Below are 57,671 nucleotides of genomic sequence, written 5' to 3'. Positions count from 1 at the left end.
ACAGACGGGGAGTGCTGATCCAGACGTGACGAAGGATGTGTGTGTAGTACGGCTCCAGACGCCAAACAGCATTGCAAAAAACTGAGTGACGCTTATCATGTTGTACTAAGTTACACAAGTGCTACTATAGATGTGATGAAAATACTGAACATCAAGGAGGTATATTGATTACCGGATTGGGAGCTCGCAGCGATCGCATCTTGGGACTTAAGCTAGTATGCAGCTAGGCGCATGGCAATCGCATAACTACTGTACTACTTACTGTAAAAGTTGCAAGGTTTGTTGAAGGTGGTAAAGATATGAGTCAGCGAGATGGTTTTGGCAGTGGTTTTATAGCAGGGGCATTTGTTGGTGGCGTATTTGGCGGTGTCATAGGGGCACTGATTGTTTCTCGACGCGATCCCCAATTGCTAGCAGAAGACGAGATAGAACTGACAGATAGCCAAGCTGAAGCTAAAAAAATAGCAGCAAAGCGCCGTCAGATGAAAGCCTCAGAAAGTGAGAGCAACGGCATAGAAACGGCCCGGCGATCGCTAGAAGATAAAATTGCCCAGCTAAATGCCACAATTGATGAAGTGCGAAATCAACTAGAAATGTTAATAGCGTTCACAAGCAAGCAATGACCGCTCCCTCACAAGACTCCTGAAGTTTGTTCAGGCGTGGTGAAAGTGTCAAGTGTGGTAAATCGGAATCCGCAAACACTTTTGACTTTGGACTAATTAAAATAAAGATAAGACGCGTTTGACACTTAGTAGGAAACAAAGCTATCCATGAGTTTACTGATTACGACACTAATCACCTTTGTCAGCTTTTATAGCTATTTGCTAATTATCCGGGTTTTATTAACCTGGTTCCCGACAATCAACTGGTATAACCAGCCATTTGCCGCTTTAGCCCAGATAACCGATCCTTATCTGAATCTATTTCGTTCAATTATTCCCCCATTGGGCGGTATGGATTTTTCGCCGATCTTAGCTTTCTTGGCACTTAATCTAGTTAGTGGGCTTCTGAGTGCCATTCCAGCTAGTCTGCCCTTATAGAAAGAAAGATTTTGATTACTACCTTGGTAAAGAATTGTATAGAGACGTTAAGTATACAAGCGTTTCTACGATTTTTTACGAATTACTAATTAACCCAAGTTGCTAGTTATCAAAAAATACCATTATGCGACACTAACTAGCAACTTACGTTAATTACCTAGCCTGTTTCTCACCTTTGGCGAGTACTACGAATTAAGAATTACTTACGCACTTGACCGCTAAAACCGGCAGCCTTGAATTGCTTTAGCTTCAACGGAGTAGGCTGATTAGAAGGTACAGAAATCCTCAATTCAAAATCGCTAATGCCTGGTGGCAACCTCGCTAATAGAGCCTAAGCGAGTGCGGTTTTGCATTACCGAGTCATTATGGCATCATAGATGCGGCCAAAATATCTGCGTCATAGACTGTTTTATAGTGCCATTTTCTGCTTTGCCATGACAAGAAAGCAACTGGCTGCCGCACTTCCACTACTGATAACAGCCCCTTGTGCTAGTTCTGGTGGACATTTTATAAATACATCAAATGTTTAATCTGGTGTCAGGGCTTATACTGGGGAGCGACGCGCCACGATAAAAAGGTGATAAATAGCAAGGAAATAAGTGGCCGTGAGTGAGCGCAACTGCATAAAAGACCCCGTGACATCTAATAATTATTTAACTTATAACCTCAGCTACAACATAGGACTAATCCGTATTCTCTACTTCCTTCATGTTTATATTTACCTACAGGGGGATTGGAGACTTTAATTTAACATTTGCAATAATTAGGGAAATAAACCCTTAATTGCGATTATCTTATGACTCCAGATGAGATTGAAGTAGCTATGTTCGCAGCCTTAATGATTGTGATGGCAGCAAGCTGTCCTCTCACTGACACGCAGAAACAGATATTACTGCAAGTGATGGAACAAATTCAGGGAAATTCTACCTTTGGGATGTCAAATATTGCTAACCCTTTAGATGAACTTACCTCAGAGGAGTTAGAAGCATTTTTACAATTTGTTAAGGATGAAGAACAACGTAACCGCACTTGGAAAGTGCAATTACTCAACGACTGGTTACTAGGAAACGACTCTGGAACAGTACAATTTATTCGGCAACGCTATGGTTTACAGTGGCTGAATCGTGTTGAGTCATATCATTTGATAAATATTCTTATTTTGAGGATGCACTAAAGCTGAGAGTAGGCGATCGCATTGAAGTTTCTAATGCATTATGGGAATGGGTACAAGAGGATGGGCCTTGTAAGCGTGAATGGTTTCCCTGTATGGTGATTAAGGTCGAGGAAATTAGCGATGTCTACGATGGGCTACGCCTACGCAACGATTCTTCTACGAATTGCGTCGTCCGCTTCTTCAACGGTGCTGAGTACGAAATTCAAGGCATCTACGAATGGAATCGCTACAATTGGCGCTGGCCTCAAAAGTAGTGAGGAATCAAGACTAAATTTCATTAGGGACTTCCATTGAAGAAGAATTCAGAAGTCAGAATTCAGGAGTCAGAATCAAGACGCGACTCGAAAATAACTCGCTAACGCTCCGCTATCCGCCACTCGCACAGAATTCATTCTGAATTCTGACTCCTGACTCCTGAATTCTGTTTGATAAAAAACATCCCAAAACTGATGCAAAAACCCTTTCTATTTTTCCTCTCTCTGTGTCCTCTGTGCCTCTGTGGTTAGTTCATTTGGATAATTTATTTTTTAGAAATCCTGTAGACATATTAAAAAATTAAATATGCGTTATCCAGAACCCTTGTAGAGACGTAGTAGTGCTACGTCTCTACATTCTTTTCACTCACTTCGTTCAAATAAAAATCATCACATGCAGCAATGCAACACCAATATCCAACATCCAAAATCCGAAGCTAAACTATGGTGTTGGGGAGTTTTTTTTTGCGAGTTTGCCTCCTTTAATATCCAGCAATTGTGCCAATTCAGTTGTATTTAATGATTTGACGAGACTCAATCCAAGAGACTTACTAGAAATACTTTGAGTGTAGGTGGCGTTCAGATAGGGGGTGTATTGCGGCTTTCCTACAATGTATGTTTGGAAGAAAGGTAAACTCAAAACATTCATATAAACGACGCGCTTGAGAAGCATCGCCAATCATATCAGCAGGTAATGCTACTTGTTGATTTGCAGGGTTGCCGTTGCCAATGGTGGAAAAGTGTGTGCCACCTACAAGCATGACGAGATATTTTTGCGAATTCGCCAACCAGGAAAAAGGTAAAATTTGCTCGGATAAAGCTGGTGCAACGTATCATCACTACTACTGACAATCATCACTGGAGTTTTGATTTGACTTAAGCCAGCTTTGCCGAAAATCGAACTAGTAATGGGATTAACTGCGATCGCAGCTTTCACTCTCTCATCCCGCAGGTTACTAATCTTTTCCAGACTTGCTGATGCTCAATTCTAAAGCGCGACACTGGAGCAGTAAAGACATATTCCAGCTTTTTTGCAGTGCTGCTGGTTGACAGTCTTGTTTTAGCTGTTGAAAGTTGATTTTAGCGCCTGCTAAGGCCAAGGCTGTGTAGCCTCCCAAAGATTGACCAAATACTCCGACTTTTTGCAGATTTAACCGACCTTTAAAACGTGAATCAGATTGATTACCTTTTTCCAATTGATTCAATATATATGTTACATCTAAAGGCCGGTCTTGAAATTCACTTGGTTCTGCTACTTCAATCGCCTGTCTATTTAGTAGAGAACGCAATTGTTTCGCATCGCTACCAGGATGATTGGGAACGACAACGGCAAATCCGTAAGAAGATAGGTGCGTGGCTAAATATTGAAAGTTGCTGCTATCTAAACCCAAACCGTGAGAAATCACAATTACGGGTGCAGCATTCTGGACATTGGGAATGTAAACATCAGTCAATAAAAGCCGATTGCGCTTTGAGTCGAAAAGTTTTAGGGTGTATTTTTGCGACTTAAATTTTCCCGGAACCTGCAAATTGGGCAATTGTGAGAAATTTGTTTGGGAAATGGTAGCAGCTTCTATTTTAGACTGTTGGGAAACTGCTGCGATCGCCCGATGGGTTTGGTTAACAAGTTTCTCCAATTCCGTAGCTATTTCTAAAGTCTCTGCGACATCAAGGCGAATGCTGCTGGTGGGGTACTTACGCAACACATTCAAAAGTGTACAAGACCTCCCGATTCAGCAGAGGCTGAAATTAGTGCACGAACGCAAAGCACCAAAATCCTGGTTCTGGCTGATTGGTTTGAATCACTTGCGCCAACCGATGCTAGCAAAAATTCTCCTTGCGGTGTGTAGAGAAGTTGCGAAACTACTACCGGACTAACTTTCACACGGTTTAAGTAAAATCTGCCGCAATTCTTGAAGCTGTTGTAGAGGCAGATATTGCTGATAAGCTGCCAAGTCTTCGTTAATTACACCTGTTTTGGCGTAGTTTTCTAAAGTGGCTACTGAAATGGAAAACTCCAAAGCTGAATAAGATGCATAAATCCGCTCTGCTGCCAAGACAGAATTACTAATTCCAAATGTTGGCAGCACCATTGAAAGAACCAGCAATAAGGAATTTTTTCTGAGGGTGCTGGCCCAATTACCAAACAAACTATTCATCGCTCAACGGTTTCGGTGGTCTGGTTTTCTCAGGTGTTGGCTTTGGTAGTTATTCGGACACCCTGCTTGGTTTACTTAAAGTTATTAGCCTCAATTTTATCAAAACAGAATTTAGGAGTGAGGAGTTACAATTCAGGACGAATTATGTATGACTTGCGAATGTAGGTTGCTTAAAATAATGGGTATAAATGGGTTTAAAATGTCTACCAAATCTGAGATTTAGTAGTCAAAAAAAGTAGTGATTCCCAATGCCCTAATAATTTATTCTGACTCCTGAATTCTGATTTTTGAATTCTTTTTCAAGAATTTTTCGGCTATAAAGTCAATAATCAAAGACTACAGAGTTACACAGATGCGTAAAGTATCCGGTTAACTTCAGTAGTTTGCCTTCACTATTAAATCATAACAAATAAAAAATACTCTGCCTCAGTGTTTATGTTGTAGCTTTGAAGAGAGGACAAATTTAGTAGATAGAAAATTCCGTAAAAGTCCGGAAATTTATTTTTGTTAATTAGCTTTTCCCAAGGCGATCGCTACTGAACCTGTGACTACTAAACCGGCTCCTAATATTGCTATAGAAGTGAAGTGTTCTGGTGGTGTCCAAGAAGGTGCAATTACTGATAAAACTGCAACTAATATTAATGTCACAATAGGAGCTAAAGCTATTACCGCACTCACTCGTGATGCTTCCCAATGTTCTAACGATTCAGCAAAAGCGCCCGTAAGCGATTAAAGTATTCAAAGCACAAAAAACCAACACTCCTAAATGAAAACTAGTAAGTATAAAAAGTGATTGTATTTTGGCTAAAGGAGTGAATAATAAAGCACATCCCCCGTAAATAACCAGCATAATGCTAGGGGAAGATAAAGATTGTAATAACTGTTTTGTGCCAAAGCATAAATAGCCCATGCAGTTTGCTCCTAACGCAATCAAGACACTACCTAGTATATATGTGCCATGGCGCTGTAATTAAATTTGTTACTTGTTCCCGAAAAAATAAAACATAACCGCAAATCATTACACTTACACCAATCCATTGAGACAGCCGATAAACGTTCTTTAAAAATCACTAACCCTCCGAAACCTAATAAAAGGGTAGATAATTGAATGAGAACTTCAGCGTTAGCAGGTGATGTTAGTGCTAAACCTTGCATGAACAAAAAGTAATTAATCCCTAAAAAAAGTGTAGCGATCGCTAATAACTTCCAAGATGCAGAACGCAATTGTTCTAACTTTGGTAATTTACCGCGTATTCCTACATACACAGCAAGCAGCAGAAATGATACCAACAAGCGAAACCAAATAACTGTATAGACATCAAGTACTTGTAGAGTTATCGCCAGAGCAATAGGTAAAATTCCCCATAATAAGACCGTCAATAGCGATAACGCTAGTCCTAAGCGCCACCGACCGGAACTTTGATGTAGTGACATTGAAATATCCTACTCAAAGTAGGGCTGATAATAATTTAAAACACATCTAATTTGTATATCTAATATTTTATCAAACTCTTGTTGAGAAGATATATTAATAGCCTATTTAATGCAAATTCAATATAAGATAATCCATTTACTCGGCTAAATTGATTATTTGTAGCCAATAGAGGATACTTTTTCTTTGTTCACGTAAAATTCGTAAATAGCGTGTTTATTTTACATGAATATTAAATTTAAGACTTCTTTATAAATGTATACTCAATCACAATGTTATTCTATAAAACAACTATGGGGATTATACCCATAATCAGCTTAGTAGTCTTGACTAGTGCTTTATCAAGTTACTTGCTGCTGACCTCAAGAGGTCGATTTTTGCTCAAATCTTTGGTGTCAAAAATAAAGCGGCAAGAGTGGAGATTCAGATATGGCAAGCTTAACTATTTGAGATCAAGATTTTCCAGAACTATAACAATTGCTGCCATTATTTTGGTAGCAGTAATAGCTGGAAATAGTGTGTCAGCAAAGGTTACGGGGTTGCCTCCAGCTTCGCTTAAGAGTATATCGGTTCCAGAGCCTGATAATCTTGGAGACTTTGTAAAAGACAAAGTAGCCGCAATCAAGTTAGGAAAAGCTCTTTTCTGGGATATGCAGGTTGGGAGCGACGGACAGTCCTCTTGTGCTAGTTGTCACTTCCATGCTGGAGCCGATAATCGATCCAAAAATCAAATCGCTCCTGGTCTTTTGCGAATTAACGCTGATGGTACAGAGAATCCAGATAAAATTTTTAATGTAGGCGGATTACCAAACTACCAGCTAAGAAAAGAAGATTTTCCCTTCCACAAGCTGTCAGATCCAGACAATCCTGCGACTGTTGTATCTGACAATAACGATGTCAGTTCTTCTCAAGGTGCCTTCAATACTAAGTTTGTTGATGTCAAACCCGGTAGTGCAGAAGACCAAGTAAAAAACGAGCCAGATGAAGTTTTTAACGTGGGAGGCATCAATGTGCGGCGCGTCCAACCGCGTAATACGCCAACCGTAATTAATGCAGTATTCAACTTCCGCAACTTCTGGGATGGAAAAGCACAAAACATTTTTAACGGGGTGAATCCCTTCGGTTTAAGAGATCCTAACGCTGCTGTCGTTAAGGCAGAAACCCCAAATAATCCCAAATTTGTGAAAATCAGCCTAAATAATTCGTCTTTGGCATCCCAAGCACTAGCACCGCCACTCAGTTCCTTTGAGTTGTCGGCTAATGGCCGCACATTTCAAGAAATTGGTGATAAGTTCGGGCGAATTGACAGAAAATCTCTTGGCGTTGGTAGGGGTAAAAAACTCCCCCGAAAACTTGCGAAAAAGTTATTTTCCCTCAGACCGCTAGGTAAACAGGTTGTACATCCACAAGACAGCGTTTTAGGTAGAGATAGTAGGTCGCCCAAACCTGGACTCAAAGATAGAACCTACGAGCAAATGATTAAAGATGCCTTCAAGTCTGAGTGGTGGAAGTCTAATCAACTCATCCAAATTGATGCTGAAGGTGTACGGACTTTTGTCAAGAAGCCTGATAACTCTTCCCAAACTGATGAGTACTCAGTGTTAGAGTATAACTTCTCACTATTCTTTGGGCTTGCAGTTCAGTTGTACGAGTCTACACTCATTTCCGACGATACGCCTTACGATCGCTTCTTGGAAGGAAACCGCCGTGCCCTAACCGCGCAGCAGCAACGAGGTAAAGGACTGTTTGAGGGCAAAGCTTTGTGTATTGGTTGCCACAGTGGATTAGAATTAACATCTGCTTCAGTGAGCAGCGTGACTCAAAACGGACGAATCAAGCGTGTGCCATTCGGACTAAAATCTCCTGAAGATACTGGCTTCTTTAATATCGGTGTCAGACCGGCCACAGACGACCCAGGTTTGGGTGCTAATGACGGTTTGCAGATTAACGGTCAAGGTAATCCGCTTTCAGAAGCACGATTGGCTCAACTGGGTAAATTTAAGGATCTCCTTGGTGAAAACCCCCCTATCCTTACTCCACCTTTGAATTCCACTGAAGCTGTGGTTGCAAACGGAGCCTTCAAAGCACCTGGACTTCGTGATGTGGAACTTACTGCTCCCTACTTCCACAATGGAGGTCAAGCGACTCTAGAGCAAGTAATTGATTTTTACAATCGAGGTGGTGATTTTGGCGCTCTCCCCCCGTTAGGTCTGTCATCAGCAGAAAAACAAGAATTGGTCGCCTTTTTAAAAGGGCTAACGGATGAACGAGTCCGGTATCAGAAAGCGCCCTTTGACCATCCACAACTGTTTGTCCCCAATGGACATCCGGGTAATTCTAACTACGTTGTTAATGACGGCACTGGTAAAGCTACAGATAGCCTACTAGAAATTCCTGCTGTTGGTAGGAATGGTGATAAGGGCACTCCAAATTTCTTGAGTTAATCTCATTTGACGAAATATCTGATAAAGATACTAGGGGCGTACAGATGTACGCCCTTACATTTACGATCGCTTGACTAACGAGTGGGTAGGTGTAGCCCACCGGAGGCATCGCTATTCGGTTCTATATTGCTAACTGTGGTTTGGTTTAGGTAATTGTAGACTCTGCGAGAAACTTCACGGACAAAATCTCCAGCTTTGCGATCGTGGTTTGGTCTTTGCACCAAAACACCTGCTAAATAGCTTTTCCCGTTAGGCATTTCAATAATACCCGCATCACCAATAATAAATCTCAATGTACCAGTTTTGTGGGCGATCGTAGCTCCTTTACCAATACCAGCTGGTAGCAAACTGTTGGTTTTGACACGGCGCATGATGCCTAAAACTTGATTTCGGCTGTTTGGAGATAGCAAACGATTATTAGAAACTAATGCCGCTAATCTGACCAAATCTTTAGAACTAGTTGTATTTTTGCCAGCGAGGTCTGGAAGTAGACGGCGAACTGCTGTATTTGGCAATCCCCAGTTACGAAAACGTTGGTTAACTTTCGCTGCACCACCCAAACGATCAAGAACCATATTGGTTGCGGTATTATCGCTAATCGTCATCATTAAGGTAGCAGTTTGGAGGACGCTAAATTTAGTTCCAACGGGTTTGTATTGCATAATTCCAGCTTCACCAACCCTTAAATCGCGCCGCATCACTAATTTATCTGTTAGTTTAATTCTGCCAGCATCTATTTCTTGGAAAAGAGCTACTAACAAGGGAAATTTGATTGTACTGGCAGCAGCAAATCTTTTTTCACCATTAATATCTATATAGTTACCTGTATCTAAATCTAAGAAAAATATTCCCGGATTCAATGATTTATAAGTTGCCAACAATGCGCGGATTTGAGAACTGATACCAACCATTTCTTGGCCAAGATTCACAACACCAGCAAATGTAGATGCATCTGTGGATTTAATAGTAATATTTTCTCTATTCTCCCCAGCAATGGGATTATTTTGGCGGTCAAATGAGTTGAACTTGACAATCCAGTGAGAACGAGAATCTCCTTTAATTGATATATTTTGGGGAGTAATATGATAACCACGAGCTAATTCTACGACAAACCGAATGGTTTTACTGTCTGATTTTCCAATGCGAATTTCTTTAACTGCATTACCAAAACTTTTTTTGACGCTATCAGAATTAAAACTAGTTCCAGGTAAGTCAATGACCAATCGGTTAGGATTATCTAATAAAAATGCTTTTGGTTGGACTCCAGAAGTTGTAGTTAAGTGTAATTGGTTTTGCTTAGAGTCAAAGTACCAAGACTGTAATCGTGAAGCTTTAGCTTGTCCTGCAACTAGAAGCAAACTGCTTAAAGCGATCGCAAGTAAATGTGATTTCATGTTGTGATAGTGGGAGTGCAAGTCAAATAAGGAGCAGCTAATCAACTTTACCTTAGATTCTTTTCTGATGATTATACTGAACTTCCGGAGAAAAAAATCATAAATACTGTTGAGTTATTTTTGGAAATGATATTTGGCATTAGATAAGCACAAAAAATCATCATTACTTATTAAAAGTAAATCACTGATAGTTTTATTCGTGATGTCAGGTGGCAACAACAGAAATTGTTAATCTAGCGAAAGGACGAGCGAAGGATTAATTATGTTTCCAACCACCAATAAATAAATTACTATTGAACCTAATACCAATTCACGAAAAGCTTGATACATATAGATTCCTGGTAGGGGCACGGCAATGCCGTGCCCTTACCAACGTATTTGTATCATTAACTAAAATTCAACGCAGGGGGAGTTTCGTCGAACCCCATTAAAAGAAATCAGCCATCCAAGGAGAACTACCCGCAAATATTTGCGTAGCTGCTGAAATAGCTGTTTCTGTCCCATGCAGTTTTCCGGCTATTTGCAAATGGTAGGGTGTGAACAAGCTTGTATATAGTGGTGCTAGTTCTCGGACATTTAGTTGCAGCTCACCTTTTCCACCTTTTGTAACTTCACCGCGTCCATTGGCAACAGAAAGGATAAATTTGCCATTATTTGCATCTAGTAAATTATCTTGAATATCTAGGTGCAGTTCAGCTTGAATTCTTGATGGATAACCCCGCATTTCCAATGCCTTGACTACATCAACTATCCGCAGCAGCCAACGCATTGTATGTCTGAGTTTGGCAGTTTGCTCTGGTAGCAGCAATGTCAAGGAATCGCTTACAGAACTTCTCCACCGTACTTGGTCAATTTGGGAGCGATGACTGGCAAGAAAAGACCAAAATGATTGTGCCGCCGCAGCAGTGAGAATTACCCAATCCTTGATTCGGAGGATTGCCCCATCTTCGCTTGAATGTTGACTGAAGAGGATGTAGCCTTGGGGTTTCTCTTTTGTACCGATAAAATATGCGTAGAATGTCTCTTTCTCGTCTGCTTGGATTAAGCGCTCCCAGATTGCTGGATGTCGGTCTAAATATCCATGCGTTAGTCTTGCTTGCTGCTGATATAGTTCGTGAAAGACTTGATGATTAACCGGAACTATTGGTTGCAAAGGTAGAGGTTGCTCCCGTAGTTGAATACTTTTAGCAGGAACTTCCCAATTACACCAGCTACCCCCCTGCTCATACCCGACTTTTCGGTACAAACTTTGCACAGCTGGATAAAGAGCAGAGAGCGGTATACCTTTAGCATAAAGTTCTTTGAGCGTCTGCTGCATGAGAGCGATCGCAGCTCCCGAACCGCGATACTCTGGAGCAATACCCACTGCGGCAATTCCTGTCATTGGTACACGCTCACCACCCCACCACTGGCCCATATCCAGAGTTGCCAATCCACCAATTAATTGCTCTGACTGACGAATAATGCGAAAATTTTTTACCCCAACCTGGTTGATGTAAACTTCCTCACCACCAAGAGCGCTGATAAAACACTGCTCAAAGATAGTCCCAAGCTGCTGAATATCCTGTGGATGGGCAAGAGTGCTGTATTCAAATTGAGCCGTCATCTCTCATACCATTAGTAGGACGAAACCACAATCAATAGTACAGCAGGCGTTGCCCCAATGCTTCACCAATTTCATCGTTATAAGCCCCTATAATCAGGCTAAACTGTAACACTACACGTTCAGTTTTAACTATTGGGACACTTACACTTTTGAAGAAGAATTCAGAAGTCAGAATTCAGGAGTCAGAATCAAGACGCTCGCGGACTCGCTAACGCTTCTCTACGAGACGCTACGCGAACGCTATCAGTCGGAGATTCAGACCCGCGACTGATTGAAGACCACCAGATTTTCAATTTGGTGGGGGTCTTAAACCCGATTATTCAGACGCTCGCGGACTCGCTAACGCTACGCTATCCACCAGTCGTACAGAATTCATTCTGAATTCTGACTCCTGACTCCTGAATTCTGTTCGATAAATTTATCTGTTAATGAGTGGCTTCAGGACTGTTTCTTCTATTAATATGGCGTGGTGTGCCGCTCGTTGGTTGCTCTCAACAAACCACTTACAAAAAATATGTCAATAAGTTGGATTTACCTTATATTAGCAATCCTCTTTGAGGTTTCAGGCACAACTTGCATGAAATTATCGCAGGGATTTACTAAAATAGTTCCTTCAGTATTAATATTTGTCTTTTATGGACTTTGTTTTACTTTTTTGACCTTTGCGCTAAAAAGACTTGAAGTCAGTGTAGCTTATTCTGTCTGGGCTGGATTGGGAACTATCTTAGTAGCTATTATTGGGATTATTTGGTTTCGTGAATCTGCCACATTCATCAAACTTGTGTCGATCGCTTTAATAATGATAGGGGTAATTGGCATTAACGCAAGTCAATGAAGGGGGCAGGGAGCAGCAGTGAATTATGGCTCAAGTAGATTGAAAATTGCTTTTTTTAGCCTCATATTAGCTCAAAATTTATTAAACCCAGCAGAGCGACGATAAAGTAACCAGATAAACAGTGGTGAACCCAACAAGGCAGTAACGGAACCGACTGGTAATTCTACTGCTCCTAGTCTAGAGAGTAAATCTGCAAAAGTAAGTAACCATGCACCTGCAAGGGCGGAAAGTGGTAAAACAAAGCGATGATCCGTACCAACAATCAGGCGGACACCGTGAGGGACAACAAGACCGACAAATCCAATCAAGCCACTGATGCTGACTGCGCCTGCGGCTAAGAGAGTGGCGATACCACCAATTAACAGGCGCGATCGCGTCAACGAAACCCCTAAACCGACGGCTAAATCATCTCCCAAAGCCAGGACATTTACCGATCGCGCCAGCAAGCATCCCCCGATCAATGCAACGATGATGTAAGGGCCAGTCGTAGCAATTTCTTGCCAGCCCCGTCCATTGAGACTACCAACCAGCCAACTGAGCGCAATTTGAATTTGGCCGTCTTCAGCTAAAAGCAGCAATGTACTTTGTACAGCACCAAATAAAGAACTCACTGCCACTCCGCCTAAAATCAACCGTTCAACTGAAATTTCCGACCCCGCACGACCGAGCAAAATAACGATCGCTGAAGTCAAAATAGCTCCCATCCACGCTGCTAAAGGAATTGCGATCGGGAATATTTGCCAGACGATCATCAGAATCACAATTAATCCCGCACCCGCAGAAATACCTAAAATAAACGGATCTGCAAGACTATTACGTAACATCCCTTGCAACAGTGCCCCTGACATTCCCAGGGCTGCACCGACAAGCAGAGCAGCTGTAATGCGCGGGAAACGCAAATCCCAGAGAATTGTCTGTTTAACCGGATCGCCTTGGCGGAGTATAGCTTGCCAAAATTCCGACATACTTAAGGGTACTGCTCCTTGAGAAAGCGACAGCACTAGCGTTACTATCAGTGCTGTACTAAAGAGTAAAACAGCCCAAAATACGCGGTGTTCAGTAAAAATTTTCTGAAATGGTCTAGTCAAATTCCGGTCTAGTATTTTCATTCACTATAATCTCTCCCATTTGCTACTTAATATTTTTTTGCTACTTAAATTAACTGAAATTTTGGTTATGTGACATTTAAAGTACTTATTCTAACGTTGCGAAAAAGCAATAAACTGTTACAACCTCGAAGATGTAAAATTTTTGTTAAATTCAACGAGCATCTACAGTTTCACCTAATCGTCAAAAGGTACTCAGCATGACTGCAATCTCCCCAAAGGCATCTTCAGCGCTTCCCAATTTTTCTGAAGGGATTCAATATTTTGGTGAAGCGTTACCAGATTTTGAAACTTATGGTGCTACACCTGCTATTGAGTCGGGAAAAATAGCGATCACATCTCCCACAGATAAAGCAGCTGTATATCAAACTTTACTTGCTGCCGATGCTCTGCGCTATCTGACTTTGCAAGTTACCGCTAGTAAAGCTTCTGGGCATCCCGGCGGATTCGCCAGCCAAGCAGAAGCTTACGCATCTCTTGTCATGCTGGGATACAAAAACATTATTACCGAAGTCGGACACCACGCCCCTGGATTTTATAGTGCCATGTTCTTGGATCGTTCGCTAGAGGACATGGAAATTTTTACAGTCCAACAATTGCGCGATCGCTTCCGAGAAAAGCACGGACTTTTAGGACACCTTTCTGGGTTTATTCCCGGTATTCTTGCACCGGCTGGGCCATTAGGACAAGGGCAACACTTTGCAATGGCGGCAGCACTGTTACACAAAGATAAGTTGTTCCCCTTTACAGTTGGTGATGGTGGATTGGGTGAGCCTTATATTGTCAGTGCGATCGCGCATTTCCATACTGCTTATCCTGCTGTCACCAACTTCTTACCAGTGTTGGTGTGGAACGGTTACAGCCAAGAACATCACAGCATGGTTTCTCTTAAAACCAACGAACAGATGCAAGCATATTGGCAAGGTAACGGTTTTGATGAAGTCGTGTTAGTGGATGCCAAAGATTTCGACGATCAAAACCAGCCAGGGGATTACGTTGATAGTACTGCCTTTTCTTTTGAGAAACGCCTAGCATTTACTCAAGCAGTACTTTCTGGTGTAGATAAAGCAGCGCGTTTTGCACTGGGTGGTAAACTTACCGTCTTCATTATTAAACAACTCAAAGGTGCAGGAGTTCACGCGCGGGGTGCAAAATCTCACAACCTTTATCCTAAAGATACGCTGGATGCGCCGCATATTGTAAGTGCATTGCAAACCCGTGCTTTGTCTGCGGAAGCTTGGCAATTAGTCAGAACAAATGCCGAACGCGCCGGTGGAGGGCCAGCAGGAAAAACTGTGGTGACAGAATTTGAATTTCCATTACCAGAATTAGGCGAATTACCTTTAGAAGAATATGCAGTTGGAGGCGAACCAAAAGTTTCCACAACCGCAATGGGACGATTGGTAGGAATAGTTGGAAAGAAAGATCAAAATTTCCTCGTCACCAACGCCGACGGTAATGAAGCATCAGGAATTGCTAATATCAACCAAGCATTAAAAATTATCCACCCCACAACCGATGATTTATATAACCAAGCACCAAACGGACAAGTTTATGAACCATTGAGTGAAGATGCTTGCGCCGGTTTAGCCGCCGGTTTAGCGTTAATGGGTGCGAGAACTTTGTGGTGTTCTTACGAATCTTTTGCCATCAACGGATTACCAATTTGGCAAACTGTAACCCAATCAATGGCAGAATTGCGCCGTAAAACTCCCTCGACTATTACTTTATTCACAGCAGGCGCATTAGAGCAAGGGCGCAACGGTTGGACTCACCAACGTCCAGAAATTGAAGCTTACTTTGCTTCGTTGATGCGAAATGGAAATGTTTTCCCATTATTTCCGCCTGATGCTAATAGTATTCAAGCTTGTTATGACTGGGCATTGAAAACTAAAAATAAGGGAGTTGTGATTACAGCTAGTAAATCGCCGTTGCCAATTCGCACAACTTTAGAACAAACTCGTCAGGCATTACGTGATGGTGCAATACTATTACATGAAGTTGCTGGTGATAGACAAGTTGTATTTGCTGTAATTGGCGATTTAACATTAATACCAGTATTTGAAGCTGCTGCTTTCTTAGAAACTGAAGGTATTGGTGTCAAGATAGTTTCTATCATCAATCCTCGGCAATTGTATCGTCCTCATGATACTGCGTGGGATACCTGTTCTGAACCCTATAGCGATTTCTTGGATGATGCCAAATTTGCTGAATTATTTGATGGCGATGCGCTAATTGCGGTGACAGGTGGTGCTGCGGCGATGTTAGAACCAATTTTGTTACGGAGTACAGCCAAGCGCGACACCTTCGCTTGGAAGCGTGGGGAGACTACAGCCAGTGCTGGCGAGTTAATGGCATTTAATGGATTGACTGCTGAGGCGTTAACGAAACGTGCGATCGCATTAGTGCATTAAATGATATTGCATAAATGCGGGATGATTTTATTGAATTTTCTTTTGCGTTTCATCCCTAGATTCAGCAACGCCTATTAAATAAAGCTGAAATTGTTTCTACTTTTATCGCATTTATACGTATAGAAACGCTGAAATTGCGTCGGAATGCGTATATTTGCGTTTTTTTATTGAAGAGAACTTAGCAGACAGGAAAAATGGGAGTAGATTTGCTGAAATTTTTTGACAAAAGCTGGTTTTGGAGTCGCAAAAGCTAGTTTTGGAGTCACAAAAGCTGGTTTTGGAGTCACAAAAGCTAGTTTTGGAGTCACAAAAGCTAGTTTTGGAGTTGCAAAAGCTAGTTTTGGAGTCGCAAAAGCTAGTTTTGGAGTCAGAAACTTAGTTTACAAGTCGCAAAACTTGATTTTTGTAGCTAAGACGAAGGGTGATATTTTTATCTGGAAGCATGGGGAATGTGGAGACTTGAGGAAAAGTGCGATCGCTTTAGTGCATTAAGGTTGGGTTTTGTAACTAGAAAAGCCTGATTTTCTAACCGCATATGCACGCAGATAAACGCAAATAGATTAGCGGTTCAATACGTGTATATCCTGTTTTGATTGTAATTATTTTTTTGTATATTTTTAATATGTAAATAATCCCCAAAGTATTTTATGTATAAGATAGAGGTCAAGATTGATGGGCAATTTATCAATAATTTTTCTAATGATTCTATCTATGATTTAGTTTTTCTTGACTTAGAATTTTGGCCGGATTATTTACCGTTACAGGGAAAAGCAGTACAAAGAATATATGGATACACCATTACTCGGCTTCTCAAAAGAACTAATCAGCAATATATCAAAGTTAAATTTTTAGAGTTTGAAGTTGAGGAAGAGCAACTTGTTAAGGAAATCATGCAAGATATTTCTAGGCTGAAAAACAAAACTTTTATCGGCTTCGAGATAAAAAAGAGTGATCTAAAAACGTTGACAAACAGATTTAAAGCTCTATCAATATACCCAAATGTTAATGAAATAAAACTATTTGATTTTAGAGATTACTCGCAAGAATATGGCTATAAAGGATTAAATGGTTTATTTGAACAACTTGAAATCAAAGTAAATAAAAAAATTGACGGTAGGTATTTTCGTAAGAATCCCAGAAAAGTATTTTTACGAAAAAGCGGCTGGATAGATATTTTATTAAATATGTTTGAGTATTGTTTAGAAGATGCCGCAGGTTACTTTGAAATTGTGTCAAATTGGAATAAAAAAAATCCTTTAATAACTAAAAATATGATTATAAGTGAATCATTAAATTCCTCTGAACTAGAGAAAGAAACATCAGTTACACTAATAAATCAGGATGCAGAAATATTTTCTCTGCAAAACTTCCAGCCAACATCACACCAGCTTCTAAGTAGTCTCACAGTAGCAGACTTGGAAGCTTTAATCATCAAAATTGTTCAGAAAACTCTTAAAGAAGAGATGCAGAAGCTAAAGCACGATCATTTACTAGATCAAACAAAACAGATAAATGATCCACTAAAAGTTTTTGTATAAGCATTTACAACAAAATAATATACACGTATCACACTCTAGAGATTGGGCAATACCTATCGCCTGTTCGCGAACCGTAACCATCCATATAATCTTTATTCGTAGACAAATCACTTGCTGCTTCCACACAACCAATGTATTCTTGAGCCAGAGTCAAAGCCGAAACACCTGAATTTTTATCTTGAGAAGATAACTTTTGCTTTTGGATTTTCGCAAGTAAAAATTCTACAAAATCTAACGCCTCTTGTTACTTATCAGGAGGTAATATTCTTACCTTGTCTATAATAATTTCTTCAATGCTCATTTTCTCTAGCGTCTCGCATAAACTAAATATATTTTAAACTTTAAAGTATTTTTTAACTGGATGCCTTTAGCCGCGACTTCAATCGTTAGGTACTCAAGAGGATAAATTTAGGAAGTATACATCGCACTGTTCACATTAATTTATCACGCGCGATCGCGTCACTTCACCCAAGCTTAGAATTAGTCTATAATAGGTTCATCCCGAAAAATTTTCTCAATTTAGAAGTTAATTATGCTAATAAAATTTGAAGAGATATATAAAGATATTGATACTTTACCAGAAGAAGCTCAACTATTGCTACTAGATTTTATTCAGTTACTCAAAAAGCGTTATCCTCAAGCAGAATCAGAACATCATAGTCAAGAAAAAAGTCTCTATGAAAAGTTTGATGAAATTGGATTAATTGGTTGTTGTTCTGTGGAAGAAAATTTATCAACCATACATAAAGAAGTTTTATCTAATACATTAGATAAGAAGTATGATCATCGTTGATACAGGATTTTGGTTAGCTCTTGTTGATAAAAAAGACACTCACCACAAAAGAGCGAAACAAGCTTTAAAACAATATAATGAACCTTTAATTACAACATGGTGTGTTGTCACAGAAACCTGTTATCTTTTGCTAACCCGCAAGGGAATTGACGCTGAAATTACTTTTATAAATAGTCTGCAACAAGAATTATTTACAATTTTTAATTTAGAAATTCACCATACTCCCCGAATTATTGAATTAATGAAAAAATATGCTGATCTCCCAATGGATTTGGCCGATGCTTCTCTGGTAATTTTAGCAGAACATTTAGGGCATGGACGCATTTTTTCAGTAGATCAGCGTGACTTTAATACCTATCGTTGGAAGCAAAGTTATCCTTTTGAAAATCTCCTATTTTGAAGTAATTATAAATTTATCAGCCGCGATCGCACAATTTATCTTCTACCAATAGGACGTACTTGTATACTGTTCAGGTAAAATAATTAGAAACATCCCATCGTAGGGGCGCAAGACCTTATGCCTGTACAAATCTACAAATAATTTGGAATAATTTATTTTTTACAAGTCCCTAACAACGCTCAACCTGATTGCAAAGAAGCATTAAATATGGCTTTCTTGATAAAGTGATGTTTTGTCGATCGCTAAAATCTCTATGTCCCAGGTATCGCTTCCCCAATCGCGGCATCCAGACTTACCCCTCACTGCTCTTGCGCCCATGCAGGATGTGACAAACCTCTGGTTTATGAAAGTCATTGCCCACTACGGCAGCCCTGACTACTTCTTTACCGAGTATTTCCGCGTGAATGATACCTCACGGCTCAATCGTAGCATTCTGGCAGCAATCACCGAAAACGACACAGGCCGCCCCGTTTTTGCTCAAATGATTGGCGAAAGCATTCCAGACTTAGTAAGAACAGCAAAGGAACTCTGCAACTATAATATTGCAGGAGTTGACTTGAACATGGGCTGTCCAGCACCTAGAATCTATCGCAAAAATGTTGGGGGTGGATTGCTGCTCTCACCAGAAAAAGTGGATCGGATTTTGGGAGAATTACGGCAGGCTGTCAACGATCGCCCTTTAACCGTTAAGATGCGCGTAGGCTTTGAAAATACAGATAACTTTTACAAAATTCTAGATATAATCAATCACCACAGCATTGATTTGCTGAGTTTGCATGGTCGCACTGTAAAAGATATGTACCACGGGGCAGTGAAATATGATTTGATTGCTGAAGCGGTGAAATGGGTTGATTGTCCAGTGCTTGCTAATGGCAATATCCACTCTGCGACAACTGCCCTGAAAGTGCTTTCTCAAACAGGCGCGGCGGGTGTGATGGTGGGACGCTGGGCGATTGGGAATCCTTGGCTTTTTAATCAAATTCGGCAGGCTTTGCAAGGAGAAGCGATCGCGCCCGTTCCTTTAGTAGAAGTACGCAACTATATCGATCGTTTATGGCAAACCCCGGCAGCAGCAACTATGCCAGCGCGATCGCGCGTAGGCTACCTCAAAATGTTCCTCAACTACATTGCCTTGAGTGTTGACGCTGAAGGTCATTTCCTGCGGCTGATGCGACAGACACAGACTGAGGTAGAAATGTTTAACCTCTGCGATCGCTTTCTCGTTACTGATCTGACAAAAACTTTAGCCCTAGCACCCTACTTAGGCGTATAACTATAGCAGTCCTAAATCATTTGTGAAAATTATATATCTCTTTCTTCTTTCTTCCCTTTGCGTCCTTGGCGTTCTTGGCGGTTCGTTTCCTTATCAATATTTTTCACAACTCATTTAGGACTGCTATAGTCAGACCTGCTTCTTTTGCAGCCTGATAACGTCGTTCTCCTGCTACTAATTCATACAGATCATCTTTAATGTGGATTGTAGATGATAACCAAAATCTTGAAACTGAAATTATTGGTATCTAAAGAGTATGACAGATAAAACAGATTTATCACAAATAATTGCCAGCAAAAACGACAATCCACTAATTCTGCCACCTGAAAATTTACAGCCAGAAGAAAACGTAGAACTTGAGCAAAAATTGCGAGAACTCAAGTTTAAACAAGAACTAAGAAAAGATTGGATTTTATTTATTGTCAGAGATGTAGTAATTTTTCCTGCCGCCATCCTTTTTATTTTTGCTGCAAGTGGTTATTCCCTATTTCTTCATATTCATGGGTAACTTACTCTTACTATAATTTTTAATCAACCACAGAGGCACAGAGTACACAGAGAAAAGAGAGATGATATTCACAAATAATTTGGAATTTTTGGAAATTATTTCTCTCTGCGTTCTCTGCGCCTCTGCGGTTATTTAAAACATTTTAGATCAGTAAAATTGCGTAACTAATTTTACAGGCGACGAAGCCAACTTGTGGCCAATACTTTTAACTTTACTGTTGCAGAATTGCTCCCCGAAGCTACTCCAGAAATTAGAAATGCCCCACGCGTGTCTTTTTAGGTGTCTATGAATTTCTTTGAACATCAGGATCGGGCACGCCAAAATACGCAACAATTAATCGGGTTATTTTCCCTGTCGATCGCAGTTATGATTATGGCGATTTATATTGCCACTCTATTTCTGTTCCGCATGGCTCCCCGTATTTGGTGGCATCCAGGGATGTTTCTCTACGTGGCTGGGATTACAATAGTTGCGATCGCAATCGGAAGCTTATATAAAATTTCCTATCTCCGTTGGCTATTTACCAGAACTATAATCTGTTGCCTTTTTATTACATTTACAGGCAACAGTTATTTTTGTAAAAATGTATCATATTGTACAAACAATATTTAGACTGCCTAGAAGTATTAACTTACTTAAAAAAGTTTAGACAAAATCTCAACATTTCAGAAATTTGATTGCTATATTAGATTAAATAACTATTCTGGCAAGGGTTGAAAAGCTGTGCGGGATGATTTACAGGGCTTGGAAATTAGTCAGGATGAGCTGCAAAAGCTGACTAATTTGCCTGTCAATGAGGAACTTTTAATCATTACAAATCCTCTCAAGAGATTAGCAAAAACATATATACAAAAAATTAAAAGCTCTGAAGGAGCAACTGTTGTATTTATGGGTTTTTCTACATTTGTTTTTGTTTACATCTTGTTTGAGATAACTATTAAGTTTTTTGTTACATGGGTAACAATTCCATCTTGGATATTATTAATCTTATTAGGTCTTTGGGTTGGTGGACTTACGCAAACCATCTTATATTTTATCTGGAAAAGTAGAAGTAAGCTTGTTAAAAATAACATGACAAAATCTCTGCAAATTCTGTTAAATGAGGTAAATAGATATAACACTGTTATTAGAGTAATAAATATTAATGATCAAATAGAAGAAGCTGGGAATCCAGAAGTAGTTATAAATAAAAGAGAGGGTGTGATCGAAGCCCTGAAACTCACCAAATCTGATCTAGTTCGCGCTTTAAAAACAGAAAGAATTTTGAGGGAAAATAAAAATTTTATTCTTAGCAATACAGAATTATTTGTCAATAATTTAGCAACTTTAACAGCCATGCAAGTAAATGAACAGGCTACTGAGCATGGAAGATTGCTCAATGAAGCATTACAAATTGCATTAGACGTACAACACGAAATGAAAAGATTGCAGACTCAGCGTTAAGTATAGTTCGTAATTCGTAATGTAAATTTAGAAAGCACTGCTGAATTCACTTAGCACTCAGTAAGAATTGGGGAAGGCGTAAATGCATAGGCGGTTCTGGGTGGATTGGTAGCCTACTTGCTAGATATTAATGGCTTTTTCCATAATCTTTCCCACGGTTGCAATCCCCGGTCTAACATAAAGAATATTCGTAAAGCGATCGCTTATCCATATGGACTGGAAAGAAATTAGAGGGAACTGGGTAATCATTCCCCGAAATCCCATAGGTATCGTTCATTTTTTAGGAGGTGCATTTGTCGCCACTGCACCGCACATTACTTATCGCTGGTTACTTGAACAACTGGCAAGTAAAGGTTATGTTGTAATTGCTACGCCTTTTGTCAATACACTGGATCATACTGCGATCGCAAAATCTGTGCTGTTAAACTTTGACCGCACCCTCGAACGCTTACATGACTCTGGAGCATTACGCAAGCTTTACTTCCCCATCTACGGCATTGGTCACAGTATGGGCTGTAAACTTCACTTGCTGATTGGTAGCCTCTTTGAAGTAGAACGCGCAGGCAATATTTTAATATCCTTTAACAACTATGCCGCTAAAGAAGCTATCCCTTTAGTAGAGCAGTTCAATTCTACTTTTGCGATTGAGTTTACTCCCTCACCGTTGGAAACTAACCAGCTTGTCCAAGAGCGTTACAATATCCGGCGCAATTTATTAATAAAATTCAGTAATGACACCATAGATCAATCGGCAGCTTTAACCAAAATCTTACAGGAACGTTTTGATGAGATGGTGACAGCACAAACATTACCAGGAACTCATACAACACCTTTAGGTCAAGATATTAAATGGCAAACTGGAACATCTTTCACTCCCTTTGACGCTTTAGGACAATGGTTCAAGCAAGAAGCATACCGCGACTTGAATCAGCTAAAAAGCAATATCCTCTTGTGGTTAAATCCTCTGGCAGCACCATAATGTTTTATGACTATCAAACAGTCGTAAATTCGATAGGTAAATAGAAATGAGTTATAGCGCTTTTTAGTTGAGTCTAATAGACACCTAACCCCCAACCCCTTCTCTACAAAGGAAGGGGAGTAAAATTCAAAGCCTCCCTTCTTTTAGAAGAGAGGTTTGGAATGAGGTAAAATTCTATTGCGTACAAATCATAAGTGCTAAGTAGGTAGGCGAAAAAACTTATAACTATGCCATTGCGAACGGAGCGAAGTAATCGCAAAGGTTTTGAGCGTTTTAGATTTGGTTACATAGTTAAGTTTATTTATGCCTATTTACTTATAGTAGCATCCCTGTATTGATACTACTAACTAATTAGCCCATATCTTATTTTTATTTTGTATTTTGACAGCAAATTATTAATGAGTCTTTGCAAAAACGCCGTATGTTTCAAATACTAATAATTGATGACGATTATTCAATAAAAATACTCCTCAAGAGGATGTTAGAAAAACAGGGTTATGAGGTAGTTACTGCCAGTAGCGGGGAGGAAGGAATAGAAAAGGCACTGGTTTACCATCCAGCACTAATTATTTGTGATTGGATCATGCCTGGTTTAACTGGCTTGGAAGTTTGCCACCGTATTAAGACAGATCCCCAATTTTTTACTACATTTTTTATTTTATTAACATCCTTAGATTCCGTTGCCGATTGCGTCAAAGGTCTAGATGCTGGTGCTGATGACTTTATTTCCAAACCTATTGAACACAATGAATTACAAGCAAGGGTAAGAGCAGGATTACGTTTGCATCAGTTGAGTAGAGATTTGCAGGCTCAAAAGTTGCTTTTAGAAGCAGAAATGTCAGAAGCAGCAGAATATGTGCGATCGCTACTGCCTGTTTCTATGACTGAACCCTTCAATATAAATTTTCGATTCATTCCCTCACGACAACTCGGTGGTGATTGTTTCGATTATTATTGGCTCGATGATGATTATCTGGCAATTTACTTACTCGATACTGCCGGGCATGGACTCAAAGCAACCCTTCCCTCTGTTTCGGTGCTAAATTTGCTGCGTTCTCGTGCGCTAAAAGGTCTGAATTACTATCAACCTAGTGAAGTATTGAAGGCTTTGAATGATACCTTTCAAATGAATTATCAAAATGATAAGTACTTTACAATTTGGTACGGAGTTTACAACCGAATTAACCGCCAGCTAGTTTATGCCAGCGCCGGCCATCCACCAGCAGTTTTAATAACTGGCATATCTCCAAGGAAGTCTAAAGTTAAACTCTTGAAAACCCCCGGTATGCCTGTTGGGATGTTTACAGAGGCAAAATATGTTGATGAATCTTGCGATATTCAAAAATTCAGTACCCTTTACATTTTTAGTGATGGCGCTTATGAAATCACTAAATCAGATGGCACGCTTTGGAGTTTGGATGCTTTTATTCAGCTACTAGTTAGCTTACAAAATCCGCTTGATTGTCAACTGGATCATGTACTGAGTTATTTAATTGCCCTAAACTCCAAAGATGCTTTTGATGATGATTTATCTATTTTGCAAATGAAGTTTGATTAATTACGTTTTGGAGACTAAAATCTGATTAAATGCATCTTGACTAGGGAATATTTCAAATACTTTATCCATATTAGTCAGTTCAAATAATATCCTGACTTGCTCATTAATTGAGCAGAGAACAAGCTTAGTGTCCGCAGCCCGCAATGTTTTGAAAGCTAACACCAAAGCTCCCAAACCGGAACTATCCATAAATGTTACATCTTTAAAATCAACTAACACAATCTTCGCACCATTTTCTAAAATATCAGTGATCTTTTGTCGAAAATCTTGTGAAGTTGTGGCATTTAAATTACCACTTAGCTTAATAACTTTTACTTGTTCTCTCATAATTATGTCACGCTGATTTGTGTAAAGGAGGCTCTGATTTCGCCATTATAGAACATTTAAAAATGCTTGTAAAATAAAATCTATGATTAAATATTGAGTAATTATTGATAATTGAAATGATTATAAAGCTGAATTATCAATATTTTAATCTGATTTTATGAAGTCAAAACCCCTTAATTTCATAAGTATTGTTTTACTATTAAGAACAAACCAGTTCTAGAGAAACAAGGTAAATCTCATTGATTAAACATATACTCTTTTACAAGCTGAAGTTAGTGTTTTTCAGATTATTTACCAAATATTTTTGCCAAATTAAGATTCTCCAATAAATCTGATCGTGGTAGCCGTCATTAAACCATTCAAAATTTCAAGGGTAACAGCGATCCCTACGCGCAGCTAAACCGAGTATAGTAGGAGCGTTCCTCTGCCTGATTACTGGGTACTGGGTATAAATTGATTTTATAATTTAGCGGCAGGTCTGCATCACCCACCAAATTTTCCCAATATCCAGCCCCCAATTCAGCACTACAAGCAAAAATACTATGAAAATTACTCAGCTATCGGGATTTCAGATCAAAATCATTATTTAGATATGATCATTTCTTGACTACTGAGTATTTATGATAGTAACTAGGATCTACGTTTATTTATGTCCAATTACTTACATTATTGAAATAATTTACCTCTGAACTACCCCTCTAGAGCCAAAAATTTCGCTTTCAACAGCCCGAAGAAAGGCGGAACTTACACCAACGCCTAGGAGAATTTGTCAGAAGCGATCTCGCCTCTGCAATTTTAGTATTCCCAATATCTGTCATTTCTCAGCAGACAACACAAAAAGTAAAGAGTTATGAATTTGTAACTCCTAATTCCCTCAAACAGGACTCACTTTAGCTCTGTAAAGCAGCTTTTCACCTTGAAAGTAGCCAATGTAGCGTACCTTGACTGTTTCTCCAGGTTGTGCTGTTCCCTCCATTAATTGGTGCAGTTGGGGATCATAAGGTAATTCTGCTCCCACGGGTGCGATCGCTTCCACTCCCCATGCCTGCAAAAGCTTTTCTAGGGGTTTCTGCACCAACGGCACTATTTTGACTGCCGTTAGCTGGGGATTCTCCTGCGCTTTCTGTGCTGCTGTTGGCCATTGCAATAATAAAGACTCCAGCAGTTGCAAACTCGACTGCTGGAGCTCTTGTAGCACTATCTCTCGCTGCTGTTCTAATTGAAGTTGCGAGCGATCGTACTCTCTTCTTAAATCTGTAATTTCTTGTAACAATTCCTGGGTAGGCGCTGTTTTCTCTTGAAACAACTCTACCCTTGAAAAAGTTGTGATTAATTCACTCAATGGCATCTGTAGGACTGGCGACAGCTTGAGCAGCACATCTACGCGCATCTGCTCTAACTTTCCTTGACGTAACCGCAAAAGTTGACGCTCTGAGACACCAGCCGCGCGACTCAGCGCTTTAAAATTAGAAATACCTACTTGTTGCATTAAGTTTTGCAACTTTTGGGTGAAATTAATATTGGGCATGGAACTTGGGGCATTAGGGCATTGGGAATCGGGCATTGGCGATTAAGTTTTATTCTCTGTTCCCTATTCCCTATGCCCTATCCCCTATTCCCTATTCTTCCAGTAAACTTCTCAACATCCAAGCTGTCTTTTCGTGTACTTGCATCCGTTGAGTTAATAAATCGGCGGTAGGTTCGTCGTTAACTTCTTCTAGCAGGGGGAAAATAGATCGTGCAGTTCTGACTACAGCTTCTTGTCCTTCCACTAGCAAGCCGATCATCTCCACAGCTTTAGGAACTCCGGGAGTTTCTGGAATCGAACTTAGTTTGGCATATTCGCTGTAGGTTCCTGGTGCTGGATAACCAAGCGCTCTAATTCTCTCGGCTATTAAATCAACTGCTAAGGCTAACTCTGTATACTGGGTTTCAAACATCAGATGTAACGTTTGGAACATCGGCCCGGTAACATTCCAATGGAAGTTATGAGTTTTCAGATACAGTGTATAAGTGTCAGCCAATAGGTGAGATAAACCATCGGCAATTTTAGCCCTACTCGCGTCGTCAATGCCGATATTCAAATTTTTGACTGTTACTTTCGATGACATAATTTTCTCCTAATTAGGTTATATGTAATTGGGAATGGCGGAGAGGTGACAGGGGAGAGGTGACAGAGAATAATCTTAACCGACAAGTAGCCAGCGTAGAAGACCAACAAAGAGGTGACATGTGATAGGGAATAACCTCTACCCTTCTTCACTCCCCATTCTCTATGCCAAGTGCATCTTTAAAACGCTGCGGGGTGCTTTACGGACTCTGGCTAAAACGGTTTCTTTGCCTAAACGCTGGCAAGCTTCATACCGATGGCAACCAGAAAAGCCATAATATTGTCCATCTACTTCTAGGACATCAATAGGTTCTTGTTGCCCAATTTCCGTAATCGATTCCATTAAAGCTTGCACTTTATTTGGATCGTTTACACGGGGCAATGGCCGTTTTATCTGATTTAATGGAATTTCTTGGACTCTAACCATAAAGAGTTTATCCAACTAGTTCTGTTTCGTACCTCTAAATAAATCATAGTCATTATGACTTCGTTTTGCAACTAATATTTGGGGCAAAATTGGTAATGGTATCATTGGGGCACTCATGCGACAAAAAAACCGCGCTATAAAGCAGTTGGAAAATCAGCTCCAACGACGCATTAAGGGGCAGAAGACGCTCTCTACGTTCGCGCAGCATGTCGTAGACAGATGCTGCGCGAACGATTACTCGCTATCGCTTCACTATCAGGTAGCCATGAAATTTTCTTTTTGGCGTTTTTCCCACACTGTGCTGACAACATTTTGTCTATTGGGGCTGACTGCTGCATCAGGGCCCGAGAGCAATATCCAGGATATCGAACTGAAAATTGGGATTGTGCAGCGATTTGGAGCCGAAGCCACAGCCAAGCTGCAACTAGAACCTCTAAAGGGCGATCGCTTAAGGTTAAAGTTTCAAGCGGGTAACAAGCAGCAAATCCTGTTTACCAAGAACCCTGTAAAGCTGGAAACAGTAATGCAAGCTTTACCCCAGTCAGCAGTTGAAGAAGTTGTAGTTTTGGGCACATACCGCACTTTTGAGACTGCGGAAGACAGTGCTAATAAATGGCGTTCTCAGGGAATGGAAGTGGAAATAGCCCAGCCAGAACGCTGGCAAGTTTGGGCAAAACGAGATGTTTACAGCACTCCTTTACTGCGACGCTTGTTATTGCAGAACATCCAAGTTTCTATCAAAGACAAGGTATATCTCGATACTAAGATTTTAAAACAAGTGCCGCGAGTTAGTTGGGTGGTGGATGGTAATCGCTATAGTCCGAATGATTTGGAAATTAGCACAGATAAAAATTTGATTCGGGTGAATAAAAGTGACAAACCAGAAAATGCTCGTCTTTATGCTGGTCGATTGAATTTGCAGCCAAATGCTTATGGTACATACACTCTAGTTAACCAAGTACCTTTAGAAACTTATTTGCGTGGGGTTGTGCCTTATGAAATAGGCACGGATGCACCAAAAGCGGCGCTAGAAGCCCAAGCGATTCTCGCCCGGACTTATGCCTTGAGAAATTTACGTAGATTTGCCGCCGATAACTATCAGTTGTGTGCTGATACTCATTGCCAAGTTTATTATGGGCTGAAGGGAGCATCTGCCAAAACAGACCAAGCGATCGCCTCAACCAGGGGTAAAGTAGTAACTTATAAAAATGAACTGGTAGACGCTTTATATTCTTCTACCACTGGCGGTGTTACCGCCTCCTTCAGTGATGTCTGGAATGGCAGCGATCGTCCCTATCTGCGCCCTGTACTAGATGCTGCGACTAATTTTTGGGACTTGTCTAAGCAGAATTTAGCAGACGAAAGAAATTCCAAAAATTTATTAATACGAAACAAGGATTTAATGAAAGCAAGTGGGATATGTTTCGTTGGCATAAGGAAACCCCTTTAAAGGATATTATCAAAGACTTGCAGAAATTTTACAGGTGAAAAAACAGTCCCCATGCCAAATTTAAGACAATTCAAGCGATGGCAGTAGTGAAGCGAAGCCAGAGTGGACGCATCCTTGAACTAGCGGTTAAAACTGATCGCAGCACCTTTATTCTGCACAAAGACGAAGTTCGCAGTGCTTTTGCAGCTCCCACAAGTACGCTTTTTTACATAGAACCTTTGAACAAAGGTGAACCGAATCTCTGGGGATACGCTTTTATTGGTGGTGGATTAGGACATGGAGTCGGCTTGAGTCAAACTGGCGCTCAAAATTTAGCTAAATTAGGTTGGTCAAGTCCGAAAATTCTCCAATTTTACTATCCTGGTACTCAGATTCAAATTCTTACTAAAGAGATTAAACTTTAAGCTAATTAGAAACTCCACACTTAGAGCAAATTTCATGTATTCAACCACATCTGTCGTAGGAGTGCAAAGTCTTGCGCCCCTACTATGTGGCAATACGCTTGGGTTAGCGCCAACAACCTTGAAATGTGTAGGTTGGGGAGCCACTGCGTTGGGCGGCTATGCCGACTTGTAGCACGTGGCGTTTGAGGAACGAAACCCAACATTTTCGGGGCTTTGTTGGGTTGCGCTTTGCTTAACCCAAGCGTATTGCACTATGTGGTCTATTTATCTGAAAATTGCTATAAAAAATTAAGCAGGAACACAACATCTACTGTGTTCCTGCCCTACACAAAATTAGGCTTTTTGTCAAAGTCTCTTTTAGAAGCACACACGACACTAGAAGGGTATTGACCCTAGATGCCCTGCTTGTATTTTGTCAACATTAGTAACTCTTGCAAGAGGTTTATAGTTGAGTCGCTTAACTCTTAGTAAAGGTCTTCTTCTTTGTGAGTTTCGATTGTTACGTCAGAGGTTGGGTAAGCAACACAAGTCAGTACGTATCCCTTTTCTATTTGTTCATCATCTAAGAATGACTGATCGCCCTGATCGACAGTACCCTTGACGATTTTACCTGCACAGGTCGAGCAAGCACCAGCGCGGCAAGAGTAGGGCAGGTCAAGACCAGCTTCTTCGGCAGCGTCTAGAATATAGGTATCATCATCAACGTCAAGTGTTGTGTTAAGTCCTTCGGCCTCGTTAAGTAGTGTCACTTTATAACTTGGCATTGAGTAATCCTCTCTTTTGCAAACGGTAGTATAAGTTATATTAAGGCAAAGGTAACGGCTGTTCTGTGGGATTAGCCGCTGGTTTAAATTTGCTTCAATTCTGATACTACGGGAAAAATTAAACGATGCAACTGGAAATTGAACCCGATTAGTAATGAAATTTAGTTGCTTAATCCCGATAAGTTTTATTTATATTATTTCCTACTCTTTTGAGGTTTAAATTGCAAAAGCTTATAGTTAATGTCAAAAAACATGAGTGAAATTAATGTTACTTTTGTTAGACCAAGGGAAAAGCATCATTCCCATTCCAAAACTCCACATTTACGCTTTTCTAAAAACCTGCCCTTGAAAACTGCTCCTTGCCCCCTGCGTTTGACTATTTACAAATTTGGCGGATTTATTCGATAGCCCATCCGATGCACTGTTTCTATCCAATCTTTGACACCAATGGTCTGTAGGCGCTGGCGCAAGCGGCGAACCAAGGTAGTAACCGCGTTACTTTCTGGTTCCTCTCCGCAGCTCCAAAGGGCTTGCTCAATCTGGCTATGAGATAATACTTGCCGGGGATGACGCATTAAATACTCCATCAATTGAAACTCCCGGCTAGAAAGTTGAGTTGTCAACGAACCAAGTTCGAGCGTCAAATTGGATAAATGAAGTTGCAAATCGCCCAAGCTAAGTATATCTCCTTGCCACATAGGCGATCGCCTTCCTAGTGCCCGGACTCGTGCCAATAACTCCAGGACATCCACAGGCTTTACCAAGTAATCATCGGCTCCAGCATCTAAACCTATTACCTTATCTAAAACCGTGTCTTTCGCCGTCAGCATCAATACAGGAGCCAGCTTACCTGCTCGTCGATATACTTGACACAATTCTACGCCACTCACTTTAGGCAACATCCAATCTAGAATCAGCAAGTCATAGTCTTTGCGAAAGGCAAACCATTGTGCTGTTTCCCCATCAGCGATCGCATCGACTGTATGCCCCACCTTCAATAAGGCTGCCCTCAGTGGCTCTAACTGCGATGGATCATCTTCGACTAGTAAGATCAACATCCTATTTGCTCAGGTTGCCGTAATTTTTCCTTGCTAATTTTAGATTAAGGTAAAAGTGACGGGAAACACTCAACCTTATACCTTTCATGCAGCAGCTCCAACTTTTTCAAGCGTTGCGATCATTAGGCTTTGTGTTTTGGTTGTCTTTGCCGTTGATTGGGTTAGTTTTTTGGCTGGGGAGCAACTTTGTCGGAGATCAGATTTTAAGTCGTTCCAACCTCACCAAGAAATATCTGCTAGCAGATACCCAATCGGCACGACAAATTATGAAAAGAATAGTAGCGATCAAAGTCGAAGTTCTCCCCGAAAAAGGAATTTCACGGGTGAACGTTAAAACTAATAACTCAGTTCTCACAAGGATAGTATTTGAATTTCCAATCACAGATATAAGCAAACTTGAAGCCGCTCTTAGTCAGGAATTAGGCTTACCGCGCGATCGGGTTAAAGAACTAATAGTTGAATCCAATGCATTAAGGCAAGAGACGCGATGAATCGCCGTCTTTGTGATGATTTATCGCGTCTTTGTGATCTAGAATTTTCATCAAAAAAAAACCTTAACCGAAATCAAACCGTATTGTCTAACACCCCTCTCCGTTTTTCGAGCTACGGTGGTGTATACAAGTCTCTTAACCTGCACCTTTATTGCATTAACCTGCACCTTTATTGCATTAACCTGCACCTTTATTGCATTAACCTGCACCTTTGTTGCATCAACTTGCACCTTTGTTGCATTGACCTGCACCTTTGTTGCATCAACTTGCACCTTTGTTGCATTGACCTGCACCTTTGTTGCATTGACCTGCAAAAATTAATTTACCCTACACTACGCAGTAAATTTAAAAGATTTGTGTATACACACTAGGCAAACTAGGTGGGGTTCTTATTTTTAATTTATACAAGAGGTCTAATGACCGATGACCATCTTTGACATTTCTTTGTCATATTTATCTAATAAACTACAAAAAAGTAACATAATTTTACTTTTGTCTAAATAATTGACTGTTGATAGCAAACATTTGACTATTCATTGTTCACTTTCAACGGTTAATAGTTAGTACTTAACCCTCAGTAGCCCACCGTTAATCGCTATGGATACTTCTGAAACCGAAGTTTCAAAGGTTGAAACCCAATCAGATAGTTCTGTGCCTTCTGAGTTAGCACCGACTCGTTCGGGTAAACCTTGGTTCTGGAGATTGCTGATTTCATTTTTGGCAACCGGTGGCATTATCCTCTGGCGGATGTTTGCTCCTGGTGGCACACAACCCTCTTCTGTGGCACAACAAGGGTTGCCACCTGCAAAACCAATTGAAACAATCTCCCTCGCAACTGGAAGTGCTACAAGAAGTGTCCAGTTGTTGGGACAAGTAGAAGCCACTCAGCAGTCAACAATCCGCGCTCAAACTAGTGGAATTGTCAAGAAAATTTCAGTGCAACCGGGCGATCGCGTCACAATAGGGATGGCGATCGCATTATTAGATGATACCGATCAGCAATTGGCAATTAGCCAAGCACGAGCGCAACTGGCACAACAGCGCAGCAATTTGGCACGTTTGGAAGTTGGCACTCGTCCTGAAATCATTGCTCAACGGCAAGCGGCTGTCACATCTGCGAAGGCGCGAGAACTGGAAGCACGGGATAACCTAAAACGAACTAGCGATCTTGTGAAAGAGGGTGCTTTATCTCAAAGATTGTTAGTGGAAGCCCAAGCACAATTGAATAGCATTCAAGGAGAACGGTTAGAAGCCGAAGCAGAACTTGCTGAAGCGAAAGCTGGGCCGATTCAAGAAGAAATTGCCGCTCAACGAGCAAATGTAGAAGCAGCCAAAGCCACCTTAGCTCAAGCAGAATTAGCCCAACAGCGCACGCGAATTCTGGCATCGGAATCGGGAATAGTGCAGACTCGTCATATCAGCAATGGTGATTTAGTCCAAAGTTCTGGTGAAATTGTCACCTTAGTAGCAGGCGATCGCTTCGACATTTTCCTAGAGTTACCAGAAGAACTCAGTGGTAAAGTTACCCCAGGGATGACAATCGATCTCACAACTCGCGCCCTACCGCAATGGAAACAACGCGCCACTATTACTGCTGTAGTCCCTTCTGCTGATACAGCCTCTCGTCGCCAGCTTGTGCGTGTCCAAATTAACAAACCCCCATCAGGATTAATACCAGGAATGGCGATCGCAGGCAACCTAAATATGCCCTCGAATCGCTCCAGCTTTGTAGTATCACGAGATGCATTAACCAGAAGACAAAACGAGTGGCTAGTTTTTGCAGTTGCAGATGGCAAAGCTAAACAAACTCCAGTCGAGATGGTTTCTGACATGGGTAAAAATGTCGCAATTTATCATCCCACTTTACGCACCGGTCAACGCATAGTGCTACGTGGCGGTGATGGATTGCAAGATGGTGCGCCTGTAAAGATAGTTGATCCAAATTAAAACAATTCGCAATTCGCAATTCGCAATTCGCAATTACGTTTTGTGTTAGCGCAGCGTTAGCGAGTCTGCGAGCGTCCGGGGATTTAAACCCCCAAAATTGGTTAAAACATCGGTTGCACCACACTTCCATAGACTTCTTGCAGAAGTTGGTTAAAGAGGAAGAATCGTCTCTTTCTCCTTTAACCTTTCCTTCAAAATATTGGATAACCCAGTTTAGATATAATTTTCTGAATTACGAATTAATATGAACTTTATTGAAACCGCCGTTCGTTGGCGACATGGAACTTTTGTTTTGTTTTGCTTGCTAGCAATGTTTGGGGTATTCTCCCTACTAAAGTTACCCCTAGAATTGCAGCCAGGAGGCGATCGCCCAGAAATTACGATCACAACTACATATCCCGGCGCAGGCCCAACAGAAGTAGAAGACTTAATTACCCGCCCCATCGAAGAACAGATGGAAGAGGTGCTAGGTGTCCAAGAAATTAGCAGTACTTCTCGTGCTGGACGCAGCAGCATTACCTTGGAATTTGCTCAGGATGCCAACGCCAGAGAGCGGATGGTAGATGTTCTCAACCGCTTGCAACAGGTGGAAAGCTTGCCGCCAGAAGCTCAAGAATCGAGTGTAGAACTGGTAGGTGGTAACAGTTCGCCGATGATGTGGATTCCCTTTGATACCAAAGACGGATTTAAACCGGATGCAGACCGTTATCGGGATTTAGCAGAAGAAGTGGTAATTCCCCGTTTGCGGCGAGTCGAGGGAACTGGACAATTTTTGTTAGTAGGTGGACAAGAACGAGAAGTAGAGGTGAAGGTTGATCCGAAAGCATTAAGCGATCGCAACCTCGCAATTGGCGATGTAGTCCGAGTTCTTCAAGAAAACAACCGCGATATTCGGGGTGGGCCATTAATTTTGGGACGACGGGAATATCGAGTCCGCACAATCAGCAGATCGCAAGATTTATCACAAATTGAAGGTTTTGTGCTGCGACGTGACCAATCGGGCACTGTTTACTTGCGAGATGTAGCAACAGTCCAGATGGGACGCAAACCCCAAGATGGGGCGTTGGTGTTCAACGGCAAACCTGGGACAGCAGTCGGTGTAATTCGGCAAATTGGGGCGAATGTGCCAGAGGTGGCTAAAGGCATTCGGGCGGAAATTGCTGCACTGCAAACTGAATTTGATCGGCAAAACCAAGGGATTCGCTTTGTCTACAACTACGATGAGAGCCAGTATATCAATCAATCCATTGAATTTGTCCAAGGCAACTTAATTAGTGGGGCGCTATTAGCAACCATTGTCTTGGTTCTGTTCCTTGGCTCCATGCGTACCGTTGCAGTGGTGGCAATTACAATTCCCATTACACTGATTATGGTGTTTATTGTCATGTCTGCATTTGGACGCACATTAAACATTATCAGTTTGGCGGGATTAGCGTTTGCAGTGGGTATGGTTGTAGATAATGCGATCGTCGTAATAGAGAATGTTTTCACCCACATGCAGCAAGGTAAAAGTGCCATGCGAGCAGCCATTGAAGGGACTCAGGAAGTTTGGGGCGCAATGCTTGGTTCCACCTTAACCAACGTAGTGGTTTTTGTACCCTTGTTAATGGTGACGGGTGAAGCAGGACAACTTTATGCTGATATGGCGATCGCTCTTTCTGCCTCTTCTCTATTCTCGCTGTTTGCAGCATTAACTTTAGTCCCAATGCTATCAGGTTTGTTCCTCAAGCAATCGGAAGCGATGCAAATGATGGAGGGTGGTGAATATCGGGGCGGTAATTGGTTTGAACGGATGGTAGCCAAAACCTCTGCGGTTTTCCGTCATTTCCAAACCAAACTGGAAAACTTTCTCGTCGCTACTGTTAGTTGGTCACTGGGGCGTAAGCGGATTGGGCGCAGATTAATTGTGCTGTCGATTCCGATTGTTTTACTCGTGGTTAGTATTTTTCTCTTACCACCTGCCGATTATTTACCAGAAGGAAATCGTAACTTAGTTGTACTACGGGCGGAACCGTTACCGGGAACCAGTATACCCGAAGCGATTCGGCAATCTGAACCTATACAGAAATTTCTGCGATCGCAACCAGAAGTTGAGCGCATCATGTATGTTGACCGTCCAGGGGCGCTGCGAGGTATTGCAACTATTTTAAAACCAGAATTTGCCACGACTACCGGACTCGCTGATATGGTGGATCGGTTACGCGCCCAAAGTAGTAACTTTGCTGGATACCGCTTTGTCATCCCAACACGGATTTCTATCTTCCGCGATCCGGGTAAAGAATTTGAAGTGGATATTGTTGGCGCTGATTTAAACCAAATTGGTGACTTAGAAAAGCAAATTACCGGCAAATTGCGATCGCTTGCTGGGGTTCAGAATGTGCGCTCAAACTTTGTATTGGGTGCAGGAGAATTACAAGTGATTCCCAACCGCGAACGCATTGCGGAAGTGGGACTTTCGGAAGCAGAAATTGGTTCAATGGTAGAAGCAGCCTTGGGTGGACGAGTTGCTTCCGATTACATTGATGGCAAAGAAGAATTAGATGTTTCAGTGGAACTGCAAAATACTGCTGTGGAAACGCCAGAACAACTGCGCCAATTGCCTTTATATGCGCGGGGACGACAAGTACAACTGGGAGATATTGCCGAAGTTCGTGAAACAACGGGAGCCGATGCCATTAACCACGTCAATTTAGAGCGCTCAATTAGCCTCACTGTTTCTCTTGCACCCGATGCCCCTCTTGCTACGCTGGTAGAACGTACCGAAGAAGAAATTCTGAATCCTCTGCGTGCTACCTTACCAACAGGCTATCGGCTAGAACTGGCAGGTTCAGCAGATCAGTTAGCAACAACTGTTGGTCAATTAGCTGCTGCCTTTGCATTTTCGATTTTGATTACTTACTTGTTACTGGTGGCGTTGTATCGCTCATTCCTTTACCCAGTGGTGATTATGGCAACAGTGCCGATGGGTATGAGTGGCGCACTATTGAGTTTAGTGATTGCCAACATGATTCCGGGAATGAATGTGGCATTGGATATGATTACAGCTTTGGGATTTGTGATCCTTACAGGTGTGGTTGTTAACAACGCCATTCTACTAGTCGATCGCGCCTTGCAACTCCAGCAATCAGGTGAAGATTTTGATGCATCCTTATATAATGCGACGAGCGATCGCTTACGTGCAATTTTCATGTCTGCTGGAACTAGTGTATTGGGGATGTTACCCCTAGCTGTTTTACCAGGTCAAGGTTCAGAGTTATATCAGGGGTTGGGTATTGTCTTAACAGGTGGTCTAGCTTTTTCTACTATTTTGACTCCTACTGTTGTACCTGCACTGATGGGTTTACTACATGATATCTCTGGACGGAAATCGCCGCGATCGCCAGCTGCAAAACAGCCGGACAAACTAGCTACTAACTAGTAATAATTCGCCAATCTACGAAGCTTTGACACTAAAGGATAATTGCAAAATTATCCTAAGCTGAATAGCTTGGCGATCGCAGGTAATAATTTATTACCCGCTTCAACCAGGGAGGCGACAGCGGGTAAGCCAGAAAATATTCCTTTCAACATTGTGATTGCGGTTTTTGCAGTCTTTTGCTTGGTGGATTCTTGAGGAGTTTTACCAGCTTCAGCTAAAGCTTTCACCTGTTCCAGCGCCTCAGCTTTTTCTTCTTCTGACAAATATGTGGATTGGATGATTGCATCTTGCAACTGCGACAATAATTCTTTAATTCCTGGTTTCTCGGCATCGGTTGCATCAGGTAGCTGAGTGAGGGCAATACTCACGTTACCGCTAATGTTTCCTAGATTAGCAATAGAATTATTGCCAGCGATACCGCTAACATTACTGCTACCTTCAATATTGATGCCGCTGATATCTGACATATTTGTATCTCCTTGTGTATAAAATTTAGGCTGCCCAAGTGCGGTTGTGAGCATATTTTTTAAATCACTAACATAACTATCTTTTTCTATCAGCAATAATTGCTGACTCTGCGATAACGCTTTAAGTTGATTATAGTCATCAAAATATTCTGCACTTAATTGAGATTTATCGCTACCTGCGGCGGTTTTGGCTCTAAGTAAGATTTTATCATCGCCGCGTTTCTCCATTGCCACGATTTCTAACTCGGCTTCGGGATGGTTTTCGGCAAGGTTTTTGAAGGCGATCGCAACAGCGCGAGGGTCAACGCCTTGATTATGATAAAGGTCGAGGGTGTCAAAAATTGGCTGGATAAAGTCGGCAAAGTCGCCGTCTGCAAATACTTCTTGTTTATTATCAGGTTTGCGGAGCGGGTCGGGGTCTTCTTTGGTGGGTAAGCGCATGAAGACATATTCACACCTCACCCCATGCAATTTAGTTGTATTTGTAATGCCCCAATCTTCGATGTACGCGCCTGTGAGGGTTGCACCTGTTAAATCTGTGCCGTCTAGTTGGGTTTGCTTGAGCTTTGCTCTTGACAAATCAGCATCTTGCAAATTGGCTTCACTGAGGTCAGCGCCAATAAAGCTGGCATCTGCTAGGTTAGCTTTTTTTAAGTTGATACCCCGCAGGTTTTCACGGTAAAAATTCTTATCCTGTCCCTGTCCTGTAACCAGCAGTTGACGTACTTGTGTGTTTTGCAGATAAGTTGAGCCAGGACGAACACGGTCAAGCATTTTGGCTTGATGCCAACGGCTACAGATAAGAATAGTGTTTCGGAAATCTGTACTTTTGAGCGTAGCTTGGGTAAAGTCAGCATTGGTTAAGTTAGCGCCACGAAAACTTGTACCTCCTGTTGCAGCAAAGGCGATCGCAATATTGCGAATTAAGGAGTGTTTTTGATCTCCTTTCATGGCTCGCCAGCTGATGTAGATACCAAATAACGTTCCGGTGACGGCTGCGGCTGCGGCTCCGGCTGCGGCGACGGCGACGGCTCCGGCGAAAACTCCGGCGAAGGCTGCGGTGACGGCGAAGGCGACGGCTGGGGCGACGGCGAAGGCGACAGCGAAGGCTCCGGCGAAAGCTCCAACGACGGCTGCGGCTCCGGCTGCGGCTGCGGCTGCGGCTCCGGCGAAGGCGACGGCTGCGGCTCCGGCTGCGACGACGACGAAGGCTCCGGCTGCGAGTCCAGCGACGGCGAAGGTTGCGACGACGGTTGCGGCGACGGCGAAAGCGAAGGCGAAGGCGACGGCTCCTAAACCAGATATTATTCCTTGGCGAATCGTGATGAAGAAAAAGGCAATCAATGTGACTAGAGCAACCCAGCCCCCAATCTGGTCATTACTGGATGAGCTAAATATCAGCGACACCAAGTAACCATTGACAGCCCAAAGAAATCCTGACAGTCCCGACAATAAGAATGAGATAATAACTAAACCAATAGCCCAACGCCGTTGCAGTCCAGCTTTGGCATGGCTGAAGTTTGCCCCTGTCAGGTTGGCGTTGGTGAAGTTTGCTCCTCGGATGTCGGCATAGCTAAAGTTTGCACCCGCAAGGTCTTTTCTACCTTTGAAGTTGCGTCCTCGGAGATTTTGACCGGAGAAGTCTAAAGCCATGTTCCACTTTACGGAGGTGAGCAAATTTTACTACACGCTCACTCCTGTAAATTCAAGAATAGTTTAAATATATTTCTAAGTTGAGGTTAAAAGGTGCAACTTCAAAGCTGAAAGACGCCAACATTCAGGCACTACAATGCTTTAAGAAGCAAAAGTAGGTGTAATTGTAATGCAATCAATTTTCTGGAGTGTAGAAGAAGTAGCCTTCAGAGCTAAACAGTTTTACGAAAACGGTATTCGTCAAAATGTCGAGTCTGGTGACAATATCGGCAAGATGATTGTAATTGATGCAGAAACTGGTGAATATGGTATAGATCCAACTGGTGTAGAGACAGCCTTAAAGTTAAAACAGAAAAACCCGAACGCGAGATTGTTTACTATACGGATTGGTTATGACGTTGCTGTAAGTTTTGGTGGTGCGATGGAGCGTACTGCTGAATGATTTATGGCCAAGTAATCGATGGTAGGGTAATAATTCCAGTGGTTTTTCGTTTACCTTCGCAACCAGATTTTTCTCTAGATTTTGTCATTGATACTGGATTTAATGACCATGCAACAAAGGTGCGAGTTGATGCAACAAAGGTGCGAGTCGATGCAACAAAGGTGCGAGTCGATGCAACAAAGGTGCAGGGCGATGCATCAAAGGTGCAAGTCGATGCATCAAAGGTGCAGGGCGATGCATCAAAGGTGCAGATCAAGAGACTTGTGTGTACACCGTAGCCTTTTTAAGGGGGTTAGGGGGGATCTAAAGTGCCTAAAGTCACAGCAAAACACTTTTCAAACAACCTCTAAAGCCATGTTTCACTTTACGGAGGTGAGCAAATTTTACTAAACCTCGCCCCTGTAAATTCAAGAATAGTTTAAATATATTTCTAAGTTGAGGCTAAAAGGCTCAACGTCGAGGCTAATACCAATTTGAAAAAAGAATGCGACAGATGGGTAGGGGCACAACATTGTTCATTAGTGTTAACTTAACCTGAAAGCCTGTCTAGAAAAAGCTTTTACATATTGTCTCATTGTCTCGTTCCCCAGTCTCCGACTGGGAATGCCATCTTAGAGGCTCCGCCTCCTTTGCTGGCGGCAGAGCCGCCAAGAGCAGCATTTCCAGCCCAGAGGCTGGAAACGAGATTTGACAAAGCTTTTAGCTTAAGTTGACACGTATGAACATTGTTGTGCCCTTACAAATAATTGATGTGTCGCAAACATTATTTAAATTGGTATAAAAGGCTCAACGTCGAGGTTCAAAGACGCGATTCATCGCGTATCTTGCCTTAACCGAACAGTATTGTCTACCTAACGTTATTTCCCTGCAACCCAAGTACCATGAAACCCATAAGGAACCCGTTGAGGAATTATCACCCGCGCTACGGGTTCAGCCGTTATATCTTGAGCATTCACCACTACCAACTCTGAAGTATTTGAACTTTCATCATAGACAAAAGTCAGAAGCCAACCATCATCTTCAGCCGTTGCACCAGGACGCGGCGCAAATAGTGCTTCGCTGCCATAGCGTCCCCGTCCGTGTTGGTGGATTTGGGATTTTCCACTGCTGAAATCGTATTTGATAATACTTTCAAATAAAGGTACGGGAGTGTACTTTATTTTGTTGGTGTAGCCATATCGGGTTTGTCGCCCCAATAGGTTTTCGTTGACGCGGGGAAATTCTGAAACTACATCATCCAACATTTCTTCGTGTACTGTTCCTGTGCTGAGGTTAAATCGCCAACGGTACAGGCGGGGAATATCTGCGTCTGGATCGGGTTGCGAATCACTAGAAATCAAGAGGTTAGTAGAACTCAGGCGACAAGCAATCAGTACTACTTCGTCTCCCTCTTCGTAGGCATTGAGGGTATGGAAGACGTAGCAAGGGGAACTTTCAAACCATCGGATATTACTGTTATCACCGTGACGTGGTACAATCCCAAAACGACTGGAGCGATCGCGCTCAAACATCATCACAGGTTCTCCTCGTTGCGCTCTTTTAAGGTTAAAAGTCAACGGCAAATCCATGAAAATCGTGTAGTTTTCAGTGATGGCGAAATCATGCATCATTACCCCTATTGGCAAGTCAATTGGCACTGTCCGCAACAGTTCCTCTTGTGCTGAAACCACACTATATTGCAGGTACGGTGGCACGATGGGAGAGTAGCCAAAGAAGATCATTTCCCCTGTAACCGGGTCTACTTTGGGATGGGCTGTGAAGGCAGAAACCAGCTTGCCATTGTAGGTATACTCGCCAATAGTATCTAATTCAGGAAGCTTGATGGCGTGAGGTTTACCCCCCTCATTTAGCGCCAACATCTTACCAGCGTGCCAGACTAAAGCAGTGTTGGCAGTGTTTTTGCCGGGGCCGTGGGGGTTATCCATCTGTGGTGGTTCTAAAAACCCACTCCAGAAAGCCTTACCCGCTTCTCGTTCTTTTTTCCATCCGGCTGTCTGGACGTAGCGGTTACGATAAGTGGCTACGCCGTTGCTAATTTGCACACCATGTAACATCCCATCTCCATCAAACCAGTGATATTGACCGATGGGTTTCCATTGAGGGTTAGGGCCATTCCGTATAAACATCCCCGATAGCTCAAGGGGTAATTCACCAATGACTGACAATTTGTCGGTGGTGATTTCTTCATGAACTGGAGCGAAATTGCGATCAAGATACGGATTGATTGCTATTGTTACCATTATGCTGATTTAACTGTAAATTTAGGTTTGCAATTATGGTTAATCATTTTCTAATTTTAACAATTCTTCATCAAGCGAAGATGATCGTTAGATTCTTCCTCCCCTGCTTCCCCTGCTCACCAAAGCAATGGGTATTTTTTTAGTTGGAAGTCCCTTAACCCAAGCATATTGCTTTAGAGTGTGGGTTCAGAACTTCTAATTTCCTCTACTTGACCAACTTCAAAAATTAGAGTGAATGTTTGCCCCATCTCTCGCTTGACAAATTCTTCTAATAATTCTACTTGCCGGGGTGTGACAGGTTCTTTTGCCCGGACGCTCAAACGCACTTCTGGAGGATTTGTCAACCAGTTGGTATTGCTATTGAGTAACTGCAATCGCCCAAAGGTGACAGTTCGGTTTAATAATGCCCGTCGTAGACTGGTTTCTAGTTGTGCTTGTCGTACAAGTCGGGCAAAGCTGACTCCCAAGGGAATTAGCAAGATAGCTGTCAAAGCCATAGTCCAAATTAGGGGCTTATGTGCCCGCGCCATTGAAGTGTAACCCGCTACTAAGAACGTCACCATACAGGAGAGAGCAATACCTAATAAGTTGGTGAGATAAAGTAGGGTTGCCCCGAAACTGAGTGACCAATTTCCTTGTGCCAAGCCTAAGCCAATCACACAAATGGGGGGCATAAGGGCAACAGCGATCGCAGTTCCCGCTAAACTAGTAGAAATTTTTGTTTCAATTTTAGCGTAGCCACTGATACCACCAGCCGCTACCGCAATTCCCAAATCTAATAATGTTGGCCTTGAACGAGCTAGCACCTCACTACCGTAGCTGGGCAATCCCACTAGCCAACCCAGAGAAAAGGCGATCGCCACTGCTAAAACTGTGCCCACTACTACAGCTATTACACCCTTGCGAAACAAGGTAATATCTGCCTGCAAAGCCCCAAAAGCTAAACCCCGAATCGGCAACATTAGGGGGGCAATAATCATCGCGCCAATAATCACAGCCGCACTGTTGGACAATAAACCTAAAGTAGCGATCGCACAGGAGCTAGTAATCAAAATTATGTAAGCTGAGTCTAGGGTTGATTCTGCCAGCAAGTCTGTATGTAGCTCTTGGAGTTGTTCCGGGTGCGAACCCCGGCGGCGGAAATTTTTAAAGCGATCTCGAATGTTATTACCCAAGACTTTCCTCCTAAATACTCGGTTAACTGTAAAATATTCAATCTCTGCTATTAAAGCCTTACATTAAGCCGATGTCATCTGAAAATAATCAGATGATGATAAATGCAAAGTTATATCAGGAATTTCTCTATGGTGCTTGAATCCGCGATCGCAGAGGAAGTGATTACAAACAATCTCAAGCAGTTTCTGTTGGTACTTTCGGTATCTTTAGGTGTGGCGACACTACCGCAGATATTTAGCTGGTTTCGCAATATACCTTACACCTTACTACTGGTGATTGTCGGCTTAGGTTTGGCGTTGGTGGATGTCCGTTTAGTAACCCTTTCTCCCGAATTAATTTTGTTCATTTTTTTACCACCACTGCTATTTGAAGCCGCCTGGAATTTGAAATGGTCGGAACTGAAGCGGGATTTAGTGCCAATTTGCTTGTATGCAGTGTTTGGGGTGTTAATTGCGATCGCCGGAGTAGCGATCGCTCTCAATCAACTTGTTGGCATTTCTCTAACTACAGCTTTACTCATTGCAGCCAGTCTATCTGCAACTGACCCTGTTTCTGTCACCGCTTTGTTTCGGCAACTCGGCGTAGGTAGTCGTCTTACCACCTTAATGGAAGGCGAAAGCTTGTTTAATGATGGCATGGCTGTAGTTGCCTTTAGTTTTTTGGTGGCCTTATCTTTGGGAACTGTGGAATTGGAATTCCAGCCAATTTTATTGCAGTTATTTACAGTTGTTGGCATCGGTGTAGCGGTGGGAGCTTTTATCGGATTTGGTATTTCCTACCTTACCCAGCGCTTCGATTTACCTTTAGTGGAACAATCCTTAACTTTGGTTTCCGCTTATGGCACTTACCTGATTATTGAAGACTTGGGCGGTTCTGGGGTAATTGGAGTTGTCACCACAGGTTTGATTTTAGGCAACTTTGGTTCTCGTATTGGCATGAATCCCCGCACCCGGATTATTGTTTCTGAATTTTGGGAATTTTTGGCATTCTTTGTTAACTCCATTGTCTTCCTGCTAATTGGCGACCAAATACGCTTTGCTAGTTTAGGCGAAAATCTGCAAATCATCATGGTGACAGTGGTAGCCATGATTTTAATGCGGGCAGTTGCTATTTTTATTCTCAGCAAATTGAGTACTAGCATCACCAAATCGGACATTTCGTTACCAGAACAAACTATCCTCTGGTGGGGTGGGTTACGTGGTTCCGTCTCCATTGCCCTGGCATTGAGTGTACCAGTAACATTACCAGAGCGAGAAAAAATCATTGCAACGGTATTTGGAGTAGTTTTATTTACTCTACTTGTCCAAGGATTAACCATCAAACCATTGCTAGAAAAACTCAATTTGCTAGGCGATGCACCCTTACGTGAGCAATATTTAGAATTCGTTGCCCGTCATGTTGCCTTAGAACGCGTTCTAGAACATCTCCAGGCAGATAAACGCCCTGGCATTGATCCAGAGTTTCGTCGTTATCAAGAAACATTGATCAAAGGCGAACTTGCAGATTTACGGATAGAAATTGACAAATTACAGGATGAGTACCCCAATCTTCAAAGCTTTACAACTGAACAATTCCGAGGAGAACTGCTGGCAATTGAAGCCGATACTTATGCAGAATTTGTCAAGTCTGGTCGCTTAAATAAAGAATTAGCGTCTATGCTTGAGGATGTTTTGCAGAATAATCAAAAAGAAGGTTGACCTGTTGTATAACGGAGTGTTAGGCGTTTTTCTGACACAGCGTATTTCAGGTAAATGAAGTATGGGGGTAGGGGCACAATAATATGTTGTGCCCCTACGATTATCTGTAGCTCACGCCTGTTGCAATCTGCTGTATTTCGGGACTCAGCATCCCACAATATACGCCTAACAATCCTTACAGTAGAATTTCACCTATTTCCGCAAGGAGGCTCACACTGAAACGGTACTCCGTTTCAGTGTTGAGAGGAATTGCGGGGGAAAAGCGAAACATCCCTTGACCAATACTGAGCGTCAGCGAAGTTAGGGAGAGGGATAGTTGAGCTTTTCCCAAACAAATGTTTGGTACAACACGACTATTTTGAATGTATTATATTCACATGTGATTAGGTCGAAGTCATGGAACAAGTATTGACGCTAGTTTGCAAACTCAACCCCTCTCAAAGACAGGCAGAAGAAATCGAACTGGTACTAAAAGCTTTTGCTGATGCGTGTAACTACGCCAACGAAAAAGTTAAGTCTCAAATAACCAGTAAGGGACTTGCAAGAAAATAAAGTACCAGCTAAACAGGGACAATAGTAATATCCCATTTGGGTAATGTTTCAGAACGCTGCCATTGGGGTTGGTATTGTTCTAACTCTTGCGAGAGAACCTTGATTCCTTTGTGATATGTGGTTTGAACCAGATGTACAATGGGAGCAATTCCTTTCCAAGTCATATTGGCGGCCCATTGTGCTGCGGCGGCAACAGAATCTAAAATCGCACCATTCCAATAGTTCTCCAAGGCAGCCCAACACCGCTCTATTGGATTGTACTTGCTATGGTAAGGGGGATAATAAATCAGTCGAATTTTTAAATTAATTGCACAAGACAACTCAACCATGCGTTTGATAAATTGTGTGCGGTTACTGCGAGTAGCGGCACCGCCATCAAGATCAATCACCCACTCATCAAGTTCCAGGTAATTGTGTTGATTCTCATGCCACCAAGCGGTTAAACAATCGACGATAAAATCACTGGTTTCCGCCGACTGACCCAAGTAAATCGATAGCTGGTCATTATGTGTATTGAGAATGCCAAAGGGAACTAAGACTGATGACCACTGTGTATCGTGGTCATCAGCAGCTTTCGCCTCCATTGTCCGAGCTTTACCGCCTCTAGAAAGGTTGCCAATCTTCACCTTAGCTTTAGTATCTATAGACACTCGCAACGATTTGGGGTTTTCATCTGATGCCTGATTCTCCCGGAACACATTCTCGAAAATGGCATCAGTTTGCGGAATCTTTTTCAAGGGTTTCGTTTTTTGTGTTTTTTTAGGCGATACCCTAAGCGATTGAGAATTTCTCCACAAGTTTGACGAGATGGCAATTCGCTCTCGTTATAGCCATGAACACTTACTAATGCTTCTCTTACTGCTCTGGCACTAATGCGGGCATACAGAAAGGTCGATTGAAATTTAGGGTCGGCTTGAGCTTGAGCATCCACCAATGAACGAATATCTGCTTCTAAGTTGGGCAATACCTCAATACTATTGTGTCGTCCCCTTGCCTGATAATTCTCTACACAGACTATCCCCGTCCGCCTTTCATGCAAGCCGAGTTGCACACTCTGGCGATTCCATCCCATAACGGTTTCTGCAATGCGTGCTGAACTATCGAAGTAATCTTCGGTAACTTTTGCCATGAAATCTCGTTTGCGATTGCTAGTCAGTTTCTGTGCTGCATCTTTAAAGGTCGATTTGATGGTGTCGGTGAGCATGAATTGAGGGATTCCCATTCTAGATATTTAAACTAGGCGCGGACAGTTCACCGCTTCTTCTCTTCTAGAATGGCTGGTATTTTATTTTCTTGCAAGTCCCTAAGATGACTATTCAAAATCTGGTTTATAACGAGATTCGCGCTTTTTTTGGGTTAAGCGCAAATTTAGCTGTTCGTGCTTGTGCCAGAGTTGGAGCTAATCGCAAAACTGCCAAACAAAAAGACAAGCCAGTTAAAACATTTAAGCCAACATCGGCTGATTATGATGCCAGAATTTTCTCATTTAGAGAGAAAGACTGGACTGTTAGCTTAACTCTGACTAATGGCAGAGAACACATCAAAATTGATGCTGGTAATTACCAAAGAGGTAAATTAAAAGGCAGAAAGCCAACATCGGCACAACTATGCAAGCATCGTGATGGTAACTACTATATCCACATCCAAATCAAGGATGAGCCACTAACACTAATCAAATCAACTAATGTAATTGGTGTTGATTTTGGGCGCAGAGACATTGCTGTAACTAGCAATAATGATAAGTGGGATGGAAAGCAAATTAACGATATTAGAGACAGATTTTCTAGAGTGAGAAGTTCTTTCCAAAGGAAAGCCACGAAAGGCACAAGGTCTACTCGCCGCAGAGCAAAACAGACTTTGAAACGGTTGTCGGGGAAGGAGAGAAGATTTCAACAATGGCTAAACCACAACATTAGCAAGTCCATTATTCAGGACGCATTAAAAAATAATGCAGCAGTGGCAATTGAAGACTTAACGGGTATTCGTGAAAGAACTAATCAAAAGCCAAGAAACAAAACAGAGCGTAGGCGTTCAAATTCTTGGTCTTTCTATCAATTAAGGTCTTTTTTGGAATACAAAGGCATCCAATTTGGAGTAGAAGTAATTGCTGTTCCTCCAGCATGGACTAGTCTTACTTGTCATCAATGCCTACATATTGGACTGCGTTCTGATAAGCGTTTCAGATGTACTAATGAGGCTTGTTCTTGGAGTGGTGACGCTGATTTAAACGGAGCAAAGAATATTGCTACTATTGGGGCGAATCTTGTAAACTCGCCCAGAGGCTCGAACTGTTTGTGCTGTAAACTCAGTGTAGATAGTTCAGGGCTACTAAAAGCCTACACTGTACGCGAAGCGTCAGTGTAGGTAGTTTACTTACTTAAGCTAGATTTAGTTACCCAACTTCTTCAATAAGTTGTGTATCTGGGCAGCAACTTTTGCTCAAGTAAAGACATAAGTAAAATTGTCAAAATTTCTTAAATCAAGAAAAAAGCGTAAAAATTTGTAGATAAATCTAACAGTCTTTCCTCTAGCCCTCAGTATGTTTACTAGAATTCTATTGTTCTGCTAACATCAAACAGCGATCGCGCTAATGTTTTTTAAATCTTGCCAATCCTCAATCCCTAATTCCAGACTATCGACATTCAAAAATATCGGTGAGTGTGATGCCAAAAATTATCCTGCATCAATGGGAAGTTTCTCCCTTTTGTAACAAGGTTCGTAAGATTCTCAAATACAAACATCTTGCCTATTCTGTCGTTAACTATAACGGTCTGCTGGCAGTAGCAGCTTCACGATTGTCATCTGCGGGAAAGCTTCCCGTGATTGAATACGATGGCGAGAAGGTTCAAGACAGCTCGGATATTGCAGAATTTCTGGAAGCCCGACACCCACAACATCCACTTTACCCCGCAGACAGCAAAGATTTAGCACAAGCCTATTTTTGGGAAGACTGGGCAGATGAATCATTGTACTGGTTTGAAGTATATTTTCGCTTCCGCTATCCAGATGCTCTCCAGCTAGCGACCAGCTTACTGTGTAAAGGACGATCAAAGTTTGAGCAAGTAATTTTTGCTCCTCTAGCCCGCTACACTTATGAAAGGCAACTGAATGCTCAAGGAATTGGTCGCATCGACAAGAACCGCGTTGAAAAAAAGTTTTTTGCCCATATAGGCAACTTTGAAACCATCCTCAGCCAGCAAGATTGGTTGGTGGGAAACCATCAAACTATAGCGGATCTAGCTGTAGCTGCACAAATAGATGAAATACTTCGCACCAGTCCGCTTAAAGAGCGGATATTATCATATTCTCATGTCAAATCTTGGCTAGAACGTATCCAATCCTAATTTTGAGAAGACTATAAAAGCTAAATATTTGCAGCCATAAACCCAAAAGTAAATTTATACATTCACTATCAATTACAAAACTATTTTGGGATTATGGTTCAAACAACACAGGCTAAAGAAATTATCCTGCTTGATACCATTTAACGAAAATCCTGGCGATCGCTTGTGGTCTGGATTTTCTACCCGTGCCTTGCTCATCACTTTTTTCCTAGAAATGTACCTCTTGAGTACATTACCTTTTTCTTAAGTTGTCACCAATAGTCGGAGACTCTTAACGAGGTAATGTTTCAAGAGGTTGTCTAGTCAGGCTTCTAGTGGATTTCGTGTTTTCTGCATTAACCACCAGCGACAGCTGGGACAATACTTACCTCGTCGCCATCTTTAAGAGTTGTGTTAATACCATCTAAATGGCGGATATCTTCGCTATCTACGTAAAAATTTACAAATCGACGTAGCTTGCCTTCTTCATCGCACAAACGCGATTTAATACCAGGAAAGCTTTGTTCTAAGGATTCCAACAATTCAGCAATGGTGCTACCGTTGGATTCTAGAGTAGCTTGATTATTAGTAAAACTCTGAAGAGTCGTCGGAACTAAAACTTTTACAGCCATAGAAGTAAGTACAAAGTGAAGAATGAAGAGTGAGAAGTTAGGAGCTAGGAATAAACTTAAGAGTTATAAATCAAAAAACTTATAACTCTTAACTGATAACTCTTAACTAAACGAGAACTTGTTGCCATTCCAAGCGATCAAGAGTACGCGATCGCTCTAGGGCACGTTCAAAACTATCGAGTTTGGCATCAATAGTCAAGGGTTCGCCAACGTAGCCTTGAATTGCTTCTTGGGTTTTTAGACCGTTACCAGTGATGTAAATTACGGTAGTTTCATCTGGATCAATTTTGCCAGCTTCTACCAATTTCTTCAGCACGGCTACAGTTGTACCACCAGCCGTTTCGGTGAAGATGCCTTCGGTTTCTGCCAGTAGTTTGATGCCATCAATAATTTCTGCATCATTGACTGATTCAATGTTACCACCAGTCTTCTGAGCTAACTCCACAGCATAAATGCCGTCTGCTGGATTGCCGATCGCTAGGGATTTGGCAATTGTATTCGGTTTAACTGGCTTAATAAAGTCGCGTCCTTCTTTGAAGGCTTGGGCGATGGGTGAACAACCTTCAGCTTGAGCGCCACTGAAACGGACTTTTTTGTTTTCTACCAAACCAACTTCTATAAATTCTTGGAAGCCTTTATAAATTTTGGTAAACAGAGAACCAGATGCCAAGGGAGCAACAACATGATCCGGTAGTTCCCAACCCAGTTGTTCCGCAACTTCAAAACCTAGTGTCTTAGAACCTTCAGAGTAATAAGGACGCAGATTAATGTTGACAAAACCCCAACCATGTGTATTTGCAACTTCTGAACAGAGGCGATTTACTTGATCGTAGTTGCCCTTGACGGCCATCAGGGTAGGACTGTATATCAAACTACCGATAATTTTACCAGCTTCTAAATCTGCGGGAATAAATACACAGCAGTCTAAACCTGCGTGAGCTGCGATCGCAGCTGTAGAATTTGCCAAGTTGCCAGTGCTAGCGCAAGAAACAGTAGTGAAACCTAACTCCCGCGCTCTGGAGAGAGCGACTGACACCACCCGATCCTTAAAGCTCAGGGTGGGCATATTAACGGCATCATTTTTTATATAAAGCTTATTTAGACCCAGGCGACGGGCAAGACGGTGGGAACGAACCAACGGAGTCATCCCCGTTCCCACATCTATAACATTGTCAGTTGCGACAGGCAAAAATGGGCGGTAGCGCCAAATTGAATTAGGCCCGGCTTGAATTGTTTCACGAGTGACAGTTAGACGTAGAGCATTGTAGTCATACTTGACTTCTAACGGCCCAAAACACAACTCACAAACATTACTGGCTTTGAGTTCATATTCTGCACCACATTCCTTACACTTCAAGGCTTGAAAGTAGGCAGTGCTGGCTTTGGTTTGGGTTGTGATTGCCTGAGTCATAACTAGCTTTCCCTGTTTTGTCTGTCACTGTCGCCTGATACTAACACGAGCAAAAATACCAGTCAAACATACCCGATAAAAATTGTCGGGTATAGCTAGTACTGAAAGTAATGATTCTTGTAAAACTTTAATATCAGTAATTTCTGTATTGACATTAGAGATATGAGCAAAAATGAAGTAGAGACGTAGCACTGCTACGTCTCTACAAGGGTTTCAGCCAACGAATAATTAATTTCTGGAGATGTCTATTGAGCCAAGATCCGTGTAAAGACGTAGCTAGAGGCTAAAAACCTTTTTCCATATAGCTTTCAGCTTTTTAACTCTGCCGTTTTACCCCAACAGAGTAAGGCTTTGCAAAAAAGTAAGCGACAGGCTTGTTGTAGAGCTAGCTAAATGGTAAATCTGCATTAATTGCCTCAATCTCCTGCTGTTCGAGTTGATTCACTTCCTTAATATAGGGACGTAAAATTTGCCCTAAACGATTATTGTAAAAGCGGTGCAGACTGTGATTGGGCATAGCGGGGAAACCACGGCGTTTTTTATGGCGGCCACCCGCGCCAGGATCAAAAACTTGGATTCCGTTAGCGATCGCCCACTCAATTGGCGCATAATAGCAAGCATCAAAATGTAAACAATCTATTTCTTGAAAACTTCCCCAATAGCGTCCATAGAGTTTGTCACCTTTAAACAAACAAAACGACATTCCTAAAGGATGAGAATTATCTTGCTCACTATATGCGGCGAAAAACAAGACTCGATGGCGATAATCGGCCTGTAGCTGCTCAAAAAAGCGCTGTGTGAGATACTTGCTACCCCACCAGCCAAACTTATCACAGGTGTCAGCATAAAACTGATACATCAAGCGAAACACAGATTGAGGAATTTCATCGCCAGTCAAAGGTTGTAATCGTAAACCTGCTTTTTCCACAGCTTTGCGTTCCCGCTTAATATTGCGGCGCTGATTGGCGTTAAACACCTTTAAATAGTCATCAAAAGTTTTAAAGCCAGCATTTTCCCAGACATAGCTGTGGTGCAGCCAAGTTGTAAACCCATGCCGTTCCAGCATCGGACGCCATTGGGGATCGACGTAGAGAAAATGACACCCAGAAATTCGATTTTTTGAGCAAAAAGTGTCAATTTCATGCACCATTAGCGCTGTGATTTCATCCTCATCTTCTCCTGGGGCGATTAAAAATCTATAGCCTTCAGCAGGAGTAAATGGTGTCATTCCCAGCAATTTTGGGTAATATTGGACTCCGATGCGATCGGCTAACTCTGCCCATTGGTGATCGAAAACAAATTCACCAGAACTATGTCCTTTAAGATAAAGTGGCGCAGCAGCAATCAGCGTTCTATCTCGCCACAATGTCAAGTGATTTGGCAACCAACCAGTTTTAGCCGTAGTACTCTGGGAGGTTTCGAGATTATTTAGCCACTCCCATTCTAAAAATGGCGTTTTGAGTGGCATTGCCAAAGCATTCCAGGCATTTTGGGGTACTTCAGCGATTTTGTTCGTCCAAACGACAGAATAGCGAGGCTTAAGTTGTTCCACCATTGTCTGGGTTTTTTTGGGGAGTAGGGAGTGGGGAGTGGAGAGTGGGGGGAAGAGGAGCAGGGGGAAGCAGGGAAAGGGGAGAATAAAAAATTAGCTCTTTCTCTTCTGCTCCCTGCTTCCTGCCCCTCTGCCTCTTTCCCATGCCCAATAAATAACTTTACTTAGCGTAATCTAATCTACTGGTCGTTGCAGGCGATAGTGCAAAAACACTTCTTGCTCAACTGTCTGAACTTCTATAAGTTGCAACTTGGGAGCTAAATCGGGTAAAAATCCTTTCCCTTCGACGGGTGTGGGTGCAGTATTACCACCTAAAATCAGCGGACAGACAGTCAGCCATAATTCATCAATTAAATCTAATGCCAGTAAAGAAGCTACTAATTCACCTCCACCCAAGATGACTAAGCGTGTTATATGTAGAGTGGCCAGATGCTTCAAAGCTGCGAGAATGTCAATTTCTCGCGTTGGTGTTTCAAAAACCAGAATCTGCTCAAATTCTGGAGGGCACTTCTGTTCTTCGGTTCCCAGAGTTGAGGCAAGCGTCTGTAAGCGTTCTTTCCATGAAAGCGCTCCTGCTGTTGTCGTTAGTAGCCAGCGTCTAACTGGTTGCTTAAAAAAGCGAATTTCCGGATTAAGGTTTGCAGAGCTTGTAGTCACTATATGAACTGGCTGCTCTGGCTTCCCCTCTTGCACCCGATGTTGCACTAGAGTTGGATCTGTAACGGTAAGCGTTGTTCCGTAGGCACTTAAAGTACCAGCACCAAATAAAACGGCATCAGCGGCAGCAATTTGTTTTTCTAAATGGGCTTTATCAACCTTCGAACCAAACCGGGCAGGCGATCGCCTAAAATCTGCTATCTTGCCATCTGCACTCATTGCTAAAACAACTGTAGTAGTAGGACGATGTTGCAACATTAAATTGATTTGATAGTTTTATTATTTTCTTTACTAGTATGTAGATTCTCCAAAAAATCTATGCTTGGAAGTTACTCTTTCGCTATTCCACTACTGTATTTGTGTGCTACACAAGTCGCTTTTACATCTACTAAACAAGGGTTTTGGTATACTACGTTTCTTTTTAAATTATAGCAATTTGTTATTTTTAAACATTGAAAATAAAACTCTCATAAATTAATAAAATGTCTCATTTAGCTCGTCTAATTGCATATCTTCGCTGTAGTGGTTTGCAGGTGCAAAGTGAGACACTTGATGACTAATTCCCGCCAATCTTCCTTTCGTCGAATTTTAGTAACGAGAATATTGCTTCTGTTTGTCCCAGTTTTACTTATAGGCGAGATTGTTGCCTTAAATAAGGCACGTTCTAGTATATTAGGAACTGCACGTCAAAATTTAACAGAAAGCGCCATCAGTAAAGGGGAAAGAATTGGAGATGCGATCGCTATCTTAAAAGCTAATTTGCTGAGTGTAAGTAAAACGACTGTGATTCCTTCAGGTTCGCCCATACAAGAACAAGAAATTCTCACGCAGTTTAGGCAACAACTTCCAGCAAGTATTGAGTGCATCCAATTAACAAACCTCCTCAACCAGAAAATAATTGCCAGTAGCTGCGGGGATCAACCTATCAAAGAAGTGACATCACCTTTACCTAATGAAGGAATTGATGTCAAAACAATCTTTCCGTCAAAGACAGGAAGAACTGGCAAAAGAAACACACAAAATCAACTGCAAGTAGTGTTATCTGCACCAGTCTCCGATAACCGAAAAAATTCAGTTTACAGCTTAAGTATTCAGTCTGCATTGTACCAACAAACCAGAAATGCGCCGGGATCGCTCACAGGCGCTATGGTAGTGATTGCTGAAGATGGCACAATTTTGGCGCACCCATTCACAGAGTGGGTGGGAACTAATATCAGTCAGCACCCTTATGCTTCTCAGTTCAAAAGCATAATTAAAAATGCCATCGCCGGACGAAACGATTCCATAAATTTGTCTTTTACAGATGGCAAAGAATTAGTAGCTGGCTATACAGCTATTACAAATCCACTCAGCCAACAGCAACAGGAAAAATGGATAGTTTTAGCTATTACTAGTGTCGAAAATGCGCTTTTTGGTTTAGAGGAAATCAAACTAATTCTCATCGTTTTGACAGTTGGGTTGATTGGTGCAAGTTTGTTAGCATCTCTATATTTAGCTCCTTACTTGGCACGCCCTGTAGAAGAACTGCGAGATTATGCCCTCAATATTCACTCTCACCACGCTGCACAACCAGTTCCGCACAATTTTCAAATCCGGGAATTCAATCAACTAGCCCAAGCCTTAGACCAAATGGTAGAACGGCTCAAAGCTGGGTCAGAAGAACTAGAAATAGCTTGGAAAGAAGCAAAAACCGCTAACCAGATTAAAAGCCAGTTTCTGGCTACGACTTCCCATGAATTAAGAAACCCATTAAATATTATTATTAACTGTATTCGCCTGGTTGAAGATGGCTTATGTGATGACCGGGAAGAAGAAATGGACTTTCTCAAGCGTGCCGATGAAACAACGATTCACTTGCTAGGTATTATTAATGATTTACTCGACATTTCTAAAATCGAAGCAGGTAAGCTTTCAGTTGTTTCCACACCTATTGACCTCCGACAAACATTGTTAGAGGTGATTAATTTACAATCAGTTAATGTTCAACAAAAAGGCTTACAGTTGAAATGTGAGCTAGATCCCCAACCGATACCAATTAAAGCAGACGGGGCAAAACTGAAGCAGGTGCTGATTAATGTTATCGGCAACGCCACTAAGTTCACCGATACAGGAAGTATTACCATTAGTACAGAGATTCAATCTAGTGGTGGTCAATCTCAGGTGGTAGTCGCTGTTAAAGATACAGGTATAGGGATTGATCCAACTCAACAGCACAAGCTATTTCGCCCCTTTGTAATGGTGAATGGCACAACCACGCGCCAGTTTGAAGGTACTGGATTGGGATTAGCAATTTCACGAAACTTAATCGAACTCATGGGAGGCAGCATTACTCTTGAGAGTGCAGGGCTTTATCAAGGTACAACACTGAAAATTACTTTACCTTTGATTGATATCTCGCTGTTAGCTGTTCCCAAGAAAGAAGAAAACGTAGGGGATCTTGAGTTTTCCTCTGGGAATGAGGGCGTAAAAGCAAGCAATTACCCTAGCCGACAAGAGTCTGGTGTAAGTCCTTCTTTGGGGAACAACAAATCTGTGAAAGCAGAGGTAGACAAAGAGATGTTGCCGAAGTCCCTGGTTTTACTTGGGAAGGAGACTTGTGAGATCCGTCTTTCGCCCTTGCAAACTATCTTGGTAAGTCTTCCAAAAGGGGGAGTTTGTGCGAATGGGACTGTCAAGAGGTAAGAGACTTATATTAGAAAAACATCTCATCGTAGAGATGTACATCTGTGCTACCAAGAAAGGTACAAACAATTTGGGATAATTAGTTTTTTTTGGAAGTCCCTAATTTAGCCAGAATTCCATAATTCAAGAGTCACTGAAACTATCGTTTAAAAAAACAGGTTTGCCACCTTGCTCAAGGGATGATGTTAGAGCCGTAAGAATTTCTACTAACTCAGTGCCTACCCAGCCCGATGAAACCTCTGGGGGAGTATCGTTAAGAATAGAGACAATAAAGCGATCGCAAACTCGCGCCAATGGTTCCCCTGATTCTAATTCCAGCACCACCTGCCTTTGATTAACAGGAATAAATTGATTGCCCTGCTGTTCAAACTCCCCATGTAGCAGGGTGAGAGGTGATAATAGTGACATTTCATCAAAAATCAAACTGCCAAGGCTTCCGACAATCCCCAGTCGTCTCTGTTTATCAGGATTCAGCCAGCAGAGGTGAATATAAGCTTGAAAGCCATTTGGGTATGTTAGTGTCAGCCATACTAAATCAGCTAGTCCTTGAGATGGGGAGTAGGCCATTTTTTCACTCCCCTCCCCTTGTAGCCACACTGTACCCGTCGCTTGTACTTTCAGAGGAATTTGACCCAGCCAAGCGTTAAAGATAGCAATATCGTGAATGGCTAAGTCCCACAGCGCATCAACATCTTGCCGAACAGGCCCTAAATGGGTGCGGGTAGCGTAACCATAGCGTAAATAACCTAATTTACCCGCCTGTACTACAGTTTTTCCTCGCTCAACTGCTGGGTGAAATAAATAAGTATGGTCAACCATAAGTATTAAATGATGCTGCTTTGCCAACTGGCAAAGTTCCCGACATTCTGCTGGGTTGAGAGTTAGGGGTTTTTCAGCTAAAACATGATATCCCTTTTGGAGAGAGTCTTTAACTAAAGCATAGTGGGTGGTAGCTGGAGTTGCGATCGCCACTCCCGTCAACCCTGGCACTTTCTTTAACTCTTCCCATTGCGTTGTTAATAGTACACGATCATCTAAGTTAAACTGCTGCTTTATCGCCACTAATCGCTCTGGATGCGGGTCTACTACAGCAACTACATTTACCAAAGGATGTGCTAAGAAATTTCTCAGCAGATGCACTCCCCAACGCCCAACTCCGATGACAGCAATTTTAATTTGGTTTGTCATTTGTCATTTGTCATTTGTCATTTGTCATTAGTATGCAAGGGACTAGGGACAAATGACCACTGACAACCACATGAGTTATCAGTTTATCAACACTATTTTTGGTTTAGGGTATTTCCGGTTTAGGAATTGCTAAAAAAGCTACCTTAGCTGCGGCTTGTTCAGCAGTTTTGATCGAGCGTCCTTTACCAACTCCTAGCTTGTTTCCGTGCAGCCACACTTCAGCCATAAAACGTTCTTGATTGCGATGCGGTTGACTGACTTCCACAACCCGATACTCTGGTAAAACTTTGAATTGTGCCTGAGTCCATTCTTGGAGAGCAGCTTTGTAATTAAGTCTGGCAGGATCGAGGCGAATTTCTGTTGCTAGTTGGTGGAAGTGGGGATCTAGCCAAGAGCGGATCAATTCCAGATTTTGAGTACTTAAGTAAAGCGCACCCAAAACTGCTTCAAAGGAATCTGCTAGTCGTGACTCCTGACCAACTTTATCGGCGGTAGCACTACCAGCGACTAGTAAGTATAACTCCAAACCATAAACTCTGGCCAATTGGGCGAGGATGCGATCGCTCACCAACACCGAACGAATTGCCGCAAAATCCCCTACTGGACAATCAGGATAATTTTCCCATAACACAACAGCCGACACCAGCCGCACCACTGCATCGCCAACAAACTCAAGTTGTTCATAATTTGCCGAATCAGAGACAGTGGGATGAGTTAGGGCTAAATCCAGCAGTTCCCACTTTATAGGTGCTTCTAGAGGCAAACCTAATTTTTGGACTAAACTTTCGAGTTGCCGCTGACGGCGTGGATAAGCAAGGGGCATTGAGGGCAGGGGGCAGGGGGCAAGGGGCATTGAGGGCATGGGGCAGGGGAGGCAGGGGAAAAATACTTACTTCTGACTCCTAACTCAGCACTAAATAAAGGGGGGAGAGAGCAGGACATAAGCCGGGTTCTGTTCTCTTGCGAGGGCAGTTATCTATCTGGGACGTTTGTTACCAAACGCCTCAAGCGGCTCTCATTGAGCGGAACTGGTAAAAGACCAACCGTAGTTCCTATCGCCTTGCTCCCAACCGGGGTTTACCGAGCCAGCACCTCTCGATACTGCTGGTGCGCTCTTACCGCACCTTTGCACCCTTACCAGAACAATTAAAAATGTAAAATTAAAAATTAAAAATTGTTCATTTTACATTTTTAATTTTTAATTTTTAATTGATCTGGCGGTATCTTTCTGTGGCACTATCCTCACGATCGCT

General features: G+C 42.0%; 53 protein-coding genes, 1 other RNA gene and 6 pseudogenes (2 of these 60 only partly in view). 29 read left to right on the top strand and 31 right to left on the bottom strand.

Going from position 1 to position 57,671, the window contains the following annotated elements:
* The 3 genes and pseudogenes from upp to ANSO36C_RS26350 all read left to right on the top strand — a co-directional run.
* Window positions 1–227, top strand: a pseudogene (upp, locus tag ANSO36C_RS26360) (uracil phosphoribosyltransferase) (it extends 478 nt beyond the left edge of the window).
* 72 nt (window positions 228–299) lie between these two features.
* Entirely contained in the window at window positions 300–623 is a 324-nt protein-coding gene (locus tag ANSO36C_RS26355; protein WP_323374517.1) for a hypothetical protein, read from the top strand.
* Between the two features lie 147 nt (window positions 624–770).
* Window positions 771–1,040 carry a YggT family protein gene (locus ANSO36C_RS26350; RefSeq protein ID WP_194042243.1) on the top strand — a complete coding sequence of 90 codons (270 nt, stop codon included), beginning with the start codon at window positions 771–773 and terminating at the stop codon, window positions 1,038–1,040.
* Window positions 1,041–1,239: 199 nt separating this feature from the next.
* Here ANSO36C_RS26350 and ANSO36C_RS35125 read toward each other — a convergent pair.
* A pseudogene (locus tag ANSO36C_RS35125) lies at window positions 1,240–1,563 on the bottom strand (biotin carboxylase); the annotation flags it as partial.
* Between the two features lie 273 nt (window positions 1,564–1,836).
* Between ANSO36C_RS35125 and ANSO36C_RS26345 the strand changes: the two are divergent.
* Window positions 1,837–2,468, top strand: a pseudogene (locus tag ANSO36C_RS26345) (hypothetical protein).
* A 551-nt stretch (window positions 2,469–3,019) separates the two neighbouring features.
* Here the strand turns inward: ANSO36C_RS26345 and ANSO36C_RS35120 are convergent.
* From ANSO36C_RS35120 to ANSO36C_RS26335, 6 genes and pseudogenes are all read right to left on the bottom strand, one after another.
* Window positions 3,020–3,229, bottom strand: coding sequence for a hypothetical protein (locus ANSO36C_RS35120; protein WP_410174638.1), 210 nt, complete (start codon window positions 3,227–3,229; stop codon window positions 3,020–3,022).
* Window positions 3,220–3,405, bottom strand: a complete 186-nt coding sequence (locus ANSO36C_RS35115; protein WP_410174637.1) for a hypothetical protein — start codon at window positions 3,403–3,405, stop codon at window positions 3,220–3,222. The genes ANSO36C_RS35120 and ANSO36C_RS35115 overlap by 10 nt, the downstream gene beginning before the upstream one ends.
* 19 nt (window positions 3,406–3,424) lie before the next feature.
* Window positions 3,425–4,174, bottom strand: coding sequence for an alpha/beta hydrolase family protein (locus ANSO36C_RS35110; RefSeq protein WP_410174636.1), 750 nt, complete (start codon window positions 4,172–4,174; stop codon window positions 3,425–3,427).
* A 2-nt stretch (window positions 4,175–4,176) separates the two neighbouring features.
* The gene (locus ANSO36C_RS35105; protein WP_410174635.1) at window positions 4,177–4,353 is read right to left on the bottom strand and encodes an alpha/beta hydrolase; all 177 of its coding nucleotides are present in this window, start codon (window positions 4,351–4,353) and stop codon (window positions 4,177–4,179) included.
* Entirely contained in the window at window positions 4,343–4,627 is a 285-nt protein-coding gene (locus ANSO36C_RS35100) for an alpha/beta hydrolase (protein WP_410174634.1), read from the bottom strand. The genes ANSO36C_RS35105 and ANSO36C_RS35100 overlap by 11 nt, the downstream gene beginning before the upstream one ends.
* Before the next feature lie 507 nt (window positions 4,628–5,134).
* Window positions 5,135–6,061: pseudogene (locus ANSO36C_RS26335) on the bottom strand (DMT family transporter).
* A gap of 291 nt (window positions 6,062–6,352) precedes the next feature.
* Here ANSO36C_RS26335 and ANSO36C_RS26330 point away from each other — a divergent pair.
* Window positions 6,353–8,503: a cytochrome-c peroxidase gene (locus ANSO36C_RS26330; protein WP_251957075.1), complete on the top strand. Its 2,151-nt coding sequence runs from the start codon at window positions 6,353–6,355 to the stop codon at window positions 8,501–8,503.
* A gap of 74 nt (window positions 8,504–8,577) precedes the next feature.
* Here ANSO36C_RS26330 and ANSO36C_RS26325 read toward each other — a convergent pair whose 3' ends face one another.
* Window positions 8,578–9,897, bottom strand: a complete 1,320-nt coding sequence (locus ANSO36C_RS26325; RefSeq protein WP_251957073.1) for a serine hydrolase — start codon at window positions 9,895–9,897, stop codon at window positions 8,578–8,580.
* A gap of 427 nt (window positions 9,898–10,324) precedes the next feature.
* The gene (locus ANSO36C_RS26320) at window positions 10,325–11,503 is read right to left on the bottom strand and encodes a GNAT family N-acetyltransferase (protein WP_251957071.1); all 1,179 of its coding nucleotides are present in this window, start codon (window positions 11,501–11,503) and stop codon (window positions 10,325–10,327) included.
* Window positions 11,504–12,017: 514 nt separating this feature from the next.
* On the opposite strand from ANSO36C_RS26320, the gene ANSO36C_RS26315 reads away from it, so the two are divergent.
* The gene (locus tag ANSO36C_RS26315) at window positions 12,018–12,338 is read left to right on the top strand and encodes a DMT family transporter (protein WP_251960443.1); all 321 of its coding nucleotides are present in this window, start codon (window positions 12,018–12,020) and stop codon (window positions 12,336–12,338) included.
* A 71-nt stretch (window positions 12,339–12,409) separates the two neighbouring features.
* On the opposite strand, the gene ANSO36C_RS26310 is transcribed toward ANSO36C_RS26315, so the two are convergent.
* Window positions 12,410–13,447, bottom strand: coding sequence for a FecCD family ABC transporter permease (locus tag ANSO36C_RS26310; protein WP_251957069.1), 1,038 nt, complete (start codon window positions 13,445–13,447; stop codon window positions 12,410–12,412).
* A gap of 197 nt (window positions 13,448–13,644) precedes the next feature.
* On the opposite strand from ANSO36C_RS26310, the gene ANSO36C_RS26305 reads away from it, so the two are divergent.
* The 11 genes from ANSO36C_RS26305 to ANSO36C_RS26255 all read left to right on the top strand — a co-directional run bounded on the left by ANSO36C_RS26305 (window position 13,645) and on the right by ANSO36C_RS26255 (window position 24,350).
* Window positions 13,645–15,858 carry a phosphoketolase family protein gene (locus ANSO36C_RS26305; RefSeq protein WP_251957067.1) on the top strand — a complete coding sequence of 738 codons (2,214 nt, stop codon included), beginning with the start codon at window positions 13,645–13,647 and terminating at the stop codon, window positions 15,856–15,858.
* A gap of 219 nt (window positions 15,859–16,077) precedes the next feature.
* Window positions 16,078–16,350, top strand: coding sequence for a hypothetical protein (locus tag ANSO36C_RS26300; RefSeq protein ID WP_251957066.1), 273 nt, complete (start codon window positions 16,078–16,080; stop codon window positions 16,348–16,350).
* Window positions 16,351–16,505: 155 nt separating this feature from the next.
* Window positions 16,506–17,396 (top strand): hypothetical protein, encoded by an 891-nt coding sequence (locus ANSO36C_RS26295; protein ID WP_251957064.1) that lies wholly within the window; start codon window positions 16,506–16,508, stop codon window positions 17,394–17,396.
* 532 nt (window positions 17,397–17,928) lie between these two features.
* A complete protein-coding gene (locus tag ANSO36C_RS26290) occupies window positions 17,929–18,189 on the top strand; it encodes a DUF2281 domain-containing protein (RefSeq protein ID WP_251957062.1) in 261 nt (86 codons plus the stop codon).
* Window positions 18,176–18,589: a type II toxin-antitoxin system VapC family toxin gene (locus ANSO36C_RS26285; protein WP_251957060.1), complete on the top strand. Its 414-nt coding sequence runs from the start codon at window positions 18,176–18,178 to the stop codon at window positions 18,587–18,589. The genes ANSO36C_RS26290 and ANSO36C_RS26285 overlap by 14 nt, the downstream gene beginning before the upstream one ends.
* Window positions 18,590–18,842: 253 nt before the next feature.
* Window positions 18,843–19,862 carry a tRNA-dihydrouridine synthase family protein gene (locus ANSO36C_RS26280; RefSeq protein WP_251957058.1) on the top strand — a complete coding sequence of 340 codons (1,020 nt, stop codon included), beginning with the start codon at window positions 18,843–18,845 and terminating at the stop codon, window positions 19,860–19,862.
* Window positions 19,863–20,118: 256 nt separating this feature from the next.
* Window positions 20,119–20,370, top strand: a complete 252-nt coding sequence (locus ANSO36C_RS26275) for a hypothetical protein (protein WP_251957056.1) — start codon at window positions 20,119–20,121, stop codon at window positions 20,368–20,370.
* A 285-nt stretch (window positions 20,371–20,655) separates the two neighbouring features.
* Window positions 20,656–20,982 carry a lysine N(6)-hydroxylase/L-ornithine N(5)-oxygenase family protein gene (locus tag ANSO36C_RS26270; RefSeq protein WP_251957055.1) on the top strand — a complete coding sequence of 109 codons (327 nt, stop codon included), beginning with the start codon at window positions 20,656–20,658 and terminating at the stop codon, window positions 20,980–20,982.
* Window positions 20,983–21,093: 111 nt separating this feature from the next.
* Window positions 21,094–21,813 (top strand): hypothetical protein, encoded by a 720-nt coding sequence (locus tag ANSO36C_RS26265; protein WP_251957053.1) that lies wholly within the window; start codon window positions 21,094–21,096, stop codon window positions 21,811–21,813.
* Between the two features lie 211 nt (window positions 21,814–22,024).
* Window positions 22,025–22,792, top strand: a complete 768-nt coding sequence (locus ANSO36C_RS26260) for a DUF1350 family protein (RefSeq protein ID WP_251957051.1) — start codon at window positions 22,025–22,027, stop codon at window positions 22,790–22,792.
* 421 nt (window positions 22,793–23,213) lie between these two features.
* Entirely contained in the window at window positions 23,214–24,350 is a 1,137-nt protein-coding gene (locus ANSO36C_RS26255; protein ID WP_251957049.1) for a PP2C family protein-serine/threonine phosphatase, read from the top strand.
* Here ANSO36C_RS26255 and ANSO36C_RS26250 read toward each other — a convergent pair whose 3' ends face one another.
* From ANSO36C_RS26250 to ANSO36C_RS26235, 4 genes are all read right to left on the bottom strand, one after another.
* On the bottom strand, window positions 24,351–24,677 hold the full coding sequence (locus ANSO36C_RS26250) for an STAS domain-containing protein (RefSeq protein WP_251957048.1): 327 nt from the start codon (window positions 24,675–24,677) through the stop codon (window positions 24,351–24,353). It abuts the gene before it with no gap.
* 874 nt (window positions 24,678–25,551) lie between these two features.
* Window positions 25,552–26,205 (bottom strand): nucleotide exchange factor GrpE, encoded by a 654-nt coding sequence (gene grpE, locus ANSO36C_RS26245; protein WP_251957046.1) that lies wholly within the window; start codon window positions 26,203–26,205, stop codon window positions 25,552–25,554.
* A 91-nt stretch (window positions 26,206–26,296) separates the two neighbouring features.
* A complete protein-coding gene (locus tag ANSO36C_RS26240; protein WP_190940934.1) occupies window positions 26,297–26,788 on the bottom strand; it encodes a Dps family protein in 492 nt (163 codons plus the stop codon).
* A 162-nt stretch (window positions 26,789–26,950) separates the two neighbouring features.
* Entirely contained in the window at window positions 26,951–27,214 is a 264-nt protein-coding gene (locus tag ANSO36C_RS26235) for a ParB N-terminal domain-containing protein (RefSeq protein WP_251957045.1), read from the bottom strand.
* A gap of 265 nt (window positions 27,215–27,479) precedes the next feature.
* Between ANSO36C_RS26235 and ANSO36C_RS26230 the strand changes: the two are divergent.
* Together ANSO36C_RS26230 and ANSO36C_RS26225 are read left to right on the top strand one after the other, a co-directional pair.
* A pseudogene (locus tag ANSO36C_RS26230) lies at window positions 27,480–29,068 on the top strand (SpoIID/LytB domain-containing protein).
* Between the two features lie 34 nt (window positions 29,069–29,102).
* A complete protein-coding gene (locus tag ANSO36C_RS26225) occupies window positions 29,103–29,240 on the top strand; it encodes a hypothetical protein (RefSeq protein ID WP_251957043.1) in 138 nt (45 codons plus the stop codon).
* Between the two features lie 292 nt (window positions 29,241–29,532).
* Here the strand turns inward: ANSO36C_RS26225 and ANSO36C_RS26220 are convergent, their stop codons facing one another.
* Complete coding sequence (locus ANSO36C_RS26220) at window positions 29,533–29,832, bottom strand: ferredoxin (RefSeq protein ID WP_251957040.1); 300 nt, start codon at window positions 29,830–29,832, stop codon at window positions 29,533–29,535.
* A gap of 380 nt (window positions 29,833–30,212) precedes the next feature.
* Entirely contained in the window at window positions 30,213–30,890 is a 678-nt protein-coding gene (locus ANSO36C_RS26215) for a response regulator transcription factor (protein WP_251957038.1), read from the bottom strand.
* Between the two features lie 86 nt (window positions 30,891–30,976).
* On the opposite strand from ANSO36C_RS26215, the gene ANSO36C_RS26210 reads away from it, so the two are divergent.
* On the top strand, window positions 30,977–31,381 hold the full coding sequence (locus ANSO36C_RS26210; protein ID WP_251957036.1) for a hypothetical protein: 405 nt from the start codon (window positions 30,977–30,979) through the stop codon (window positions 31,379–31,381).
* A gap of 50 nt (window positions 31,382–31,431) precedes the next feature.
* Here the strand turns inward: ANSO36C_RS26210 and ANSO36C_RS26205 are convergent, their stop codons facing one another.
* Window positions 31,432–31,695 (bottom strand): hypothetical protein, encoded by a 264-nt coding sequence (locus ANSO36C_RS26205; RefSeq protein WP_251957035.1) that lies wholly within the window; start codon window positions 31,693–31,695, stop codon window positions 31,432–31,434.
* 283 nt (window positions 31,696–31,978) lie between these two features.
* Between ANSO36C_RS26205 and ANSO36C_RS26200 the strand changes: the two genes are divergently transcribed.
* On the top strand, window positions 31,979–33,328 hold the full coding sequence (locus ANSO36C_RS26200) for an efflux RND transporter periplasmic adaptor subunit (RefSeq protein ID WP_251957034.1): 1,350 nt from the start codon (window positions 31,979–31,981) through the stop codon (window positions 33,326–33,328).
* Window positions 33,329–33,572: 244 nt separating this feature from the next.
* Window positions 33,573–36,746, top strand: coding sequence for an efflux RND transporter permease subunit (locus ANSO36C_RS26195; protein ID WP_251957033.1), 3,174 nt, complete (start codon window positions 33,573–33,575; stop codon window positions 36,744–36,746).
* A 50-nt stretch (window positions 36,747–36,796) separates the two neighbouring features.
* Here ANSO36C_RS26195 and ANSO36C_RS26190 read toward each other — a convergent pair whose 3' ends face one another.
* The gene (locus tag ANSO36C_RS26190) at window positions 36,797–38,866 is read right to left on the bottom strand and encodes a pentapeptide repeat-containing protein (protein ID WP_251957030.1); all 2,070 of its coding nucleotides are present in this window, start codon (window positions 38,864–38,866) and stop codon (window positions 36,797–36,799) included.
* Between the two features lie 169 nt (window positions 38,867–39,035).
* On the opposite strand from ANSO36C_RS26190, the gene ANSO36C_RS26185 reads away from it, so the two are divergent.
* Both ANSO36C_RS26185 and ANSO36C_RS26180 read left to right on the top strand, forming a co-directional pair.
* On the top strand, window positions 39,036–39,308 hold the full coding sequence (locus ANSO36C_RS26185) for a hypothetical protein (protein ID WP_251957028.1): 273 nt from the start codon (window positions 39,036–39,038) through the stop codon (window positions 39,306–39,308).
* A complete protein-coding gene (locus ANSO36C_RS26180; RefSeq protein ID WP_251957026.1) occupies window positions 39,305–39,586 on the top strand; it encodes a hypothetical protein in 282 nt (93 codons plus the stop codon). Before ANSO36C_RS26185 ends, ANSO36C_RS26180 begins: the two co-directional genes overlap by 4 nt.
* A 293-nt stretch (window positions 39,587–39,879) precedes the next feature.
* Here the strand turns inward: ANSO36C_RS26180 and ANSO36C_RS33975 are convergent, their stop codons facing one another.
* The 3 genes from ANSO36C_RS33975 to ANSO36C_RS26170 all read right to left on the bottom strand — a co-directional run bounded on the left by ANSO36C_RS33975 (window position 39,880) and on the right by ANSO36C_RS26170 (window position 42,723).
* Complete coding sequence (locus tag ANSO36C_RS33975; protein ID WP_267145335.1) at window positions 39,880–40,002, bottom strand: hypothetical protein; 123 nt, start codon at window positions 40,000–40,002, stop codon at window positions 39,880–39,882.
* 163 nt (window positions 40,003–40,165) lie between these two features.
* Window positions 40,166–41,548, bottom strand: a complete 1,383-nt coding sequence (locus tag ANSO36C_RS26175; protein WP_251957024.1) for a carotenoid oxygenase family protein — start codon at window positions 41,546–41,548, stop codon at window positions 40,166–40,168.
* Between the two features lie 173 nt (window positions 41,549–41,721).
* A complete protein-coding gene (locus ANSO36C_RS26170; RefSeq protein WP_251957022.1) occupies window positions 41,722–42,723 on the bottom strand; it encodes a DUF389 domain-containing protein in 1,002 nt (333 codons plus the stop codon).
* A 129-nt stretch (window positions 42,724–42,852) separates the two neighbouring features.
* Here ANSO36C_RS26170 and ANSO36C_RS26165 point away from each other — a divergent pair, with 129 nt between their 5' ends.
* Both ANSO36C_RS26165 and ANSO36C_RS26160 read left to right on the top strand, forming a co-directional pair.
* Window positions 42,853–44,421 (top strand): cation:proton antiporter, encoded by a 1,569-nt coding sequence (locus tag ANSO36C_RS26165; RefSeq protein WP_251957021.1) that lies wholly within the window; start codon window positions 42,853–42,855, stop codon window positions 44,419–44,421.
* A 396-nt stretch (window positions 44,422–44,817) separates the two neighbouring features.
* Window positions 44,818–44,973 carry a hypothetical protein gene (locus ANSO36C_RS26160; RefSeq protein WP_251957019.1) on the top strand — a complete coding sequence of 52 codons (156 nt, stop codon included), beginning with the start codon at window positions 44,818–44,820 and terminating at the stop codon, window positions 44,971–44,973.
* An 8-nt stretch (window positions 44,974–44,981) separates the two neighbouring features.
* On the opposite strand, the pseudogene ANSO36C_RS26155 reads toward ANSO36C_RS26160, so the two are convergent.
* A pseudogene (locus ANSO36C_RS26155) lies at window positions 44,982–46,045 on the bottom strand (ISAzo13 family transposase).
* A gap of 236 nt (window positions 46,046–46,281) precedes the next feature.
* On the opposite strand from ANSO36C_RS26155, the gene ANSO36C_RS26150 reads away from it, so the two are divergent.
* Together ANSO36C_RS26150 and ANSO36C_RS26145 are read left to right on the top strand one after the other, a co-directional pair.
* Window positions 46,282–47,337, top strand: coding sequence for an RNA-guided endonuclease InsQ/TnpB family protein (locus tag ANSO36C_RS26150; RefSeq protein WP_251957017.1), 1,056 nt, complete (start codon window positions 46,282–46,284; stop codon window positions 47,335–47,337).
* Between the two features lie 299 nt (window positions 47,338–47,636).
* Window positions 47,637–48,317 carry a glutathione S-transferase family protein gene (locus tag ANSO36C_RS26145; protein ID WP_251957015.1) on the top strand — a complete coding sequence of 227 codons (681 nt, stop codon included), beginning with the start codon at window positions 47,637–47,639 and terminating at the stop codon, window positions 48,315–48,317.
* Window positions 48,318–48,389: 72 nt separating this feature from the next.
* Here ANSO36C_RS26145 and ANSO36C_RS33970 read toward each other — a convergent pair whose 3' ends face one another.
* The 6 genes from ANSO36C_RS33970 to ANSO36C_RS26120 form a co-directional block, all read right to left on the bottom strand.
* Window positions 48,390–48,515 (bottom strand): hypothetical protein, encoded by a 126-nt coding sequence (locus ANSO36C_RS33970; RefSeq protein ID WP_267145334.1) that lies wholly within the window; start codon window positions 48,513–48,515, stop codon window positions 48,390–48,392.
* A gap of 137 nt (window positions 48,516–48,652) precedes the next feature.
* Window positions 48,653–48,928 carry a ubiquitin-like small modifier protein 1 gene (locus ANSO36C_RS26140; RefSeq protein ID WP_251957013.1) on the bottom strand — a complete coding sequence of 92 codons (276 nt, stop codon included), beginning with the start codon at window positions 48,926–48,928 and terminating at the stop codon, window positions 48,653–48,655.
* Between the two features lie 106 nt (window positions 48,929–49,034).
* Window positions 49,035–50,339, bottom strand: a complete 1,305-nt coding sequence (gene thrC / locus ANSO36C_RS26135) for a threonine synthase (protein WP_251957011.1) — start codon at window positions 50,337–50,339, stop codon at window positions 49,035–49,037.
* Between the two features lie 24 nt (window positions 50,340–50,363).
* Entirely contained in the window at window positions 50,364–50,531 is a 168-nt protein-coding gene (locus ANSO36C_RS26130; RefSeq protein WP_251957009.1) for a hypothetical protein, read from the bottom strand.
* A gap of 193 nt (window positions 50,532–50,724) precedes the next feature.
* Window positions 50,725–51,894, bottom strand: coding sequence for a GNAT family N-acetyltransferase (locus tag ANSO36C_RS26125; protein ID WP_251957007.1), 1,170 nt, complete (start codon window positions 51,892–51,894; stop codon window positions 50,725–50,727).
* Between the two features lie 171 nt (window positions 51,895–52,065).
* Window positions 52,066–52,806, bottom strand: coding sequence for a RibD family protein (locus tag ANSO36C_RS26120; protein ID WP_251957005.1), 741 nt, complete (start codon window positions 52,804–52,806; stop codon window positions 52,066–52,068).
* Between the two features lie 294 nt (window positions 52,807–53,100).
* On the opposite strand from ANSO36C_RS26120, the gene ANSO36C_RS26115 reads away from it, so the two are divergent.
* Window positions 53,101–55,230 (top strand): ATP-binding protein, encoded by a 2,130-nt coding sequence (locus tag ANSO36C_RS26115; protein WP_251957003.1) that lies wholly within the window; start codon window positions 53,101–53,103, stop codon window positions 55,228–55,230.
* 123 nt (window positions 55,231–55,353) lie between these two features.
* Here the strand turns inward: ANSO36C_RS26115 and ANSO36C_RS26110 are convergent, their stop codons facing one another.
* From ANSO36C_RS26110 to rnpB, 3 genes are all read right to left on the bottom strand, one after another.
* Window positions 55,354–56,418: a Gfo/Idh/MocA family protein gene (locus tag ANSO36C_RS26110; protein WP_251957001.1), complete on the bottom strand. Its 1,065-nt coding sequence runs from the start codon at window positions 56,416–56,418 to the stop codon at window positions 55,354–55,356.
* Between the two features lie 103 nt (window positions 56,419–56,521).
* Window positions 56,522–57,241, bottom strand: coding sequence for a ribonuclease III (gene rnc, locus ANSO36C_RS26105; RefSeq protein ID WP_251956999.1), 720 nt, complete (start codon window positions 57,239–57,241; stop codon window positions 56,522–56,524).
* A 103-nt stretch (window positions 57,242–57,344) separates the two neighbouring features.
* Window positions 57,345–57,671, bottom strand: an RNA gene (gene rnpB, locus ANSO36C_RS26100) — RNase P RNA component class A; it runs 97 nt beyond the window's last position.

Source organism: Nostoc cf. commune SO-36 (assembly GCF_023734775.1).
GTDB lineage: Bacteria > Cyanobacteriota > Cyanobacteriia > Cyanobacteriales > Nostocaceae > Nostoc > Nostoc commune_A.
This window is presented reverse-complemented; position numbering and strand designations above follow the sequence as displayed.

Bases quoted from the DNA above. Each gene is read 5' to 3' on its own strand.
- ANSO36C_RS26355 (WP_323374517.1), top strand. From the start codon at position 300: ATGAGTCAGCGAGATGGTTTTGGCAGTGGTTTTATAGCAGGGGCATTT.
- ANSO36C_RS26350 (WP_194042243.1), top strand. From the start codon at position 771: ATGAGTTTACTGATTACGACACTAATCACCTTTGTCAGCTTTTATAGC.
- ANSO36C_RS35120 (WP_410174638.1), bottom strand. From the start codon at position 3,229: ATGCTTGTAGGTGGCACACACTTTTCCACCATTGGCAACGGCAACCCT.
- ANSO36C_RS35100 (WP_410174634.1), bottom strand. From the start codon at position 4,627: ATGAATAGTTTGTTTGGTAATTGGGCCAGCACCCTCAGAAAAAATTCC.
- ANSO36C_RS26330 (WP_251957075.1), top strand. From the start codon at position 6,353: ATGGGGATTATACCCATAATCAGCTTAGTAGTCTTGACTAGTGCTTTA.
- ANSO36C_RS26325 (WP_251957073.1), bottom strand. From the start codon at position 9,897: ATGAAATCACATTTACTTGCGATCGCTTTAAGCAGTTTGCTTCTAGTT.
- ANSO36C_RS26320 (WP_251957071.1), bottom strand. From the start codon at position 11,503: ATGACGGCTCAATTTGAATACAGCACTCTTGCCCATCCACAGGATATT.
- ANSO36C_RS26315 (WP_251960443.1), top strand. From the start codon at position 12,018: ATGTCAATAAGTTGGATTTACCTTATATTAGCAATCCTCTTTGAGGTT.
- ANSO36C_RS26310 (WP_251957069.1), bottom strand. From the start codon at position 13,447: ATGAAAATACTAGACCGGAATTTGACTAGACCATTTCAGAAAATTTTT.
- ANSO36C_RS26305 (WP_251957067.1), top strand. From the start codon at position 13,645: ATGACTGCAATCTCCCCAAAGGCATCTTCAGCGCTTCCCAATTTTTCT.
- ANSO36C_RS26295 (WP_251957064.1), top strand. From the start codon at position 16,506: ATGTATAAGATAGAGGTCAAGATTGATGGGCAATTTATCAATAATTTT.
- ANSO36C_RS26290 (WP_251957062.1), top strand. From the start codon at position 17,929: ATGCTAATAAAATTTGAAGAGATATATAAAGATATTGATACTTTACCA.
- ANSO36C_RS26285 (WP_251957060.1), top strand. From the start codon at position 18,176: ATGATCATCGTTGATACAGGATTTTGGTTAGCTCTTGTTGATAAAAAA.
- ANSO36C_RS26280 (WP_251957058.1), top strand. From the start codon at position 18,843: ATGTCCCAGGTATCGCTTCCCCAATCGCGGCATCCAGACTTACCCCTC.
- ANSO36C_RS26275 (WP_251957056.1), top strand. From the start codon at position 20,119: ATGACAGATAAAACAGATTTATCACAAATAATTGCCAGCAAAAACGAC.
- ANSO36C_RS26270 (WP_251957055.1), top strand. From the start codon at position 20,656: ATGAATTTCTTTGAACATCAGGATCGGGCACGCCAAAATACGCAACAA.
- ANSO36C_RS26260 (WP_251957051.1), top strand. From the start codon at position 22,025: ATGGACTGGAAAGAAATTAGAGGGAACTGGGTAATCATTCCCCGAAAT.
- ANSO36C_RS26255 (WP_251957049.1), top strand. From the start codon at position 23,214: ATGTTTCAAATACTAATAATTGATGACGATTATTCAATAAAAATACTC.
- ANSO36C_RS26250 (WP_251957048.1), bottom strand. From the start codon at position 24,677: ATGAGAGAACAAGTAAAAGTTATTAAGCTAAGTGGTAATTTAAATGCC.
- grpE (WP_251957046.1), bottom strand. From the start codon at position 26,205: ATGCCCAATATTAATTTCACCCAAAAGTTGCAAAACTTAATGCAACAA.
- ANSO36C_RS26240 (WP_190940934.1), bottom strand. From the start codon at position 26,788: ATGTCATCGAAAGTAACAGTCAAAAATTTGAATATCGGCATTGACGAC.
- ANSO36C_RS26235 (WP_251957045.1), bottom strand. From the start codon at position 27,214: ATGGTTAGAGTCCAAGAAATTCCATTAAATCAGATAAAACGGCCATTG.
- ANSO36C_RS26225 (WP_251957043.1), top strand. From the start codon at position 29,103: ATGTATTCAACCACATCTGTCGTAGGAGTGCAAAGTCTTGCGCCCCTA.
- ANSO36C_RS26220 (WP_251957040.1), bottom strand. From the start codon at position 29,832: ATGCCAAGTTATAAAGTGACACTACTTAACGAGGCCGAAGGACTTAAC.
- ANSO36C_RS26215 (WP_251957038.1), bottom strand. From the start codon at position 30,890: ATGTTGATCTTACTAGTCGAAGATGATCCATCGCAGTTAGAGCCACTG.
- ANSO36C_RS26210 (WP_251957036.1), top strand. From the start codon at position 30,977: ATGCAGCAGCTCCAACTTTTTCAAGCGTTGCGATCATTAGGCTTTGTG.
- ANSO36C_RS26200 (WP_251957034.1), top strand. From the start codon at position 31,979: ATGGATACTTCTGAAACCGAAGTTTCAAAGGTTGAAACCCAATCAGAT.
- ANSO36C_RS26195 (WP_251957033.1), top strand. From the start codon at position 33,573: ATGAACTTTATTGAAACCGCCGTTCGTTGGCGACATGGAACTTTTGTT.
- ANSO36C_RS26190 (WP_251957030.1), bottom strand. From the start codon at position 38,866: ATGGCTTTAGACTTCTCCGGTCAAAATCTCCGAGGACGCAACTTCAAA.
- ANSO36C_RS26185 (WP_251957028.1), top strand. From the start codon at position 39,036: ATGCAATCAATTTTCTGGAGTGTAGAAGAAGTAGCCTTCAGAGCTAAA.
- ANSO36C_RS26180 (WP_251957026.1), top strand. From the start codon at position 39,305: ATGATTTATGGCCAAGTAATCGATGGTAGGGTAATAATTCCAGTGGTT.
- ANSO36C_RS26175 (WP_251957024.1), bottom strand. From the start codon at position 41,548: ATGGTAACAATAGCAATCAATCCGTATCTTGATCGCAATTTCGCTCCA.
- ANSO36C_RS26165 (WP_251957021.1), top strand. From the start codon at position 42,853: ATGGTGCTTGAATCCGCGATCGCAGAGGAAGTGATTACAAACAATCTC.
- ANSO36C_RS26160 (WP_251957019.1), top strand. From the start codon at position 44,818: ATGGAACAAGTATTGACGCTAGTTTGCAAACTCAACCCCTCTCAAAGA.
- ANSO36C_RS26150 (WP_251957017.1), top strand. From the start codon at position 46,282: ATGACTATTCAAAATCTGGTTTATAACGAGATTCGCGCTTTTTTTGGG.
- ANSO36C_RS26145 (WP_251957015.1), top strand. From the start codon at position 47,637: ATGCCAAAAATTATCCTGCATCAATGGGAAGTTTCTCCCTTTTGTAAC.
- ANSO36C_RS33970 (WP_267145334.1), bottom strand. From the start codon at position 48,515: ATGAGCAAGGCACGGGTAGAAAATCCAGACCACAAGCGATCGCCAGGA.
- ANSO36C_RS26140 (WP_251957013.1), bottom strand. From the start codon at position 48,928: ATGGCTGTAAAAGTTTTAGTTCCGACGACTCTTCAGAGTTTTACTAAT.
- thrC (WP_251957011.1), bottom strand. From the start codon at position 50,339: ATGACTCAGGCAATCACAACCCAAACCAAAGCCAGCACTGCCTACTTT.
- ANSO36C_RS26125 (WP_251957007.1), bottom strand. From the start codon at position 51,894: ATGGTGGAACAACTTAAGCCTCGCTATTCTGTCGTTTGGACGAACAAA.
- ANSO36C_RS26120 (WP_251957005.1), bottom strand. From the start codon at position 52,806: ATGTTGCAACATCGTCCTACTACTACAGTTGTTTTAGCAATGAGTGCA.
- ANSO36C_RS26115 (WP_251957003.1), top strand. From the start codon at position 53,101: ATGACTAATTCCCGCCAATCTTCCTTTCGTCGAATTTTAGTAACGAGA.
- ANSO36C_RS26110 (WP_251957001.1), bottom strand. From the start codon at position 56,418: ATGACAAACCAAATTAAAATTGCTGTCATCGGAGTTGGGCGTTGGGGA.
- rnc (WP_251956999.1), bottom strand. From the start codon at position 57,241: ATGCCCCTTGCTTATCCACGCCGTCAGCGGCAACTCGAAAGTTTAGTC.